Source organism: Microvirga massiliensis (assembly GCF_001006805.1).
Lineage (GTDB): Bacteria > Pseudomonadota > Alphaproteobacteria > Rhizobiales > Beijerinckiaceae > Microvirga > Microvirga massiliensis.
On sequence record NZ_LN811351.1, the window covers coordinates 1 to 57,671 of the forward strand.

Here is a 57,671-nt window from a genome sequence, read left to right on the forward strand (position 1 = left end):
TGATTGGCGCGGGGTGGAGCAGCCCGGTAGCTCGTCAGGCTCATAACCTGAAGGTCAGAGGTTCAAATCCTCTCCCCGCAACCAATCTCATAATTCTCCCATCACCGCAAACTGGCCGCTCCATCCGAGCGGCCAGTTTGCGTTTGGGTGCCGTGCCATTGTCAGCTGGTTCCTGCAAAGCCCTACCCTCTATCTGTCGGCGGCGTACGGTGGTTGGCAGGACGCGACAACAGGTTTACCTTGCGGAATGTATTGATCATCACCAAAGCGTTTTCACGCCATGGAACTTGCGGATCTTCCATTTCGCGCCAAGCAGGCGCTTCGACCCACCTATTTGCGCATCAGAACGGTTGAGCGTTGGATTCAATACCACTTGGGCGTGTTCGAGTCCGAGGCCAAAATCGAACGGGATGCGCAACGCTTCTGGAATGCCGAGGACGAGAGGCTGCGCCAGCATTCCCATTGGCGGGGCGCCGGCATCTTCCAGGACGACGCGCGGTGGATGGCCTTGGGCCAGGAGCACCGTCAGCTCTACGAGAAGTTCGCCAGAATGCTCGGCGTTACAGGCCGGCCGCAACGGATTGTCGATTGGGGCTGCGGCGGCGGAGCCGACGCACTCCATTTCGCGCCGCTGGCACAGGACTACGTCGGCATCGACATCTCGCAGGACAATCTCGAAGAGTGCAGTCGCCTTCTGGCGAATGCCGGGCTCACCAATTTCACGCCGGTGCTGATTCGAACTGATGCTCCTGAGGATGCCCGTACGCTGGTGCCCCTCCCGTGCGACCTATTCCTGTGCATTGGAGTCTTTGAGATCCTTCCCACTCCGGAATACGGTTACAGGGTGCTCGAGATCGCCCGTGACCTGCTCGCAGATGGCGGTATGGCGATTGTTCAAGTCAAATACGTGAAGGATTCCTGGGTCACCCGGCCGAAGCGTTTTGGTTACCGCCGGAACTTTCCGATTCTCACCACCTATCCGATCGATGAGTTCTGGACGGCTGCAGAGGCGCGCGGCTTGAAACCGCAGGCCATCACGCTGCAGCCCTACCAGCCTCTCATCGGAAATGGTGATTACGCGTTCTTCTGCCTCACGAAGGAGAGCTCGTCTGTAAACTGACGTATGAGGCTGGAGGTGGCATCGGAACAGGCAGGGTGAACTGTCGCGCTCTCTCTGTCTCTGCGAGCTACAGGCGGAGCAATCCAGCTTTTCCGGCGCAGCGCCGCTGGGTTGCTTCGCTTTGGTCGCAGTGACGATGAGGACACGAAGGAGCGAAGCGCCCGCTCAGCAAAGGCCCATGGCTGAGACAATCTCTGCACGATTCGGCTTCGCCACGTACACAATTCCGATGTGCCTCTAGAGATCAATGCACGGGGACCGTCGCAATGGGTTATCGAGGCCAGCCGTGGTTGCCCGCTAAGTAGCCTTGAGGTGGTCGGCCAAGCGCGTTGCGAGGGCCACGATGGTCAGGGTAGGGGTACCGCACCCATATGTCGGGAAAACTGAACTTCCGGCCACGTAGAGATTGGCGATCCCGTGCACCCGTCCATCTGAATCGACGACCCCCTGCTTGGGATCGGGATGCATCCGGGTCGCGCCCATGTGGTGATGCCCGTTCTCGTAGTTCTCCATCGGGTCCAGAGCCGAGCCGCGAGGCCGGATACGTAGGCGTCCGAGACCGACGCGCCCCAACTCCTGACCGAGCAACTCATGCGCGCGCATGAAGAAGTGCTCGAAATCGGGGCCGAGCCGCCAATCGAGCTTCACGCGGCGCAGGCCGAGCGCGTCCCGCTCGTTCGTCAACGTGATCCGGCTGTCGGGATTCGGGGGCGGCTCCAAGGACGAGAACGTCGCATAGTGGGTTGGGGATGACCCTGCGATCCTCCCATAGGCTGCGCTCGCCAGCCCATCGAGATCGCTGATGATGTTGCCGAGATGCTTGCCGAGATCCTCGGGAAACGAGCCCTTGCGCAGCCGCCACCAGAGAGCCTTGATGGAGGCCGCTCCTTCCGAGACATCGGTCGCTGTCGCCGGGCGGATCCCGATGTAGAAATTGGGCAGGCCTTCCCGCTTCGTTAATTCCGTAGCGGGCTCGAGAATTCCGCGGACAATCACATTCGGCTGGACCGCGGTGAGACGGTAATAGTCCAACTCCGGGTAGCGCTGTTTGAACAGGATCTGACCCGACTGCTCAAATATCGGATGGTCCATGAAGAAGCGCCCGACGAGGTCATTCTGATTGCCGAGCCCGGCGGTCTCGACTTGGTCGGAACTCAAAAGAAGGCGCACATTCTCGATCCCGCCCGCCGCCAGAACATAGCGCCGGCTCCGCACCTGGAAGGCAGGTCCGCCGAGTGTTGCCACCCGTACTTGGCTGACTGCGTTCGGCACCGGCGGGGTCTCGAGCGTGGTCACATTGGCCCGCAGATACACCCGCACGTTTTGCGCCTTTGCGAGTTCCTCACGGTAGCGCTGCCCGAAGCGGGTCGGCGGGCTAAACTGGAATATGGAGGTGAAGAAGCGGCTCGGATTGAGCTTGAGGGGCTCCTGGTCATTGATCGTCCAGTCCTTGGCCTCGTAGGCGAAGGGACCGACTTCGCACAAAACCTGCGCGCGCCGGTAATAGGGCTCGAGTTCCGCTAGGCCGAAAGGCCAGCCGCTGTAGGGGATGTGGGCCCGCTTCTCGAATTCGATCAGCTGGAATGGTCTGGTCCAGCCACTCCAATGATTGGTCGAGCCACCGAAATAGCGCAGGCGGGTCACATCGAGCGGGAAGAAGTGTGGATTGGTGCTCTCGCCTGCATAGAGATTCTGGGTGGCGGGGGCAAACTCGAGCCCACCGCTCTCAAGCAGGCAAACCTGGAGCGAAGTGCCCGCAAGCTCGCGCGTGAGCGTGATGCCGGCGGCTCCGCCTCCAATGATGCAAATGTCTGAATCGAGAACAGTGTTCTGAGGAACCGTGCGTGCGTCAATGATCATCTAGGCATCCAAGCCGATGCCCATGATGACGAGCGTGGAGGTAGGCAGGCAATTAATCCGCAGGAGGTAGACACATAGGCCATCTGGCCGTTCAGATCCCCAGTGTGGGCAGTATAGTATCTACTTCGTGCGGTACTCGACAACTCCTTTCAGCGTATCGTGGTGCCGTGCGCTAAGGTATTTCTCACCGCTCATGACCGGCGAGACCTTTCTCATTAGGGCAGTTCGCATTGCCGTAGCGAATGTGGAACCAGGCATTGGGACATGGGTTTCCTTATCCCGGCCCAGCTAAGCCGCAGGCCTGGAGCGCATGACTGATGAGCATCGATCGTCACCTGGGTGGCGTGCGCATTTAAGTTCAGTGATCATGATTTGCACGTCCCCATCGGAGGAAAGTGGAAATGAGTTTGTCCCGACTGTGGCTCGACTGGGTCGATCGCATCCTCTCCGGCAATGTTGTCGTCGGCGCCGGGCACGCTGAGATCTTGGCGGCTCCTGCACCTCATGCGCTCGTTCTCGGCTTCGGCGGAAACGATCAACTGACGAGCAGTTTTGACCAGACAATCCTGTCCGGAGGACTTGGAGACGATACTCTGACTACCAGCTACAGCATCGATTCTTCTGGTGAGCCCGTCCACGCGCTTGCGACTCAATTTGGCAATGCTGGCGACGACACGCTCAGAACCGATGTAATGGTCGCTGGCTCTACGGCGCCGTTCGGGACGCTACTCAACATCGATGTTCTGCTCGACGCTGGCAGCGGGAACGATGTCATCAACGCCCGTGTGGCTACAGGCCTGAATTTCGGCGAGACCAGCCTGAGGAATCTGATCTATGCCGGAGCGGGGGACGATACCGTGGAGGCTGTCGCCGATACGACGGGTTCGATCGACAACAGCACTGCGACGAATATCGTACACGCAGGACGAGGCAATGATCTCGTTTCGGCTGTCGCAACGACTGATCTCGCAGGGCTTGTGAGCAGCGCGTTCAACGTTTTGACCGGCGGCTACGGCGACGATGAGCTCGAGGCGAAAGCGGTCGCGCAATCGAACACCCCGGATACTGCTTCCAATTTCCTCTCTGGTGGGAATGGCAACGACATCCTAAGGGCCGAGAACGAAACTGATTCCAACTTCGGTGCGCCGATCGGTATTAACGAGTTGCAAGGTGGGGATGGCGATGACACGCTGTTCGCAAGCCAACTCACTGATGGGGAGAATGCCGTAACCGATGTCACGAATCTCCTGGATGGCGGAGCCGGGAGTGACCACCTGCAGGCAAGCTCTCAGGCTCTTGGACAGACGGTCTATGCACTGAACCAGCTCACAGGTGGAAGAGGTAGTGACTCACTCACTGCTAACCTGACTGCAGAGGCGTATACCGGTGACCTCGCAGTCTCCAATGTGTTGGATGGCGGTGCCGGAAACGACAGGCTCGACGCGTTCCTTTCAGCGGCTGTTCTCTCCGAAGGAGCCTCAGCCCATGCGGAGAATCGCCTGACGGGTGGTGCCGGAAACGATATTCTTATGGCCACAGTCGCGGCCGGGTCGATCGGTTCGAGCTTTCTCGAAGGAGGCACAGGCGATGATGAACTGATCGCACTCGGAGAGTCGAACGACCTGCTCATCGGCGGGAGTGGAGCAGACACTTTCCGTCTCGACGTCGCGCAATTTCAGGGAAGCGACACGATTGCTGATTTCGAATTCGGGTCCGATCTTCTGAGTTTCACAGGATTGACGGATACCGGAGTCGCCGGCCTGGTCGACGATCTCGATGCGATATCGAGCTTCACCCAAACCGGGACGGATCTGACAGTTACCCTGAAATCCGGATCGGAGTTCGTCTTCGCCGGACTTGGGAATTCGGGAATCGAGAGTTGGGTCGGCATCGTATCAGATCCAGCAAGTCAGATCCTGATCGCGTGATCACCCTCGCGGATGCCACGTTAAGGACGCGCACTGGGATGGCTTTTCACGAATCGACCTTCCAGTCATCGAGGCGTCCGTCTGCGCCGGACTCTTGGCAGGCCCCCTGGGCGACTACCTGCTCGGTGATGCCGCCTATGCTGCGTCCCGGCATCCGACCGCAGCAGCCATTCAGGTATTCTCGCCGGTTGGCTTGTTCCGCTGATTGAGGCGTGCGGTTCGCATTTGAACGATCTGCGCCCGGGTCGGTGGCGTGAGTCCGAGGTCGTCAGCCCAGGCCTCGATACTCGTGTGGTCCGTCCCGAACAGCGCCTGCAGCGCGTCGGCGATCGAACGTTGCGCGAAAGCAGCGAGAATCGTCGCGAGGTCCACCGCCCGGTCCTGGCGGGCGATCTGGGATATGACCTCGTCGAGCTGTTTCCGGTGCGCTTCGACATCGGCGATGAGTGCGCGCACTTCGCCGATCCGGTCGCGCGCGGCGCGCACACGCACACTGTTCTTCTGATCTGCGGCCTCCACCGCGATGCGCAATACCCGCTGCGAGAGCCGCTCCCGCGCGCCCGGTGTGAAGCGCGCTCCCGAATGCATCGCGAGCCTGCGCAGCACGGCGTCGCCGCCACGATCGAGTAGCACCTCCGTCGCGATCTCCGAAATCGCCGAACGCTCTGCCATCGCGATAAGATGGTCCTGAGAGCAGGTGAGGGCGATTTCGGCGAGGTCCTCGTCGGTCAGGACGGGAGAGAGGCGCAGGACGATACCGGCAATCTCGACTTCTTCGTCTTCCGCGAGGCGTCGCGCTACCGGACGTGGAAGCGTCGGCAGCGCCGCAACCCGCCTCGCATAGGCAGCGCGCTCCTCAGTCCCCAGCCTCACGAGGGCGTGCTCGGCAATGGCCGAGTAGTCACGGCGCGCAGCTTCGCTCGGTCGCTCCGTGCGCGCATAGACCTCGGTCGCCACCGACAGGAGTTCCTGTCGTCTGGCCGGTACAGCCGCTCTGATGAGGTCGAGGGGTTGTTCAGTCATGGCGATCGGCCCGCATGGGACCAGATTACACCGTTATTCACAATGTCAGATCGGATTTTACCTTAATGAATATTCAACCTCGCGAACGCGCGATAGATGGTGTCGGCGGAACGCAGCCTCCAGAAGGTCCTTGACGGCGGAACGGAGGCAACGCACATGAGAATGAACGTTCATTCTCATGTGCCATGACCGCCAACCTCAAGCCTGAGCGCTCCTATCCAGGTGACAACGAGCCTGACCGCGCGGCTCGCATTCTCGACGCCGCAGAACGGTGTTTCGTTCGGAGCGGCTTTCACCGCGCAACGATGCAGGACGTGGCTGCCGAGGCGGGCATGAGCCCCGGCAATCTCTACCGCTACTTCCGCTCGAAGGATGCCCTCGCCACGGGCCTCGTCGAACGCGATCGGGCACGCGTCATGAGAGACATGTCGGGCCTGGATAGTGCCGAGGACTTCATGGCGGCCCTCTCCGAGCTTGCCCGGAAGCACTTCGTCGAAGAGCCGTGGGAAAGGGCCGTTCTTTGTCTCGAAACTTGGGCCGAGGCGACCCGAAGTCCCGTTTTCGCGGCCTTGACGGAGCGCTTTGACGAGGCCGTCCAGGAACGGATGACATCCCTGTTCAGGGCTGCGCAGGGGCGGGGCGTCATCGCGGCATCCGTCGATCCCGGAGCATTGGCGATTATCGTCTCGACTCTGGCGAACGGCCTCTTCGTGAGGCGGGCTGTGCTGCCGGGCTTCGATGCCGAGCGCGAGGTTGGGACTGTGATGAAGGTCATAGAGGCGGCTTGCGCCGGCCTTATCGACATGCCCACGCCGTCCGGCCGCGAAGAGGCAGACCTCGCGACCGAACGATCGCCCACTGGGCGGGAGCAGCCCCTGTCGGAGACCCGAAGCTGATGCGCCGGAAAGCGCCGCTCGCCGCCTTCTTCGCCGCCACGCTGGGTATCGCTCAGACTCACGTGGTCGTGGCCCAGGAGGCCGGACCGCCCGCATCGCTCGCGCCGGCTGTGACGGTTACGCGTGCGACGGAGCGCGAACTCGTCGAGAGAGTCATCGTCACCGGGACGCTCATGCCGCGCGAAGAGGTCCTGGTCTCGCCGGAAATCGACGGGTTGCAGATCATCGAACTTCTAGCCGAGGAGGGCGACCATGTCGAGAAAGGGCAGGTGCTGGCGCGCCTCGCCCGGGATCTCCTCGATGTGCAAGCCGCCCAGAACGCGGCGACGATCGCTCGTGCCGAGGCCGCCATTGCCCAGGCACGAAGCCAGATCGTTCAGGCGGAGGCTGCACAGGTCGAGGCCGGACAGGCTCTCGAGCGGACCCGGGCGCTCATGCGGAGCGGTAATGCCACCGAGGTTCAGCTCGAGCAGCGCGTTTCGGCAGCCCGTGCCGCAGAGGGACGTCTCGCTGCCGCGCGCGACGGCTTGCGGATGGCGGAAGCCGAACGTCGCTCGGCCGAAGCCCAGCAGCAGGAGAATGCGGTGCGTCTGGAGCGCACCGAGATCAAGGCGCCGGCTGCCGGCATCATCAGCCGGCGGACGGCGCGTCTCGGTGCGACCGCCTCGGTGGCCGGGGAGCCGCTGTTCAGGATTATCGCGAAGAGCGAAATCGAGCTCGAGGGTGAGGTTCCGGAGACGCAACTCCTGAAGATCAAGGAGGGCTTTCCCGCAACCGTCACGATCGGTCCGGGCCGGGTGTTGACCGGCCGGGTCCGGATGGTTTTCCCGGAGGTCGATCGTGCGACGCGCCTCGGCCGTGTCCGGATTTCTCTTCCAGACGATCCGGCGCTCCGGATTGGCACCTTCGCGCGCGGCTCGATCGAGATCGCGCGTCGCAGCGGTGTCGCGGTTCCGCTCTCGGCCGTTGTCTACGGGCGTGAGGGACCGAGCGTGCAGGTCGTGGTCGATGACCGGGTCCGGTCGCGTCCGATCCGGCCCGGGCTCACGGCCGACGGCTACATCGAAGTGCTCGACGGCGTCGCGGCCGGTGACCTCGTGGTTACGCGCGCCGGGAGCTTCCTGCGGGATGGCGACCCGATTCGTCCGGTGCTCGCGGCCTCGGCCAAGGCGGAAGGGCCCCGCTAATGGCTTTGAACGTGTCCGCATGGGCGATCCGGAAGCCGATCCCGCCCGTCGTTCTCTTCATCGTGCTGATGATCCTGGGCGTGTTCAGCTTCCATCAGCTTCCGATCACGCGCTTTCCCAATATCGATATTCCGATCGTCACGATTTCGGTGACGCAGGCCGGCGCAGCGCCTTCCGAACTGCAGAACCAGGTGACGAAGCGCGTCGAGGACGCCGTCGCGGGCGTCAACGGCGTCAAGCACATCATCTCGACGATCGCCGAGGGCATCTCGACGACGACGATCGAGTTCCGCCTCGAAGTGAATTCCGATCGCGCCGTCAACGACGTGAAGGACGCGATCGCCAAGATCAGGGCCGATCTGCCGCGTACCATCGACGAGCCGGTGGTTCAGCGGCTCGAGATCGCGGGTCTGCCCATCGTGACCTATGCGGTTTCCGCGCCGGCCATGACCCCGGAGGAACTCTCGTGGTTCGTCGACGACGTCGTCGCGCGGGCGCTCCAAGGTGTCTCGGGCGTCGGCGGCGTGCAACGGGTCGGCGGCGTGGACCGCGAGATCCGGGTCGGTCTCAAGCTCGATCGCCTCCTCGCGCTCGGCATTACGGCGGCCGACGTGAACCGGCAGTTGCGGGTCACCAGTGTCGATCTGGCCGGTGGGCGCGGCGAGGTAGGCGGGCAGGAGCAGTCCATTCGCACACTGGGAGGTGCGGATACCCTCGAGGAACTCTCGTCGACCAGTATCACACTCCCGGGTGGCCGCCGCGTCCGCCTCTCGGATCTCGCGACCATTTCGGACGGGGCCGCGGAGCCCCGCACTTTCGCACGCTACAATGGAGAGCCAGTCGTCGCCTTTGCAGTCTCGCGCGCGAAGGGGGCGAGCGATGCCACGGTCGGAGAGGCGGTGGCGTCGAAGATAGCCGAGCTCGGAAGGGCTCATCCCGACGTTCATTTCGACGTGATCGACGACACAGTCGCCTACACGGTCGGGAACTTCGAATCCGCGATGCACACCCTGATCGAGGGAGCCGTGCTCGCGGTCATCGTCGTGTTCATCTTCCTGCGGGACTGGCGGGCGACGCTCATTGCATCGATCGCCCTGCCGCTGTCGGTCATCCCGGCATTCTGGGCGATGAATGCGCTTGGCTTCTCGCTCAATCTGGTGAGCCTGCTCGCGATCACCCTCGTGACCGGGATCCTCGTGGACGATGCAATCGTCGAGATCGAGAACATCGTCCGCCACATGAAGATGGGCAAGTCGCCATATCGAGCTGCCCTCGAAGCAGCCGATGAGATTGGGCTCGCGGTCATCGCGATCACCCTCACGATCGTCGCGGTCTTTGCGCCGGTGAGCTTCATGGGGGGGATCGCGGGTCAGTATTTCCGGCAGTTCGGCCTCACCGTCGCCGCTGCCGTCCTGATCTCGCTTCTGGTCGCGCGGCTCATCACGCCGATGCTGGCCGCCTATTTCCTGCGGGCGCACGCGCGCGAGGAAGAGCGCGACGGCTTCGTCATGCGCGCCTACACGCGGGTGGTCGCCTGGTCGGTGCGCCACAAGTTCATCACCTTCGCGCTCGGCTTGGCCTTCTTCGCCGGATCGATCGCCTCGACGCAGCTTCTTCCGTCGGGCTTTCTTCCGGAAGAGGATATTTCACGCTCACTCTTCGTCGTGGAGCTGCCGCCAGGGTCTCGCCTCGAGGATACCAAAGCCGTGACCGACCGACTCGCGCAGCGGCTGCGTGAAAGCTCCGAGGTGCGCAACGTCTTCGTCAATGGCGGAACCCAGCTTCCGGGCAAGAAGGAAGTTCGTCTCGCGACGCTCATCGTGAACTATGTCGACAAATCGCATCGGCAGCTTCGTCAGAGACAGCTCGAAAACAAAATTGTCGATCTGTTCCGCGATGTCCCGGATATCCGCTTCTTCGTGATGAACGATGGCGGGAAGCGCGGCTTGCAGCTCATCGTCAGCGGACCGGATCAGGACGTCGTGATCGAGACTGCCGCGAAGCTCCAGCGTGAGATGAACTCGATTCCGAAGCTCGAGAACGTGATCTCGACGGCCCCCCTCGACAGGCCCGAGATTCGCATCCGGCCGAAGGAAGCTCTCGCTGCGGAACTCGGTGTTTCGACGGATGTGATCGCCGAGACGGTGCGGGTCGGAACGATCGGCGATGTCGGGGCCAATCTTGCTAAGTTCGATGTCGGCGAGCGTCAGGTTCCGATCCGCGTCCAGCTTCCCGAGACCGTGCGCGGCGACCGCGCGCTCCTCGACATCCTGAAAGTGCCGGCAAAGAACGGTGCGGCGGTGCCTCTGTCGGTCGTTGCCGATGTCGAACTCGGTCGTGGGCCGGCGGCGATCGAACGCTATGACCGCACGCTCCGCGTGGCGCTCGAGGCCGACATGCGCGGCACGGATGCGCTCGGCGAGGTGCTGGAGGCCGTCTATGCGTTGCCGACGGCGCGGAATCTCCCGCCCGGCGTTACCATCAGACAGTCCGGCGACGCGGAGGTGATGGCGGAAGTCTTCGCGAGTTTCGGTCAGGCCATGGGCGCAGGCATCATGATGGTGCTCGGCGTGCTGATCCTGCTCTTCGCAAATTTCCTGCAGCCTTTCACGATACTCTTCTCGCTTCCGCTGTCGATCGGCGGCGCGATCCTGGCCCTGGTCCTCACCCAGAAGGCGATCAGCCTTCCCGTGGTGATCGGCTTCCTGATGCTCATGGGCATCGTCACGAAGAACGCGATCATGCTCGTCGATTTCGCGATCGAGGAGGTGGCGCGCGGGGTCAATCGTGCGACGGCGATCATCGATGCCGGGCGCAAGCGGGCACGGCCCATCGTCATGACGACGATCGCAATGGCCGCCGGAATGCTGCCGAGCGCCTTTGCGCTCGGAGCCGGCGGCGAGTTCCGGGCTCCCATGGCGATCGCCGTGATCGGCGGTCTTCTCGTGTCAACCCTGCTGTCGCTGATCTTCGTGCCGGCTTTCTTCATCCTGATGGATGATCTCTCGCACATTCTCACGCGCCTGTTCGGGCGGTTCGTGGGTGAGAGGGACGAGCCTGGCGAGGAGGAGCGCGAGGAGCCTCAGCGGGACGTGCGCCGCTATCGCCCGAGGCTGGTGAAATCGGCCGCGGAGTAGGCATCGGATTCTTCGCGCGTTCGGATGCGCCGGAAGGTCATCCCTTTGGCCGCATTTTTACTGTAGAACGGCATCATGTCCGAAAAGCACGAAGCCCTCCTCTCGTTCGCCCGCCTCGCGCCAGTGATCCCGGTCGTCGCGATCCAGGATGCCCGTCGCAGCATCGATCTGGCCCAGACCCTCGTCGAGGCCGGCCTTCCGGTGATCGAGGTCACTTTGCGCACGCCCGACGCCCTCGATGCCATCGCGGCGATCGCAAAGGCGGTTCCGAACGCAATCGTCGCCGCGGGAACCGTGGTGACCCCGGCCCAGATCAACGAGGTGGCCGACGCCGGCGCGCGCTTCATCGTGACGCCCGGAACCTCGCCCCTGCTCGCCGATGCGCTCGCGAAGGCCTCCTTGCCCGCCATGCCGGGCTGCGCGACGGCGTCCGAGGCCATCGCACTGGCGGAACGGGGCTTCCGGATCCTGAAATTCTTTCCCGCCGGTGCGTCGGGCGGCTCTGCTTGGCTCAAGAGCGTCCACGGCCCGCTTCCGCAATTGTCGTTCTGCCCGACCGGTGGTGTCGATGCCAGCAATGCCGCGGCCTATCTCGCTCTGCCGAATGTCATCTGCGTCGGCGGCTCGTGGGTGGTTCCCCCGAAGGCGCTTGAAGATGGCGACTTCGAGACGATCGGCCGGCTCGCTCGCGAGGCAGCAGCCCTGCGCGGCTCTCTCCCGTAGAGGACGATCGCTGCAGAAGCGCGCTCTCGCGAACAAAAGGCTTCGCTCTCCGTTGTGTCTCCGGTTGCATGCGAGCCGGAGCTGATCCCGCTTTGAAGGCGGTCCTCCGCTCCGCCGCGTTGGAATCTTTCCGGTGAGGCGAACCGGTCTCACGGATGATGCTGTGAGGACCCCATGGCTAATCTCCCCTTCGATCCGAAACGGTTGCTCGATTCCCTGATCGGGGCTGCGGCGAGCATCGGGCAGCCGGCGGAACCAACCAACTCGTCATCGCCGCAAGGCAAAATGGGCCCAACGGTCGATCTCGGCCCACAGGTGACGAACACTGTCGAGAAGGTTACCGGACAGACTCCCGATCAACTGCTCCAGAAAGCGAAGTCCGTCATCGAGCAGCACCCCGGCCTCGCTCAGGCAGCCGCGATCGGACTGGCAGGGCTGCTGTTCGGACCTCGTAAGTCGGGTAGCGGGATATCGAGCGCGCTGGCGCGGCTAGGTGGGCTCGCGGTGATCGGGGGACTTGCCTACAAGGCGTTCCAGAACCGGCAGGCCGGAAAACCGCTGTTGGCCGATGTTCAGACACCAGCGGCCAGTGGCGGTGATTCCTCCCAGACGCCGCAACGCGCCCAGGAAGGAACATCGTCGGGTCGGCCGCTTGCCACCGTATCAGGGACAGGCGCATCGGGCGCGGGCGCCGAGGATTTCGACGTGCCTCAGGAATCCCCGTTCCATCCCGTCTCCCAGACCGAAGACGACGTTCTTCTCTATCTTCGCGCTATGGCCGCCGCTGCGGCAGCGGATGGCCATGTCGATGAAGCCGAGCGCAACCGGATCATCCGCGGCTTGCGGGACTCAGGGATCGGTCCCCAGGCCAGCGACTGGCTGGAGCGGGAATTCGCGAGCCCGGCCGATGTCGACGAACTCGCGGCGCAGGCCCGGAGCCCCGAGAAGGCTGCCCAAGTCTATGCGGCGGCCCGGATCGCGATCGATCCCGACACCCTTCAGGAGAGAGAATTCCTGAACCGGCTTGCCGAAGCGCTCGACCTCGATCAGGCCATCCGCTCCCATCTGGACGACACCACATCGTCCGCGAAGGCTTGAGCCTCGCCTCATTAGAGGCCTCTCGCGGGCTGCTCGCAGTGGCAAGGGGGAGCCTCTTCAGGCTGCCTTTCGCCGCGACAGGAACTCGCCCATCCGCTCCAGGGCGCGGGCGATGTTCTCCTCCGAGTTGGCGTAGGAGAGGCGGATATAGCCCTCGCCGTGAATGCCGAAATCGGGCCCGCCGATGACGGCGACGCCGGCCTCTTCCAGGAGAGCCGATGCCAGCGGCTTCGCCTTCCAGCCCGTGTCGGTCACGTTCGGGAAGGCGTAGAACGCCCCTTTCGGAGTGATGCAGGAGACGCCGAGCAGCCCGTTCAGGCCTTCGACCACGAGCTTCCGGCGCCGGTCGAAGACCTCGACCATCTGCCTCACGCAATCCTGCGACCCCTGCAGGGCTTCGACGCCGGCCCATTGCGTCGCTGCATTGACGCAGGAATGGGAATTGACGGCGAGCTTGCGGGCCGCGTCGTAGAGCGGCTTCGGCCAGACCGACCAGCCGAGCCGCCAGCCGGTCATGGCGTAGGTCTTCGAGGCTCCGTCGAGGTAGATCAGCCGGTCGCGGATCTCGGGATAGGACAGGAGCGACACATGGGTCTCTCCGTCATAGGTCATCGTCCCGTAGATCTCGTCGGAGAGGATTGCGACCTGTGGATGGGCCCCGAGCCCCGCCACCAGTGCATCGATCTCCGCCTTCGGAGTGACACCGCCGGTCGGATTGGCGGGGGAGTTCAGGATGAGGAGACGCGTCCGCGGCGTGATCAGCGAAAGCGTTTCGGCAGCCGAGAACGCAAAGCCGTTCGATTCCCGGATCGGCACTGGAACCGGCGTCGCGCCGGTGAACTCGATCATCGATCGATAGATCGGGAAGCCCGGATCCGGATACAGGATTTCTGCGCCCGGCTCCCCGAACATCAGGATCGCCATGAACATCGTGACCTTGCCGCCGGGCACGATCATCACGGAATCCGGGCTCACCTCGACGGCGAACCGCCTGTGCAGATCCGCGGCAACGGCCTCCCGGAGGGGAAGAATGCCGGTCGCCGGGGTATAGCCGTGATGCCCGTCGCAGAGGGCCTTGATTCCCGCCTCGACGATATGCGCAGGCGTCGGGAAGTCGGGCTGCCCGATTCCAAGATTGATGATGTCGCGACCCTGGCGCTCGAGCTCCGTGGCGCGAGCCAGCACCGCGAAGGCATTCTCCTCGCCGATGCGGCTGAAGGCGGAAACGATGGCCGTCATGCTCATATCCTTGATCGACGCTCCTTTGAGGTACAGAGCGCCGCGCTGTCAAACGGGGCCGGCCACCCGACGAGAGAGACGGGAGCGCTGCGGGAGGCATGCGGCCGGCGCGGAGCCCCTCTGTGGAGAGGAGGTTGATTTCCCGTGCGCGGAAGGCTCACATCCGGATATCACTGACCGCGCCGCGGACGCGCGGAAGGATCGTCACAGGGAGATGGAAGAGATGACAGATCGGCCGAAGCGCCGCACGCCCGAACAGCTCCGCTCGCGCCTGTGGTTCGACAATCCCGATAATCCGGGCATGACCGCACTCTATCTGGAGCGCTATCTCAACTTCGGGCTGACCGGGGCCGAACTGCAAGGCAAGAAACCGATCATCGGCATCGCGCAGACGGGCTCCGATCTCTCCCCGTGCAACCGCCACCATCTCGAGCTCGCAAAGCGGGTTCGCGACGGGATCACGGCTGCGGGTGGGGTGGCCTTCGAGTTTCCCTGCCACCCGATCCAGGAGACCGGGAAGCGTCCAACGGCCTGCCTGGACCGGAATCTAGCCTATCTCTCTCTCGTCGAAGTGCTCTACGGCTACCCCCTCGACGGGGTGGTGCTGCTGACCGGTTGCGACAAGACCACGCCGGCCTGCCTCATGGCTGCTGCGACTGTGAACATCCCGGCGATCTCGCTCAATGTCGGGCCGATGCTGAACGGCTGGCACGAAGGTGAGCGTATGGGATCCGGCACCGTCGTCTGGAAGGCTCGCGAACGCCATGCGGCTGGCGATATCGATTACCAGCAGTTCATCGATATCGTCCGCTCGTCGGCGCCATCGGTCGGGCATTGCAATACGATGGGCACCGCCTCGACGATGAACGCGCTTGCCGAAGCGCTCGGAATGTCGCTGCCGGGCTCCGCTGCGATCCCGGCACCTTACCGTGAGCGCGGGCAGATGGCCTACGAGACCGGAAAACGAATCGTCGAGATGGTCTGGGAGGATCTGAAGCCGTCCGACATCATGACGCGCGAGGCCTTCGAGAACGTCATCGTCGCGAACTCGGCCATCGGTGGATCGACCAACGCGCCGATCCACATTAACGCCATCGCGAAGCATATCGGCGTGGAGCTTGATTGCGACGACTGGGAGCGCGTCGGTTTCGACGTGCCGCTCCTCGTGAACATGCAGCCGGCGGGCTTCTATCTCGGAGAGGAATATTTCCGCGCCGGTGGTCTTCCGGCCGTGATCGCGGAGCTGATCGGAGGCGGCAAGATCCACGAGAACGCCCTGACCTGCACGGGCAGGACGATCGGCGAGAATTGCCGGGGCAAGCACAGCTGGGATCGCGACGTGATCTGCTCGTACGACGATCCTCTGAAGGAAAAGGCCGGCTTCCTCAACCTCAAGGGCAACCTGTTCGACTCGGCGATCATGAAGACGAGCGTGATCAGCCCGGAATTCCAGGAGCGCTATCTCAACAATCCGGATGATCCGAACGCCTTCGAGGGGCGTGCCGTCGTGTTCGACGGTCCCGAGGACTATCACAACCGCATCGACGATCCGTCGCTCGGGATCGACGAGCACACGATCCTGATCATGCGCGGTGCGGGACCGATCGGCTATCCCGGCGCTGCGGAGGTCGTGAACATGCAGCCGCCCGGGTCACTGATCAAGAAGGGCGTGCTTTCTCTGCCCTGCATCGGCGACGGACGGCAATCGGGTACGTCCGGGACGCCGTCGATTCTCAACGCCTCTCCCGAGGCTGCAGCCGGAGGAGGTCTCGCGCTCCTGCAAACCGGTGACCGCATCCGCATCGATCTCAACAAGCGATCGGCGGATATCCTCATCTCGGCCGAGGAACTGCAGCGCCGGCGTGCGGATCTCGAAGCCCGCGGCGGATTCCCCTATCCCGCGAGCCAGACGCCCTGGCAGGAGATCCAGCGCTCGATGGTGGACCAGCTCTCCGAGGGGATGACCCTGAAGCCGGCAGTCAGGTATCAGAAGATCGCGCAGACCTTCGGCGTTCCACGGGACAACCACTGAGATGTCGGCCGTCTCCGCCTTTCGACGGCTTCACGAGTCGGGATGCTTCGTCATCCCGAATCCTTGGGACATCGGAACCGCGCGCTACCTGAAGCATCTCGGATTCGCGGCGCTCGCGACGACGAGTTCCGGCTTCTCCTTCTCACGAGGACTGCCCGATACGGATTGGGCGGTTCCGCGCGACATGGCGCTCGGGCATATCGCCGAGATCGTCTCCGCGACCGACCTGCCCGTGAATGCGGATTTTGAATCCGGCTATGCGCATGATCCAGAGGCGCTTGCCGAAAACGTCCGTCTCTGCGTCGCGACGGGTGTCGCCGGGTTGTCGATCGAGGATGCCACGGGGGACCGGAACCACCCGCTCTATGATCTTCCCTTGGCGGTCGAACGCATTCGTGCCGCACGGGCCGCCATCGATGAGACCGGAACCGGAGTCCTCCTGACGGCGCGCGCCGAGTGTCATCTCGTCGGCCATCCCGAACCATTGCGCGAGTCGATCAAGCGCCTCGTCGCCTATGCGGAAGCCGGCGCCGATGTGCTCTACGCGCCGGGCCCGCGCACGCGGGACGACATCCATGCGATCGTGTCGGCCGTCACGCCGAAGCCCGTGAATGTTCTGGTCTCCTCGGCGATCGGGCTCACCGTTTCCCAACTCGCCGAGCTCGGCGTGCGGAGGATCAGTGTCGGCTCTGCTCTCGCGCGGGCTGCCTGGGGCGCGTTCATGCAAGCGGCCGAGAGCATCGCGCAGGATGGATCTTTCGACGGGTTCGCCGATGCTAGGCCCTTTGTGGATCTCAACGAGTTCTTCAGGCGCGACCTGAAGGAGCGGGCTACGAAATCATAAGCATTTGACCGGGAGCGATGGCAGCATGAGTTACCGCCTGCAGGGAAAAAGGGCCGTCGTGACGGCTGCGGGGCAGGGCATCGGTCGAGCGATCGCGGAGGCCTTCGCCCGGGAAGGGGCGCGGATTTATGCCACCGACCTCGACCTGGCGAAGCTCGAAGGGCTGCAGGGGGTCGAGCGGCGCCCGCTCGATGTCCGCTCGACGGAGGCGATCGAGAACTTCGCCAAGGAAGCCGGTGCGATCGACATTCTCGTGAACGCGGCGGGCTTCGTGCATCACGGCACGATCCTCGATTGCTCCGAAGCGGATTGGGAGTTCTCGTTCGACCTCAACGTGAAGTCGATGCATCGCACGATTCGCGCCTTCCTGCCCGGAATGCTCGAGCGCGGCGGCGGGTCGATCGTCAACATTGCGTCGGGCGCCTCATCGGTTCGCGGCATCCCGAACCGGTACGTCTATGGCGCAACGAAAGCGGCGGTGATCGGTCTGACGAAGGCGGTCGCCGCCGACTTCATCCGCAAGGGTATCCGTGCAAATGCGATCTGCCCTGGCACGATCCAGTCGCCCTCGCTCGATGAACGCATCGCCGAACAGGCAGAGCGCTCCGGCCAGAGCCTCGAGGCTGCGCGCCAAGCCTTCATTGACCGACAGCCGATGGGGCGGCTCGGAACTGCGGAGGAGGTTGCCGCGCTTGCGGTCTATCTCGCCTCGGACGAAGCGAGCTTCACGACCGGCCACATCCATCTCGTCGATGGTGGGTTCGCGTTGTGAGATAGGCTGTCTTTGACGCGTACGCTCACCGTCATAGCGAGTGGAGCGAAGCGATCCAGGAGCACATCCGTTAACGGGTAGATTGCTTCGCCTGCGGCTCGCAAAGACGGGAGAGGATTCAGCGCCTGCTCTTGTTTCCGAGTATGCTCTTCCCTCCCTCACGCCTACTTCGTCATTGCGAACGCAGTGAAGCAATCTACCCGTCGAAGGATGAAGCACGTCGCCTGCGGCTCGCAGAGACAGAGTGGAGCCAGCGGGCCGGCCGCCGTCTCTTGAGACATTGAATCACCCGAAAAAGAGCGCGTCCTGTCGTCGGCGCAGCGTCATCAGATCCGAGTTCTCGTCCAGTTCGAGATCTGCCATCCGGATGGTCTGACCTCTCTCGACTGGGCGCGCCAGCCTGCAATCGGCAGCGAGATAGAAGGGAGCCGGTGCGGAGGGAATCAGGGCCTGAGCCGGCCTGAATTCCGCGGTCACGCCCGCAATGGTGTGGTGATGACCACCCATTGTGAGCACTCGTCCGGCGGGCAGATTCTCGGTCGCGACTGCGGCGAGGTCGAGCCGTGGACGGTAATCCGAGCCGTAACCCGAGGCGCCATGGATCGCCACATCGAGAATGCTCGTCGCGGCCTCGAGTCCCAGAAGATGGCGCGGCAGGAACAGCATCGCCGTGGCGCCGGTCCGGCTCACGATATGGCCCTTCTGCGCGAGCATGTCCCAGCTCTTCGCATCATTGCAGCGAACGACGACGAACACCCCGCCCGCGAAGCTGATGTCGTCCGGTGTCCGCAGACAATGGAACACGTCGAGGCGGCGCTCTCCTTTGAGAACGCCTCCGTCGGCACGCAGCGAGAAGATCGTCGGCACTTCGGCGATCCGGGCAAGGGGAGCGTGGAAGTCCGGGCGATCCGGTTTGAGTCCGGTCGCATTCCCGACCACGGTGAGCTCGCACAGATCCGGGACTGCGCGCTGCGGAAAGGCGGATGCCGTCGCCGCACGCGCCGCAACGATATCCGCGACGTCGCGTCCATCCAGGGACCAATGCCTGGCGAGATCGCTGCATACGGCCGATCTTTCATTGCTGGTGAGGCGACCCGACGACGGATCAAACACGAAATCGTATTCGCTCGACTTGCCGGCAGCGATCACATCGAAGCCCAGGATTTCCGCCCAGGATACCAGCCCGATGAGAAGGCTCGGCTGGTCGCCGTCGACCGTGGTCACGACGCGGCCCTGGTCCGCTGCGAGCCGTGCGAGACCGGGGCCGACGACGCTGTCCAATTCCTTTGTGATGAGAGCCAGATGCTTGCCGGCCTTCAGGGCGATCAGCGCATGGCGCGCAGCGGCGATTGGCTGTCCGGTCGATTCCACGATCACGTCGAAGGGCAACTCGCTCACGATGGCGAGGTCGCCCGTCGCGATGAAGTCGCCGTTCTCCCATGCGGTCCTGGCCTCTCGCGCCGAGGGACAGATCCGGATTCGTTGCGGTTCTACTCCGGCGGCTTTCAATCCGGCCGCCGCATTCTCGGGCGCCACGTCGACGGCGATGCGCGCGTTCATCAGGGGCACGCGCGCGGCTTGGGACAGGAAACTCTGCCCGAAGCCTCCCGTGCCCACCACACAGGTCTCAACGGGTCGATCGGCCTTGGCGTAATAGCTGTGATAGTTCATGGCGCTTTCTATCGCCCGATGCGGCCCGTCCGCACCGGTGCACGTGATTGCTTATATCGGGCATCACTCCTGCCGCGATGGCCGAAGCAAATCCCAGGCTTTCAGGAAGAAATCCGGCGCACCGAAATTGCCGGACTTGAGAGCGAGTGCGAGATCGGTCCCGGTCAGCGTCCGGGTCCATGGCACGCCAGGGTCGATCTCGGGTCCGATTGCAAGAGCATTGATCCCGAGGGCGCCGACGACCGCGCCCGAGGTTTCGCCCCCGGCTACGATGAGACGCGTAAAGCCCCGCTGCGACAAGGCGCGCGCGATCTCCGCCACTAATCTCTCGATCTGCTCTCCCGCATTCATACGACCGAGCCTGTTCTGGATGTCCTGCACCTCGTCAGGGGCAGCACTCGAGTAGACGAGAACCGGTTTGTCCGAGCCTTGCGCGGCAATCCAATCGAGCACGTCCTGTGCCGCCAATGCGCCGGAGGCGAGGGCGATCGGGTCGATGCGGAATGCCGGAACGCCGTTCCGGATCGCGACCTCTACTTGGCGCCGCGTCGCGCTCGAGCAGGACCCTGCAAGGATCGCGGCTCGGCCTTCGGGTGCTTCGATGTGTGACGCTGCGGATGAACTCGCTGTCGCATCGCCGCGATACGCCTCGGGCAGCCCCATGGCCACGCCCGAGCCACCGGTGATGAGCGGCAGTTCCGCTGCCGCCGCGCCGATCGAGCGAAGATGTCGGTCCGTGAGGGCATCCACGATCACGATTCGATGTCCCGAGGCCTTCTCGCGATCGAAGGCTCTGCGGATGTCATTAGGGCCGCCTTCGACATCCTCGAAGGAGACGAGCCCGACGGACAGAGCCGTCTGACGCTGAAGAACGCGCACGAGGTTGGAGTCCCGCATCGGTGTGAGCGGATGATCTTTCATGCTGCTTTCGTGCAGTGGCACTCCGTTGACGAAGAGATGGCCCTGATAGACCGTTCGGCCGTTCGCCGGAAAGGCCGGGCAGGCAATCGTGAAGTCGCTGCGCGTGAACGAGAGAAGCGCTTCCGCGACCGGGCCGATATTGCCGGCATCGGTCGAGTCGAAGGTCGAGCAGTATTTGAAGAAGAAGTTCGCTGCACCAGCACGCTGCAGCGCGCGCGCTGCATCCAATGATTGCTCGATGGCGTCCTTGGCGGGAATTGTTCTCGATTTCAGTGCGACGACCACGGCCTCCGCGCTGGAGAGGTCGAGATCCGGATCGGGAACCCCGACCGTTTGAACGGTTCTCATTCCTTCTCGCGAGAGCATGAGAGCGAGGTCCGTAGCTCCCGTCAGATCGTCCGCTATGCATCCCAGCCGCATGAGTGAGGCTCCGTCTCGTTCGGCGTTAAGGTTGTGTCGGCACGATCGATGAATCGAGGCCGAAATGCGTGACGAGATCCCGAACCTGCTCTCGCGTGAGCAGGCGAGGGTTCAGGCCATGCAGGAGAAGGCGAAGTTTCGCCGTCTCCTCGAGCTCCTCGGTCGCATAGACGGCAGCTTCGAGATCCTTCCCGGCGACGACCGGGCCATGATTGGCGAGGAGGACCGACGTGTATCGGCCTGCCAGTCCACGGATCGCATCGGCCACCGCGGGATCGCCCGGCCGGTAATAGGGCACGAGAGCGGTCTGCCCGACCCGCATGACGTAATAGGCGGTCATCGGAGGAATGGCGTTCGCGGCGTCCACGTCAGGGAGCATCGACACGGCAACGGAGTGCGTCGAATGCAGATGCACGATCGCGCCGGCATCGCTGCGGGTCGCGTAGAGCGCAGTGTGAAGCGGCAATTCCTTCGTCGGCGCGTCGCCCGAGAGAAGATTGCCATCGGGATCGAGACGGCTGAGACGAGCAGGGTCGAGAAATCCGAGCGACGCGTTCGTCGGAGTGGTCAGCCAGCCCCCATCCTTCAGGCGGACGGAGATGTTTCCGGACGATCCCGCCGTCAGCCCGCGCTCGAAGAGCGATCGACCGAAGCGGCAGATGTCCTCTCGAAGTCGCGTCTCTTCACTCACGTGGGATGCCTCACTGTCTTGCGTCCGCGATCAGGAGAGGATCCGCAGCACCGTCTCCGGAACGAGGTGAAGGGCTTACAGCCCGTCTCTGATCCGATCCCAGGATCTCTCCATGTGCGCGGCGAGGGCCGAGGCGAGACGATCCGCATCCCGGGCTTCGAGCGCTGCGATGATGTCCTCATGGTCGGCCACGGCGGCAGCCCATTTCTCGGGGCCCTCGTGGCCGATATAGCGAATCCGTCTGAGCCTGCCCTGCAGGATTCCGTGGAGATACATCAGCGGCTCGTTCTTCGAGAGGTGGAGAATGGCCGCGTGGATGCCCTGGTTCAACTTGAAATAGGGTAGCCGATCCCGCTTGGTGTACATCTCGATCATGCGATCGTGCAGCTGCCGCACCTCCCGGATCTCGGCATCGGTGGCGTGCTGGCAGGCGAGACGGCCGGCCATTCCCTCGAGCCCGCCGAGCACGATCAGGCTGTCGTGAACATCCTTCGGAGTGAATTGCCGGACGACGGCACCGCGTCCCGGAGACAGCTCCAGGATGCCTTCGCTTGCGAGAAACTTCAGAGCCTCGCGGAGCGGCGTGCGTGACACGCCGAGTTCCTTTCCGAGATTCCCCTCGTGGATGCGGGTTCCGGGCGCGAGAATCCCTTCGATGATCATGTCTCGGACCCGGGTCACGATCGCCTCATGAAGGCTCGGCCGCGCGATGGGCCCGCGCGGATCCAGGTCTCCCGCGAGATCTGCTGCCCGTGGTGTGCTGTCGCGATCCATGCGTAGCGTCCGTGTTTTGCCCTCGGGCACGTCTGCGGGAAGCTTACCGGAGCTTCCTCCTCCTATGCAAACAGAATTCTGTATGCAGCATGCTTGCGCACAGCATAACGGGCTGTTAGCGTCCGGGTCCGATCATCGGGGTGAGATCCAGTGAACGCTTTTTCCGTGCCGGCCAGCCGACCAACCATTGCCTTCGCTATGGGGGATCCTGCCGGGATCAGCCCCGAACTGGCCGCCAAGCTCGTCGCGTCCGACGAGTTTCGGGCCGCTGCACAATTGGTCATTTTCGGAGATCTTCGAATTTTCGAAGGAGGCGCCAAGGTGGCCGGCGTTCCGGTCGACGTGGAGGTCGTTACCGACGGGGCATCGATTCCGGAGGATATGGTCCGTCCCGTCTTCGTCGACCTCGCGAATCTGGGCCCGGACCAGGTCGTCCCCGCGACCGCCACGTTGGAAGGCGGAAAATTCGCGACCGAGAACTTCCGGCGCGCGCTCCTCCTGGCCAAGTCCGGTGCCGCCGATGCGGTGTTCTTCACCCCCTTCAACAAGAAGGCGATGCGCCTCGCCTACGACCGATACGACGACGAGATCCGCTTCGTCCGCGACGTACTGAAGACGTCGGGGCCGGCCAGCGAGTTCAACGTGCTGGGTGGCCTCTGGAATGCCCGCGTGACCTCGCACATTCCCCTGTCGCAGGTGGCTTCGGCCATTTCGGAAGAGGCGATCCTCCGCAGCCTCGCGCTGGCGGATCAGGCCTTGCGATCGGCCGGATTCTCTCCGCCGCGGATCGCTGTGGCGGGGCTCAATCCGCATGCGGGCGATGGCGGCAATTTCGGCCGGGAAGAGATCGACATCATCGAGCCGGCGGTCCGGCGAGCCGCGGCTCAGGGGCTGACCGTGCAGGGGCCGTTCCCGTCGGACACCGTCTTCCTGCGGGCCAAGAACGGCGATTTCGATGCAGTTCTGACCATGTATCACGACCAGGGTCAGATCGCGATGAAGCTGATGGGGTTCGACCGGGGCGTCACGCTGATCGGTGGTTTCCCGTTCCCGATCTGCACGCCGGCCCACGGCACGGCTTACGACATCGCTGGTCGCGGAATCGCCAATCTCGGCGCGAGCCGGGAGGCTCTTCTGCTCGCGATCCGGATGGGGGCCGATCTGCGTGCGCGACGCGGCGCCGTGGGCAAGGCGGAGCCTGAACTCGCCTGAGCGTCAGGCTTCCCAGCAATTCGAAGTCCCTGATCCGACGGCTGCCGGCCGCCAGGAAAAATCACCACGGAGAGAGGAACATGCTGAAGAAAACGTCATGGCTCGTCACGGCGGCTTTTGCCGTTGCTGTCGGAGGAGCCGCACAGGCCGCTTGGCAACCGACCAAGCCGGTCGAGTTCGTGGTGACGTCGAGCCCCGGCGGAGGCACAGACAACTTCGCACGCATGGTCCAGTCGATCATCGCCAAGCACAAGCTGATGGATCAATCGGTGATCGTCACCAACAAGGGTGGGGGCAGCGGCGCCGAAGGCTTCGTTTACACCAAGGTCGCTGCCGGCGACCCCCACAAGCTCACCTTCGGGACGAACAACGCCTACCTGCTCCCCTATGTCGCCAAGCTCGCCTACAAGTCCGACGAGCTGACGCCGGTGGCCGCCATGGCGCTCGACGAGTTCCTCCTCTGGGTGAAAGCGGACGCGCCCTACACGGATGCGAAGAGCTATATCGAAGCCGCAAAGGCGAAGCCCGAAGCCCTGAAGATGGGCGGCAGCCAGTCCAAGGATACGGACCAGACCCTCACGAGCCTCATCGAGGAGGCGACGGGCGCCAAGTTCATCTACATCCCCTTCCAGGGCGGAGGAACGGTCGCCGTTCAGCTCGCCGGCGGGCACATCGACTCGAACACGAACAATCCCAACGAGAACGTCGGGCAGTGGAAGGCCGGGGCCGTCAAGCCGTTGTGCGTGTTCAGTCCGACGCGCCTACAGTCGAGCACCAAGGTGACGGCCACGATGGGCTGGTCCGACATCCCGACCTGCAAGGAGGCCGGCATTCCGATCGATCAGTTCCAGATGCCGCGCACGGTTTGGCTGCCGAGCGGAGTTCCTTCCGAGGCTGTGGCCTTCTATGCCGACGTCCTGAAGAAGGTCAGCGAAACACCCGAGTGGAAGGAATATATCGAGCGTACATCGCAGACCAACAAGTTCCTCTCCGGAGACGAGTTCAAGGGCTTCATCGCCGATGATCAGGCCAAGAACCGGAAGGTCTTCGAGAGGGAAGGCTGGATCGTTCAGTAAGCTGTGACCAAGAGCGGCCGGTGCAGCCCGAGCTGCACCGGCCGCCTTCATGCGAGTCTACGAAACCCGACAAGGGAGGCAGAGCCATGGTTTCTCGCTTTTCGGCAGAGATCGCAACCGCGGTCTTTACGGCGGCTCTCGGGTTGACCGTGATGATCGGTGCGTGGGAGTTCGGGATCGGCTGGAGCTCTTCCGGCCCAGGGGCCGGCGCCTTTCCCTTTTATGTCGGCCTCGTGGTCACGCTGGCCAGCATCGGGACCATCACCAAGACAGCGCTCGCGAGAGGCGAATTGCAGACCGTGTTTCTCGACCGGCAGCAGGCGCGGCGCGTGGCGTCCTTCTTCGGCCCGATGGTCCTGTTCGTCGTCGCCGCGCTCGCGCTCGGCCTCTACGTTGCAGCTGCACTCTATTTGACCGTGGTGATGTGGCTGCAGGGCGGCTATCGGCTCGTGATCTCCGCGCCAGCCGGAATCGCTGCGGCAATCTTCTTCTACGTGGTGCTCGAACTGGCGTTTCAGGTGCCCCTGATGAAGGGGCCGCTCGAAGCCTCGCTCGGCATCCATTGAACATCGACCCGTTATCCGGAGACAGGCCGTGGATAATTTCGCCTCGCTCATGCACGGCTTCGGCGTCGCGCTGACGACCTATCACATCGCTCTGATGATGGCCGGTGTTCTGCTCGGCATCCTCGTGGGCGTTCTGCCGGGTCTCGGAGCGCCCAACGGCGTATCGCTGCTGCTGCCCCTGACCTTCACGATGGATCCCGTCGCAGCGATCATCTTGCTGACGAGCATGTATTGGGGCGCATTATTCGGCGGCTCGACGACGTCGATCCTGTTCAATATTCCCGGCGAACCGTCATCCGTCGCGACGACGTTCGACGGCTACCCGATGGCCAAGCAAGGGCGCGCGACGCAGGCTCTGACCCTCGCCTTTCTCTCGGCCGGCTCCGGTGCTTTGGTCGGCGTCATCCTGATCACGATCCTGTCCTCCTGGGTGGCGAACTTCGCTCTGAAGTTCAGTTCTCCGGAATATTTTGCCGTCTACTTCCTTGCCTTCGCGAGCTTCGTCGGACTCGGCGGGAATTCTGCCTTCAAGACGCTCGCATCGATGGGGCTTGGCTTTGCCTTCGCGACCGTCGGCATGGACACGATCTCGGGCAGTCTGCGCCTGACCTTCGGTTTCACCGAGCTCCTGGCCGGCATCAGCTTCCTGATCGCGGTGATCGGATTGTTCGGAATTGGCGAACTCATCGTCACGATGGAGGAGGGGCTTCGGTTCGAAGGGATTCGCGCTCGTGTGAGCCCGCGCGACGTCCTGAAGACCATCGTCCAGATGCCGCGATACTGGGTGGCGCTCGCGAGGAGCAGCGCGATCGGTTGCTGGATGGGCATCACCCCGGGCGGGCCGACCGCGGCGTCCTTCATGAGCTATGGTCTCGCCAAGCGGCTCTCGCGTCGCAAGGCGGCGTTCGGCAAGGGCGAGCCCGAGGGCGTCGTCGCGCCGGAAACCGCTGATCACGCCGCCGGGAGCAGCGCCATTCTCCCGATGCTCGCCCTCGGCGTGCCCGGATCGGCGACTGCTGCCGTGATGATGGGCGGGCTCATGATCTGGGGCCTGAACCCTGGCCCCATGCTGTTCATCGAGCGTCCCGATTTCGTCTGGGGGCTGATCGCCTCGATGTATCTCGGCAACATCGTCGCCGTGATCGTGGTCCTGGGTACTATTCCCCTCTTTGCGTCGATCCTGCGGATCCCGTTCGCCATCATCGGGCCCCTCATCGTGGTGGTGTGCTTCATCGGCGCCTACACGGTAGCGAGCCGTCCCTTCGATCTCTGGCTCGCACTGGCCTTCGGGGTGGGCGGGTATGCCTTCAAGAAGCTCGATTATCCGATCGCGCCGTTGGTTCTCGCCATGGTGCTCGGCGACAAGGCGGAGGACGCGTTCCGTCAGTCGATGATCATGTCGAGGGGATCGCTCTCGGTCTTCTGGTCGAACGGGCTCGTCGCGACGATCATGGCCATCGGTCTCTTGCTCCTGTGCTGGCCACTCATCTCGGGCGCTGTGCGACGGGCGATGCCATCCCGCACCTCTTCAGCGGCGGCATAGGCGCCTGCGCCGTGCCGTCGTCTGAATTACTGCTTGAATGCGTTGGAGGGCCGGAGCAGCATCGCCGTCCGGCCATCTCTCCGGAGACGAACGATCATGTCTGACAAGAAGACTCTCCGCAGCCGGGCGTGGTTCGCGCGCCAGGACAAGATGGGATTCTATTATCGCTCCTGGCTCAAGAACCGCGGCTTTCCGCAGGACCAGTTCGACGGTCGGCCGGTGATCGGCATCTGCAACACCTGGTCCGAGCTGACGCCGTGCAACTCGCATTTTCGGACGATCGCCGAGCATGTGCGCTGGGGCATTCTCGATGCCGGCGGCTTCCCGCTCGAGTTTCCCGTCATGTCGCTCGGCGAGACGATGCTGCGCCCGACGGCGATGCTCTATCGCAATCTTGCGTCGATGGACGTCGAGGAATCGATCCGGGCCAATCCTCTCGACGGCGTCGTTCTCCTGATGGGCTGCGATAAGACCACGCCCGCGCTGCTGATGGGCGCGGCGAGCGTCGACATCCCGACGATCGGCATCTCCGGTGGGCCGATGCTGCGCGGTATTCACTGCGGAAAGGCGATCGGCTCGGGCACCAACACGATCTCGATGAGCGAGCAACTCCGCTCCGGGCAGATCACCCTCGAGGAATTCTATGACGCCGAGGCGTCAATGCACCGCTCGCACGGGCATTGCATGACGATGGGGACCGCTTCCACCATGGCCTGCATGGTCGAAGCGCTGGGTGTCGGCATGCCGGGCAATGCGGCCATTCCCGCCGTCGACGCGCGCCGCAATCTGCTGGCCCGCGAGGCCGGCCGACGCATCGTCGAGATGGTCAAGCAGGATATCGTCCTGTCGCAGATCATGACGCGCAAGGCCTTCGAGAATGCGATCCGGGTCAATGCCGGGATCGGCGGCTCCACGAACGCCGTCGTGCATCTCATCGCGATGGCGCGCCGGATCGGCGTCGAGCTCAACCTCGACGACTGGGATCACCTGGGCCGGGGCGTCCACTGCCTCGTCGACATCATGCCGTCCGGCCGTTTCCTCATGGAGGATTTCTTTGAAGCCGGGGGACTGCCGGTCGTGATCCGCGAGCTCGCCCAGCAGGGGCTCATCCACAAGGATGCGATGACGGTCAACGGGCGCACAATCTGGGAGAACAACGAGGAAGCACTCTGCTGGAAGCCAGAGGTGATCCATTCCTTCGAGGATCCCTTCAAGGCGGATGCGGGCATCTCGGTTCTCCGGGGCAATCTCGCGCCGGACGGTGCGATCATCAAGCCCTCCGCTGCCTCACCGCATCTGCTGAAGCATACGGGCCGCGCCGTCGTGTTCGAATCGATTGAGGATCTGCATGCACGGATCAACGACGATGATCTCGATATCGACGAGACCTGCGTCATGGTCCTGAAATATTGCGGACCGAAGGGTTATCCCGGCATGGCCGAGGTCGGCAACATGCCGCTTCCGCCGAAGATTCTGAAGCGCGGCATCACCGACATGATCCGCATCTCGGATGCGCGCATGTCGGGAACCGCGTACGGCACGGTCGTCCTCCATACGGCTCCCGAAGCCGCAGCGGGCGGGCCGCTCGCGCTCGTGCAGAACGGCGATCTTATCACCCTCGACGTTGAAGCCCGGAGCCTGCATCTCCATGTGGATCAGGTCGAGCTCGACCGCCGCCGTGCGGTCTGGCAGCCCCCAAAGCCGCACGCGGAGCGCGGCTACGTGAAGCTCTATCTCGACCACGTCCTGCAGGCCAACGAGGGCGCCGATCTCGACTTCCTGGTGGGGAAGAGCGGAGCCGCCGTGCCGCGCGACAATCACTGATCGGAACGCCGCAACGCTTTTGGGAGAGAGACGATGCCCGACACGAAACCTGCAACCAGCCGGCCCTATACCGGCGTTTACCCGATTGCCCCGACGCCTTTCACTGAGAACGCGGATCTCGATCTCGACGGGCAGCGGCGCGTTCTCGACTGCATGATCGACCAGGGCGTCGACGGTATCTGCATCCTGGCGAATTACTCCGAGCAGTTCCTGCTGACCGATGATGAGCGGGACACGCTGACGGAACTCTGCCTCTCGCACATCGCGGGACGCGTGCCCATTGTCGTAACGACGAGTCATTTCTCCACGCGCATCGCCGCGGAGCGCTCCCGCCGCGCCGCGCAGGCCGGCGCCAGCATGCTCATGCTGATGCCGCCCTATCACGGCACGGGCCTGCGGGCCGACGAGGTCGGAATGCTGGAGCATTTCGCGAGAGTTGCCGAAGCCTCGGGCCTCCCGATCATTGTCCAGGATGCCCCGCTTAGCGGCGTCGCCTTGTCGGTCCCGTTCCTGGTGCGTCTCGCCCGTGAGGTACCGCTCGCGCGCTACTTCAAGATCGAGGTTCCGCAAGCAGCTTCCAAGCTGCGCGCGCTGATCGCGGCCGGCGGCGATGCGATCGAAGGTCCCTTCGATGGCGAGGAATCGATCACGCTCATGGCGGATCTCGACGCCGGCGCGACCGGCACGATGTGCAGCGCGCTGCTCCCGGATCTCATCAAGCCAGTGCTCGAGCATCATCGCGCAGGTCGGCGCAAGGATGCGGCCGCAGAATACGCGCGTATCCTGCCGCTGATCAATTACGAGAACCGGCAATGCGGCCTGCGTGCGACGAAGACCGTCATGGCGGCCGGCGGTGTGATCAAGAGCGACACGGTGCGTCATCCGCTCGAAGCGCTGCATCCGGCTACGCGGGCGGGATTGCTGGAGCTTGCTGAAGAACTACAGCCGCTGGCGCTGCGCTGGGGGAAGTGAGGCTTCATCCGTGAATGCGCGCGTGCGAGGTGCGCTTCTTGCCGCGCGCCCTCTGAGAGCGCAGTGTTTCCCCCTTACCCGGACGCTTCGCGTCCGACCTCTCCCTCCGGGGGAGAGGCGAAGCGGCGGCGCGCACATCACCTCTCCCTCGACGGGAGAGGTCGACGCCCGAAGGGCGGCGGGTGAGGGGGGCAGCGCCAACCCCGCAAGCACAGCGCACTCACAACCCGTACGATCCCTGCAAGTCGCAGTTACGACTCCTCGCCGCGCCAAGGCGTCTCCGAAACCGGTGTCAACGGGCCACGTCCGCCAAACCACGAAAGCAGATTGTCGACGACGAGCTGGCCCATGGCCTTGCGGGTATAGACCGACCCGGAGGCGATGTGCGGGAGAAGCACCACATTCTCGAGGGCGATGAGTTCCGCCGGAACCTTTGGCTCATTCTCGTAAACGTCGAGGCCAGCCGCGAGGATCGTCTTCGATTTTAAGGCCTCGATCAGGGCGGCCTCATCGACGACACTGCCGCGCGCGACGTTGATCAGGATGCCGTTGGGCCCGAGCGCTTTCAGAACATTCGCATCAATCAGATGACGCGTCCCGGCGCCCCCCGGCGTGATCGCGATGAGCACGTCGCTCTCACGCGCGAGCTCCTCGATCGTGGAGCAGTACGCGTAGGTCACTCCGTCCTGGCGGTTGCGGCCGTGATAGAGAATCGGAACGTCGAAACCTTCGAGCCGCCGCGCAATCGCCTTGCCGATGCGGCCGAGACCGACGATTCCCACCTTGCGGTCACGCAGGGTCGCTGAAAGCGGGAACGGGCGCTCGAGCCAGCGGCCCTCTCGCAGATAGCGTTCGGCCTGCGGGATCTGGCGAATGGTGGCGATGAGGAGACCGATCGTCAGGTCGGCGACTTCGTCGTTGAGCACGTCCGGCGTGTTCGTGACGACGATGCCGCGCCGCCCCGCCTCTGCGGCATCGACATGGTCATATCCGACCCCGAAGCTCGAGACGATCTCGAGATTGGGCAGCCGGTCGAACAGCGCGCTGTCGATTCGGCTCGAATTCGTCGCGATTCCACGGATCAGGGGGCCGACCTCGGCGAGGAAGGAGGCTCTGTCCGGAGCCTCCCACATCCGGTGGAGGGTGAAGGCCTGCTCGAGCTGGTCCATCACGTGCGGCATCATTGCTGCCGGCATCAATACATCGACCTTGATCATGATCTCCCCTCCCTGGCTGCGGGTTTCCCGTTCTAGCCGATGGGGCCTACCAGTCGAGTCCCGTATGGAGCTGAGCTTCTGGTCCGGGCGCTCAGGCCATTACGCCCTGGATCCTGCAAACCTCTCCCGGGAGAGAAGGTAGAGCCCGGAGCAGATCACGATGCCGGCACCGAAAAGCGTGGCTGAGCTGGGCCAATCGCCGAATACGATATAGCCGAAGAGGAGCATCCAGACCATCTGCGTGTAGATGAACGGCGCGAGCACTGGTGCCGGTGCGCGGGCATGGGCCAGAATGAGAAGCCAATGCCCGAATGCTCCGTAGAAGCCGGTCATCAGGAGCAGGAGGGCCGTGAAGGCATCGGGCCAGGTCCAGACCATCGGCAGGATCGGCATCATGACGACGAAACCGGCCAAGCCGGAATAGACGAGCGTCGTCGCAGATGAATCGTGGGCAGCGAGCTTTCGGGTGAGCAACGCATAGCCGGCATAGCACAGGGTGCCCGCCATCGAGAGGAAGACCGCCGGGTGCGTGCCGAAACCTGGCCGGGTCACCACGAGAACGCCGACGAAGCCGATCGCGATGGCGATCAGCCGCTCTGTGCCGGCGCGTTCGCCAAGAAGCGGTCCTGCCAGAAGCGCGACGATGAGCGGGGCCGCGAACGTGATCGAGAGCGTCTCGGCAAGCTGCAAATACTGCAGGGCCACGAAATTGGTGGCGGTCGACAGGAACAGCAGGATCGAGCGCACGATCTGGAGCCCCAGCCGCGAAGTCCGGAGGACACCGGGCTTCGTCCGCGGATTGATGAACAGGCCGACGAGGACGACACTGACAGAGTACCGGGCCCATACGATCAGGAGCGGATCGACCGTCCTGTTGAGCCATTTCGCCGTTGCATCCAGCATGGCGAAGCACAGGAGCGCTGCACAGATCAGTCCGATCCCGACGAGGCGTCCCCGTGCCTCCGTTCGAGCCGAGACTGCGCTCATCGAAGGTCCGCATTGAACATGCCCGGACCCTATCCGAAATGTCTCGGGCGACCAGATGCGGAAATGCATGCGGCGGTTGCAGAAATGGGCGCAACGGGCTCGCTGGTGGTCGCGAGCGCCTTCGATGAGGCGTCAGGCGTTCACCGCGACCGGGAGAACCGGGGAGGGGCCGAGCTCCTCGAGATCCTCGTCGGGCGCGTCGAGATCCCGCGAGTCGGCGCCGCTGGCCTCTGCGAGGTTCCGCGCAACCCGGCGCAGCAGCTTGCGCAGACGCTTGCGCTCCTTCCCGTCGAAATCCTGGAGGAGTTCCGCTTCGACATCGTCCCACAATTGTTCGATCGCAGCGGCGCGGGCTTGGCCTTCCTCCGTGAGCCGGACCCGGACGATGCGGGCGTCTCCGGGCTCCGTGTGCCGCTCGACGAGGTTCAGGGTCGCGAGCCGGGAGATGGTTTTCGAGGCCGTCGGAGGCCGGACGCGCAGGATCGCCGCAAGTTCTCCCATTGTCATGGGTCCGGCCGCCGCGAGCGCCTGAAGGACTTGCTCCTGGCCTGCGAACAGGCCCACCGAGGCGAGCTTGTCTCCCATCCGGCCGCGGTGAAGCCGCGCGGCCTGGACGAGCGCCCATCCGACACTCTTCGATCCCGGATGCTTCATGGTGCGTTCGACCGTCACGGCCAGATCTCCACCTGTCCGGCTTTCCAATGGACCGGAGTCATGACGGTGCAATGACGGCGGGCTTCCGTCAAACGGCACGTGGCCCCGCCGGGAGATCAGAGCGCCGCCATGGCCTTTTCGACCCGCTGCAGGAAGGCGGCGCGCCCTGCTGGTGTCTGGCGGTTCATGTCGTGAAGGGCGAGATACTTGCGGCGGGCAAAGGGCGCTACCAGCACCCGCAGCATCCGCATGACCACCTTGCGGGGCGGATCGCCGATGAGAAAGGCTCGCCAGCGCGGCGAGCCGTAGGTCGCAATGCCGATGAGCATCTTCACATGCATCAGGTTTGGCTGCGCGAGACCGTTGTCGAGGCGAAAGCTCACGCCCGGCAGAAACACCCGGTCGAGATAGCCCTTGAGGATCGCCGGAAAGCCGAAGTTCCAGACCGGAAAGACGAAGACAATTCCTTCAGCCTGCTCCAGCCGTCGCACATAGCTTTCAACGGGTGCCCGGTTCGCCGGCACGTCGAGATAGCGCTCCCGCTCCGCGCGGGTCAGGACCGGATCGAAGCCTTCTGCGTAGAGATCGCAGTCGTCGACCTGGTGGCCGGAGCACCGCAGGGTTTCGACGACCGTCCGATGAATGGCAGCGCCGAAGCTCTCGGGATCCGGATGAGCGTAGAGGACGAGAATGCGCATCCGGGTCTTCGTCAGGCGAGCTGCTGCTCCGCGAGCCCCCGGAACAGGTAGGTCTTCCCGGATCGGTAATCGTAACTCGGATTCTCCCAAGCCACCATCTTCCCGGGGTTGAGCAGCCCTTGCGGATCCGCCTCGCGCTTGAACGCGAGCTGGATTTCGTCGGTCTGCTTCATGCCCCCTTCCTCGAGCGTGTAGCGGTGCGGGTTGAAGATCGGTGCCCCCATCTCCTCATGGATCGCTATGATCTCTTCGAGGCGCTCCTCGGTCGTGAACCGCACGAGCGGCAGCCCCATGCAGGTGACCTTTCCATCGAATCGAACGAATTCGAGGTGCGCCGGCAGCTCATCCCCGAAACGATTATGGATCCTTTCGACGGTCGCGAGCTGGTTCGGGAAGGGGTAGAGCACCTGCAGGTAGGTGATGGTCGGATCCACCCGAAGCGCGCGGAGCGTGGTGTGGTTCCAGGAAAGCTCGTAGACGGGAGGCAATCCCTTGAGGTCCGCGGGAGCGAGCTGGTCCTGCCGGAACAGGATCTCGGCCCCCCGGCGCCGCCGTGTGACCGCAATCAGCGGGTCGAGCGAATGCGGCGCGACCATGATGAGAACGAGATGCTTGTCGCGCGGAAGAAAGCGCTGGTGGCGCAGGAAATAATCGTGCGACACGGGCGCTGCGACGACGGCGATTTCCTTCACGAGCAGGCCGTCGGCCTCGCCGATCTCGTTCGCATAGGCCGCGGCGCTCGCCAGCGCATCGAACCCGACGATGAGGTCGATCCATTCATAGGACGGAGCGAGGGGCATCTCGACTTCCGTGATGATGCCGTTGGTTCCGTACGCGTGGCTCACCTTGTGGAGATCGTCGCCGCTGAGCTCGAGAATGCGCGGCGAGCGTTCCATCGTTGCGACCTTCAGGCGAAGGATGTTCCCGCTGTCCCGCAATCCGCCCCACTTGATCGAGCCGATACCGCCCGATCCGCCGGCCACGAAGCCGCCAATCGACGCCGTGTTGTAGGTCGATGGATGCAGGCGGATTTCCTGTCCGGAATGGGGACGGGTTTCTCGGTCGATCTGCGCGATCACCGCGCCCGGCTCGCAGGTGACGCAACCCGGCGCGATCGACTTCACGCGCGAGAATCCCGAGAGGTCGAGCACGACGCCGCCCGAGAGAGGCATCGCCTGTCCGTAATTGCCCGTGCCGGTGCCGCGCGGCGTGACCGGTATTCCGAACTCGAAAGCGGCTGCGAGAACCTGGATCACCTCGGCTTCGCTCTTCGGGCTCACGACGATGTCAGCGGTCACGGCATCGAGCTGGCGCTTCAGCGTCGGCGAATACCAGTAGAAATCGCGGCTCTTCTGCCGCACGAGCGCGGGATTGTCCTCGTAACGGATTCCATCGATCCGGGTCTTGAAAGAGTCGAGGTCGTAGTCTCGGGTCATCCGTCACTCCGGGCCTGCGAGCCGAATGCATTTCGGCGCGGGACGTTCATCAAGGGGTCGAGTTCGCGATAATCGGGCAATGTCGTGTCGATCGGGCGACCTGCCACCACGACCATCCGGTCCGATTGAGGGCGTGACAGGAATTCGTTGAGGCTGCGGGCTCGCGTGAGCACGAAATCGGCGGCATCGCCGGCCTCGATGCGCCCGTGCCGGTCGAGGCCCATGACATCGGCGGGCGTCGCTGCGATGGTACGGAGCCAATCGTGTCCCGAATGGTCGAAATGCAGGATTCGCGTCGCCTCGCGGAATACCTCGATCATGTCGAGATCGCCATAGGCGTAGAACGGGTCCCGCGTGTTGTCGCTCGCCACCATCACGGGAACACCGGCGGCTTGCAGTTCATGAATGGGAACGACGCCCCGCCATCGCGGCGTGCGTCTTGGCTGCCGGTCCTGCAGATACAGGTTGCACAGCGGCAGGCTCACGACGGCGAGCCGCGCCTCGGCGACGAGGTCGATCACGCGCTCGGCTTCCGCCTCGGGCTGGAGCGCCAGCGAGCAGCAATGGCCGCACAGGACCTTGCCGCGAAACTCGTTCCTAATCACGGCTCGAGCGATCCGCTCGAGCGTCCTGGCATCGGGCGACGCGCTTTCGTCGACATGCAGATCGACATCCAGCCCCTCGGCATCGGCCGCCTGGAAAATCCGGTCGAGGGCATGATCGGTCGCCGCGTCGGGTGCCTGTCCGAGAAAGGTGACACCGCCGAGGAGGCCGCCATGGCGCGCGACGGTTGCCACGACATGACGGAACGTCTCCTCGTCGAGGACGAGGTCGAGCGGAAAGAGCGCCGTCGCCTGCAAGGCGATACGTCCGCGCCATTCCTCACGGAGTTCGGCGAAAACCGGCCAGGAAATATCCGTCTGATCCCCGATCGAATCGAGATGTGTCCGGATCGCTCCCGTCCCGTGGGCAAAGGCGCAGCGCAGGCCGAAATTCATCCGGGTGCGGACATCATCCGCCGTCCAGTGCTGGGACCGATCCTGGTCGACTCCGGCCAGAGCGCTCATAAACGTGCCGTCGCGGTTCGGGCGCCGTGGCCAGAGATAGCCCTTGTCGAGATGGGTATGGATGTCGACGGGGCGAGGAAGAACGATTCCGCCGTCGAGCTCCACGGCATCAAGTCCGGTGTCGAGGCTTGCGGTGCCGGCCGCGACAATGGAGGCGATCCGCCCGCTTTCGACCGTGATGTCGACGAGACTCAATCCGTCCTCATCCGCAGCAAGGCCGCGCGTCGGAACGAGAACCGCGGGGACGCGTGCACGGAGCAGGCGGTAGGTGGCTCCTGCCGGAAGACAGGCAAATCCAAATGCCATGACGTCAGCGTTCCCGCGCCAGTGCGCTCTCGTGCCAGCGTCGAAGCAGCAGATGCGACAGGAGGGATGTCGCCAGGAAAATGATGACGCCCGTCACGGCGAGGAGCCCGAGCGCCGCGAAGAGCCGTGGAATGTTCAGGCGGAACTGGCTTTCGACGATCCGGTACGCGAGCCCGGAGCCGGCTCCGGCCGAGCCGGCTGCGATCTCGGCGACGACCGCGCCGATGAGCGCGAGCCCGCCCGCAATCTTCAGCCCCGCGAGGAAATAGGGAAGGGCAGCCGGGCGGCGGAGATACCAGAGCGCCTTCACCCGTGAGAGGAGGCGTCCGGTCCACGCGGGCGCCCACCGGGGACGGGTCGAGCCATAGAGTTCGAACAACTCGAGGAGGTTCCGGTCGACGGAACGCAGGCCGAGCGTGGTGTTCGACAGGACGGGAAAGAATGCCACGATCCACGCGCAGGCGAGCACCGCCATGTCCTGCGGGAGATAGATGAGGAGGAGCGGCGCGATCGCGATGACGGGCGTGACCTGCAGAACGACCGCATAGGGATAGAGCGAATATTCGATCACGCGCGACAGGCTGAGGAGGACCGCGAGCGTGACGCCGCCCGCGACCGCGAGCGCGAGTCCGAGCAAGGTCGTCTGCAGCGTGACGAGAAGTGACGTGAAGAGGATCGGCCAATCCTTGATGAGCGTCGACCAGATCGCGCTCGGCGCCGGAAGGATGTAGGCCGGCACGTCGTTTGCCTCCACATAGTATTCCCAGGCGAAGAGCGAGAGAATGAACACCGTGAGCGGCAGGCCGATCCTCAGGATCTGGTTGCGGTCGACGAGCGGAAAGCGGCGGAGGCCGGGACGCGGCGTGGAGATGGACATCGTGCCGCTCACAGGTGCTCGTCCGGTGACATGGCGCCGTGCAGGGCCTGCGACGTGCGGCGGCAGAGTTCCGCGTAGAGCGGGTCGGACCGGAAGCTCTCATCGCGCACGTGCGGCGCGTCGACATCGATCTCGGCCACGACCCGTCCCGGACGTGCCGCCATGACGATGATGCGGTTCGAGAGATACACGCTCTCGTAGACGGAGTGGGTCACGAACACCACCGTGCAGCCCAGTTCTCTCTGCAGTCGAAGAAGGTCATCGTTGAGCCGGAAGCGCGTGATCTCGTCAAGCGCCGCGAAGGGCTCGTCCATGAGCAGGAGCTTCGGGCGAACCGACAGGGCGCGCGCGATCGAGACGCGCATCTTCATCCCGCCCGAGAGTTCCCGGGGATAGGCGTGGCCGAAGCCGCTCAAACCCACGCGGGCGAGTCCATCCGCGATCCGCGGCTCGGCCTCGCGCCGCGAGACGCCGCGCAGACGGAGCGGCAGCCACACGTTGTCGGCGGCAGTGGCCCACGGCATGAGCGTCGGTTCCTGGAACACGAAACCGATTTCCGCATGCGGATCTCTGCTTCGCGAAAGCGGCCATTCCACATGTCCGCTCGAAACCTCGGCGAGGCCGGCAATGAGTCGCAGGGCCGTCGATTTTCCGCAACCTGAAGGGCCGAGCAGCGAAACGAACTCGCCGGGCCGGATGTCGAGATCAAGGCCCGCCAGGGCGGTGGTGCCGTTGGCAAAGGTCTTCGTGACGCCGCGCATCGAGACGAGGGGCGGTGACTCGAGGCGGGTTGAAGTCCGGGTTGCGAGCATGCCGATCATGATGTGTGAAATGACAACGGCCGGGCGTGCGGAGCCCGGCCGCAAACGACCGTGATCAGCCGCTACTTCCTGAGTTCATTGCCGATGCCCTTGTTCACGAACTGCAGGGTGTAGCTCTTCTTGTATTCGAGATCCGCCGGGAAGAGCCCCGCCCGTACCATCTTATCGAAGAAATCCTTCATGCGCTCGTCCGTCATGGCGCCGATGCCGAGCTTGATGGTGTCGCCGGAATCGACCAAGCCGTATTCCTTCATCTTCCCGATCGCGAACGCGATCTGATCGTCCGTTATCTCGGGGTTGTCCTTCTTGATGAGTTCGTTGGCAGCCTTGTTGTCGCCGTACAAGTAATTGTACCACCCGATCATCGAGGCCTCGACGAATCGCCGCACGAGATCGGGGTTCTTCTCGACGAGCTCGCGGCGGGTCTCGATCGTGGTCGCATAGGTCGAGAAGCCGTTATCGGCGAGGAGATGCACGACGGGCTTGAAGCCGGCCTGTTGCTCGATCGCATGGGGCTCCGACGTCACATAGCCCTGCTGCACCGCCTTCTTGTTCGTGATGAACGGCGCGGGGTTGAACGTGTAGGGTTTCGTCTGCTCTTCCTTGAAGCCGAACTCGGTCTTCATCCATTGATAGAACGAAGCCAGCCCCTCCTTGCCGACCAGGATGTCGTTCGACTTCTTGAGATCGAGGAACGTGTCGAAGCCTTGTCCGGGATGCGCCAGGAAGACCTGCGGGTCCTTCTGGAAGACGGCGGCGACGACGAGAGTAGGGATGTTCTCCTGGACGGCGGAGAAGGCCTGGATCATGTTGCCGCCCATGTAGAAGTCGATGCGGCCGACGGGCAGCAGCATGCGGTTGTTCGCCTGCGGCCCGCCCGGGAGGATCTTCACCTCCAAGTTGTATTTCTTGTAGGTGCCATCGGCGACCGCCTGATAGAATCCGCCATGTTCCGCCTGGGCGACCCAGTTCGTGCCGAAGGTGGTCTGGTCGATTTTCTGCTGCGCCGATGCTCCGCCGAGCCCCGTGGCTAAAAATACGGCAGCTGCGGCATTCCTGCGCAGATAACTCTTCATCGACCATCCTCCAGGGTTTGCAACTCGTTGAGACCGGCCGGATTTGTGCGCGGTCGGAGAAGGCTTGGCAAGCTCCGTGCCGGGTCTGTAGGAATGATTCTCACGAGTTCGAGGATTTGCCCGGGCCTGCCGTGCGCACCATCACTCCCAACACGATTCGGGCGCCCTTTGCCCGCTACAGCCATGCCGTCGAGGTTCCCGCCGGGGCAAGGCTCGTCTTCGCCTCCGGCCAGCTCGGGATCTCCGTGGATGATGCCATTCCCGAAGATGCCGGGGATCAGGCCGATCTCTGCTTCAGGGCGATCGGCGAGATCCTGTTGGCAGCCGGGATGGCGTTCGGCGATATCGTACGGATCAATGCCTTCGTTTCGGATCGCGCGCACCTCGCCGCCTACATGACCGTGCGGGACCGCTATGTCGCGTTGCCGCCTCCCGCCTCGACCCTGATGATCGTTTCCGGGTTCACGCGGCCCGAATTCAAGGTCGAGGTCGAAGTCGTTGCCGCCAAGGTCGATTGAACAGGAATCCATCATGCCCGCACGTAATTGGCTCGACCTCACGACGGAGGAGTTCCGGGCCCGCGACATGAGCCGCGCGATCGCGGTTCTCCCGGTCGCCGCCGTCGAGCAGCACGGCCCTCATCTGCCGGTCGGCGTCGATACCTTCATCAATGAAGGCTATCTCGCGCGGGCGCTCCCGCTCGTCCCCGATGACCTCGATATCCTGGTCCTGCCCGTGCAGGCGGTGGGCAAGTCGAACGAGCATCTCGGCTTTCCGGGAACGCTTACCCTGAGCGCCGAGACGGCGATCCGTGTCTGGACGGAGATCGGCGAGAGCGTGCATCGCGCCGGCTGCCGCAAGATCGTGTTCCTGAACTCCCACGGCGGGAACGTATCGGTGGTCGATATCGTCGCGCGCGAGCTGCGCGTGCGCTGCGGGATGCTCGCCGTGAATGTGGCCTGGCATCGCCTCGGCTACCCTGAAGGTCTCCTCGACGAGAAGGAGGCGCGTCATGGCATCCATGCCGGCCATGCCGAGACATCGCTGATGCTCGCCTTCAAGCCCGATACGGTGCGGATGGATCGCGCGCAGAACTTCGAGCCCCGCACTGTCGGGATGGAGCAGCGTTTTCGCTACCTGCGCGCGACGCAGCCGATCGGCTTCGGCTGGATGAGCCAGGACCTCAACGCCGCGGGCGCCATGGGCGATGCATCGTGCGCGACCGCAGAGGACGGCGAAGCCGCTGCGGATTACGGAGCGCAGGCATTTGTCGCCTTGCTCCGCGAGATCGACGAATTCTGCTTGTGATCGCGGCCGTTCGGGGAGTGGACGCTCCTCCTTGTGAGGCAGTTACGCTGCCTGTTCCATTGTCCCACCGTCCTTGCGAGCTGGAGGCGAAGCAATCTACCCGTCGACAGAAGCGCTCCTGGATTGCTGTGCTCCATTCGTCGTGAAGGAGGCAGACGTGAGAGGCTGCAAGGATTCCGGGCCCATTCACCTCCGGGTCGCCCTCACTGCCCCGACCGCCACGGAAATGTCCATGTCTCCGTCAGTGCTCGCGATCCGGCGCGCAAGAAGGCACGCAGGTCGGTGCTCTGGCCCTCTGGAAGCCGCACGTCGATCGCGGCGCGGAAGCCCTTCGTGTAGGTGTTGGGCACGAGAAACGTGTGGGTGATCTCGCCGGCTGAGGTCGACGGCACGAGCTGCACCTGAGCGGGATCGGGGAGGTAATACGCGAGCGGGCCGCCCGCGAAGTCGATGATGAAGCGGCGATGCGTCGGATCCCACGGAGCGCTCGAGCCGCTCGCCCGTGGTGTCGTCTGGAACGTGTTGATGGCCATGCCGCCCGGATGCATCTCCGCTTCGGAGAGCATCGCGCGCATCCGGTACGTAAAGGTGGCTTCCTGCCCCTGCTCAAGGGGGTGGTTGGGCCTCCAGTAAGCGACGATGTTATCGTGAGTCTCGTCGTCAGTGGGAATCTCGACGAGCTCGACCCGCCCCTCGCCCCAGTCCCCGACGGGCTCCACCCAATAGCCCGGGCGACGATGATAGTAGGCTTCGAGGTCCTGGTAATCCTCGAACACCCGGTCGCGTTGCATGAGGCCGAATCCGCGCGGATTGTTATCGTGGAAGGAGGACACGCGCGTCTCAGCCGGGTTGCGGAGGGGCCGCCAGAGCCACTCGCCGCCACCCGAATGCATCAGGAGCCCGTCCGAATCATGGACTTCAGGCCTGTAATCGTTCGCCCGGCGGCGGTCGCTCTCGCCGTGGAAGAACATGGAGGTCAGGGGAGCGAGGCCGACATAGGTCAGGGTCCGCCGGGGGAACAGCACGGCCGTGACGTCGATACTGGTTTCGGCGGCTGGATGGACGTCGAAGCGGTAGGCGCCCGTCGTCGAGGCCCCGTCGAGCAGCGCATAGATCGTGGCCTGTTGCGCCTCGGGTGCCGGGGTCTCGATCCAGAACTCCCGAAAGTAAGGGAACTCCTCGGGCTCCGAGCCCACGACATTGATCGCGAGTCCACGGGCCGACAATCCGTATTTCTGATCCCGCCCCAGGAAGCGGAAGTAGCTTGCTCCCAGGAAGGAGATCAGCTCGTCGAACACCTTCGGGGTGTTCAGTGGCGTATGGAGCCGGAAACCCGCAAAGCCCAGATTGACCGGGAAGGGCTTGTCGAACTGGTTGCGGCCGTAGTCGAACAGTTCCCGCTGGTAAGGCACAGGCGTCGGCAACCCCTCCCGGATCACGTTCACCGTGACTGGGCGCTGGTAGAGGAAGCCGAGGTGGAAGAGTTGCAGGCGAAACTGGCCGCCGCCCGAGGTCAGCAGGGCGCGCTCAGGGCGGAAGCGGATGTCGCGCCAACGGTCGAAATCAAGGTTGTTCAGCGGTTCGGGCAGTTGAGGGGGAGTGCCATCGAAGGGGAGGGCGGAAAGCTCGCGCGCACGCCGCACCACGTCATCGAACCGGAAGCCCTGAACGGGCGGTGCCGTCTCGGGCTGCTGCGCTTCCTGGGCCTTTACCGGAAGCGCGGCGAGCGCCGAGAAGGCGAGAAGGCTCTCGAGCAGGCTTCTCCGGGTCAGTGGCGGCATCTCGATGTCCATGGCGGGTTGGTCACAGCTGGGCAATTAGGAGATCGACCCGGCTCCGTCGACCGGGGCTGTGAGCATAGCTTCCATCCGGCGGATCACGGCAGAGTTCGGAAATTCCCTCCCGTTCCGTCAACCAAGGTGGGTGAACACAGGATTAACCGGCTTCTCGCGTGAAAAATTTTGGGTTTGAGCCCCAAAAATCCGAAAAACCGCTTGTGCAAGGGGAGGCGTGATCGTATCTCACTGCTTGCCCAATTTCGCACGTGCCTGTGGTCGCGTGCCGGTTGGTGGGCATCCGGACAAGAGGCCGGACAGCCGCCCGAAGGCGGACCCGCCTTCGATACCCCTAACCGGCAGCCGGAGGCGAAACCGGCGCACCTCGTTCTCAACGGGGGACGCGGCTTAAAGCAACGACGAACGGGCTTTTTTGGTCTCTGCCGTTCTCCAAAGACGGCCCGGGTTACCGAAGAGGCTTGTTTATCATTGCCGGGCGTGCGGTCAGGGGCCTCCCCTTTCCAATCCAAGGCAGCATCGTCGGGCTGAGAGCCCATGCGCGCACGCGTGTCTCCAACGCACGTGGGCGGCAGGCCCTCTCTCCCGCTGACGCCGGACGGTTCGCCGTCTGATCTTCAATCCGGGCTCCGTGAGCCCCGTTGGACCTTTGGTGGGGAGAGCGCCATGACGGAGCGCATCCGCGAATTCCTGCGTACCCGACGTGAGGACGGACCGTGCCTCGTCGTCGACCTGGACGTTATCCGCGAAAACTACGGCAAGTTCGCTCGCGCGCTGCCGGAGACCCGCGTGTTCTATGCCGTGAAGGCAAACCCGGCGCCGGAAGTCCTGAAACTTCTGGCGGAGCTCGGCTCGTGCTTCGATACCGCCTCGGTCGTCGAGATCGAACTCGCTCTCGCGGCCGGCGCCACGCCCGACCGGATCTCCTTCGGCAACACGATCAAGAAGGAGCGCGACATCGCGCGGGCTCTCGAGCTCGGCGTGCGCCTCTTTGCGGTCGATTGCGAGGCCGAGGTCGAGAAGATCGCCCGTGCTTCCGCGCAGGTGAGCATTCCCGCCGCCGAGGTGAAGGTGTTCTGCCGCATCCTCTGTGACTGCGTGGGCGCCGAATGGCCGCTGTCGCGGAAGTTCGGCTGCGTGCCCGATATGGCCGTCGATGTTCTCGAGCATGCCCACCGGAATGGTCTCGAGGCCTACGGCGTGTCGTTCCATGTCGGCTCGCAGCAGCGCAACACGGAATCCTGGGACGTGGCGCTCGCCTCCGCGTCCGCGATCTTCCGGGAGTGTGCCGAGCGCGGCATCCATCTCTCGATGGTCAATCTCGGCGGGGGCTTCCCGACGAAGTACCTGAAGAGCGTTCCCGCCGTGGAAGCCTACGGCGAGGCGATCTTCCAGGCGCTGTCGAAGCATTTCGGCAACCGCCTGCCGGAGACGATCATCGAGCCCGGCCGCGGCATGGTCGGCAATGCGGGTATCATCGAAGCCGAGGTCGTCCTCGTCTCGAAGAAGAGCCGCGCAGAGGATGAGATCCGCTGGGTCTATCTCGACATCGGCAAGTTCGGCGGCCTCGCCGAGACGATGGACGAGTCGATCCGTTATCCGATCCGCACCGAACACGAGGGCACTCCCACAGTGCCCTGCGTGCTCGCGGGCCCGACCTGCGACTCGGCGGACGTGCTCTACGAGAAGGAGCCCTACATGCTCCCGGTCTCGCTGGAGATCGGCGACAAGGTCCTGATCGAGGGCACCGGCGCCTACACGACGACGTATTCGGCGGTGGCATTCAACGGCTTTCCGCCGCTGAAGTCCTACGTGATCTGACCCGCGGCCTCTCCCACGGGAGAGGCCCTTCCCAACCAACTGGTCCGGACGGCCCGCTCAAGCGAGCGGGTGCGAGGGCTGTCGCTTGCCGAACTCTCGGGGGCCACGGCCATGATCACCATCCGCGAAGAATCCTTCTCCGATTTCGATGCCCGCGAGGCGCTGCTCGATACCTGCTTCGGGCCGGCCCGCTTTCTGAAAACCTGCGAGCGCCTGCGCGAGGGACGCCTTCCGGCGCAGGGGCTGTCGCTGGTCGCAGAGGCCGAGGATGGCTCGCTCGTCGGCACGGTGCGCCTGTGGCACGTCAGCGCCGGGCCCGGACGCCCAGCCCTCATGCTCGGTCCCCTTGCGGTCGATCCGGCCTTGCAGGGGCTCGGGCTCGGCGGTCGCCTGATGCGCGAGGCCCTGCGGCGTGCGCGGGAGCTCGGCCATTCTGCCGTGCTGCTCGTCGGCGACGCGCCCTATTACGAGCGCTTCGGGTTCTCCCGCGAAGCGACCGACGCATTGTGGCTCCCGGGTCCCTACGAGCGGGATCGTTTCCTCGCGCTCGAACTCCTGCCCGGCACCCTCCAGGGCGCACGCGGACTCGTCTCTGCAACGGGCGAGTTCCAGGAGCGCCCGAATCTCGCGGTGCTCGTGGCGGCTGCCAACGCCAACACGCCGCCGGCACACCGAGCCGCGTAAGCCCCGCGAAAACAGCGCGGCCGAGCGGAAGCGCTACCCGCGCGCCCTGCTGGAACATTGACGTGCGTCGCGCCTGACCTTAGGTGCGGCGCATCGTCCCGTCGCCCGAGCGAGCGCAGATGTCGTTCTGCGAGCGAATCGGAGCCGTCTTGATCCGAATGCCGCATATCGGCGTTCCTGCCGGATACGACCGGAACTGCTACCTCGAACAGGAGAAACTCGATGACCTTCTGGCCCGTGCACGGTCATATCTCCGGCCCGATCGTGATGATCGGCTTCGGCTCTATCGGCCGAGGCATGCTGCCACTCATCGAACGGCACTTCACCTTCGACAAGGACCGGTTCACGGTGATCGATCCGAAGGATGCCGAGCGCGAACTGCTCGATGAGCGCGGCGCACGTTTCGTGCAGAAGGCTCTTACGCCGGACAATTACCGCGAGATCCTCACGCCTCTGCTCACGGAAGGCGGCGGGCAGGGTTTCTGCGTCAACGTCTCGGTCGATACCTCCTCTCGCGCCATCATGGAGCTCTGCCGCGAGCTCGGCGCGCTCTATATCGATACGGTCGCGGAACCGTGGGCGGGCTTCTATCTCGATGAGAATGCCAGTCCCGCCGCACGCACGAATTACGTGCTGCGCGAGAACATCCTCGAGGCACGCCGGCTAAGACCCGGCGGAACGACGGCGGTGTCGTGCTGTGGCGCCAATCCCGGGATGGTGTCCTGGCTCGTGAAGCAGGCGCTCCTCAATGTCGCGAAGGATGTCGGCATCGAGCACGACGAGCCGCGCTCCCGGGAGGAATGGGCACGCCTCATGCAGCGCGTCGGCGTAAAGGGAATTCATATCGCGGAGCGCGATACACAGCGGGCCAAGGACGAGAAGTTGATGCAGGAATTCGTGAACACGTGGTCCGTCGAGGGCTTCGTGGCCGAAGGCCTGCAGCCGTCGGAACTCGGCTGGGGTACCCACGAGAAATGGATGCCGGAGAACGCGCGAACGCACGAGACCGGCTCTCAGGCGGCGATCTATCTGCTTCAGCCCGGCGCGAACACGCGTGTCCGGACCTGGACCCCGACCGCACAGGCGCAATACGGCTTTCTCGTCACACATAACGAGTCAATCTCGATCGCCGATTACTACACGCTCCGCGAGGGAGACCGCGTGGTGTACCGGCCGACCTGTCACTATGCCTATCATCCCTGCAACGAGGCGATTCTCTCTCTGCACGAGATGTTCGGCCAGGCCGGACGCCCGCAGGAAGTGTTTCACATCCTGGACGAGCATGAGATCCTCGACGGCAAAGATGAACTCGGCGTGCTGCTCTATGGCCACGACCGGAATGCCTATTGGTACGGATCGCAGCTTTCCATCGAGGAGACGCGCCGGCTCGCGCCGTATCAGAATGCGACAGGGCTTCAGGTGACCTCTGCCGTGCTCGCCGGCATGGTCTGGGCGCTCGAGAATCCGAACGCCGGCATCGTCGAGGCGGACGAGATGGATTACCGCCGCTGCCTCGAGGTGCAGATGCCCTATCTCGGACCCGTGATCGGTGTTTACACGGACTGGACGCCGCTCACCGGGCGGCCGGGCTTCTTCCCGGAGGATATCGACACGTCCGATCCGTGGCAGTTCCGGAACGTGCTGGTGCAATACTGAGTCTGCGCTACTCTCTGCCCCATCTCTGCGCGCGCGCGAAACGCCAGCCCGCAGAGATGCAAACCCGGTGATGGGACGCAGAACGATGAGAGCACGGGTCAAGTGGGTCGAGGGCATGATGTTCGCCGGAGAATCCGGCAGCGGTCATGCCGTGATCATGGACGGAGCGCCCGAGGCCGGCGGCCGCAATCTCGGCATCCGCCCGATGGAGATGCTCCTCATCGGCCTTGGAGGCTGCACGGCCTTCGACGTCGTGCTCATTCTGAAACGAGGCCGGGAGTCCGTCACGGATTGCGTCGTCGAGATCGAAGCGGAGCGCGCCGAGAGCGACCCGAAGGTCTTCACGCGCATCCATCTGGCCTACACGATCACGGGCCGCAGCCTGTCGTCCGCGAAGGTCGAGCGCGCGATCAAGCTCTCGAAGGAAAAATACTGCTCGGCCTCGGTCATGCTGGGCGCGGTCGCGGAGATGACCCATAGCTGGACTATCGAGGATGAGGCCGACGCCGGCGCAGCCGCGTGAGCTCCACGAGACGAGATCCCTGACCTGACAGCCGAGGTGCGCATGTCCGATCGTTCGAAACCCCTGGAGGGCGCTGGAACACCGGCACCGCTCGTTTCAACCGAATGGCTCGCTGCACATCTCGGCGATCCGCACGTGATCGTGCTCGACATCCGTTCGGCGGAGAGCGGGGGCCGGGAGGCTTTCGAGGCCGGTCACGTTCCAGAGGCCCTCCACAGCGACTATGCTGCCGACGGCTGGCGCGTCGCGGCGGGAGGAGCCGGCGGGCTCCTGCCGGATCGGGATGCCCTGGCTGCCCTTTTCGGCCGTCTCGGCGTGACGCCAGGCGACCATATCGTTGTCGTGTCGGCAGGCACCTCGACGAGCGACTTCAGCGCAGCCGCGCGCGTATATTGGACCTTCAAGGTCGCGGGCCACGAGCGGGTCTCGATCCTGGATGGCGGCTACGCTGCCTGGACCGGGGCGGGTGGGCCTGTCGTGCAGGGGGCGCCAGCTCGTCGCGAAGCTTCCTCGTATCCGGTCCGTATCCAGGAGGAATTGCGGGCGAAGCTCGCCGATGTCGAGCAGGCTCTCGAACGCAAACAGGACGTACTGGTCGATGGCCGGTCGCGCGCCCAGTTCGAGGGGCTGGACAAGAGCCCTCAGGCTGTCCGGCCGGGGCGTCTGCCCGGCGCTGTCCATATCGATCACAGCTGGGCCTTCGAGCCCGGCACGGCGCGGCTGCGGCCTGCCCGTGAACTCGACGAACTCTTTTCGTCCGTGCCCGAAGGACCGGTCGTGAGCTATTGCAACACGGGGCACCTCGCATCGACGAACTGGTTCATTCTTTCGGAGGTCCTGAAGCGTTCCGGAGTGTCGCTTTACGACGGCTCGATGTCGGAATGGACGCAGGACCCGAAGCGCCCGGTCGAAGTTGGACCGAGCGATGACGCGAAGTCATCGTGAGCCGAAGGCGGTGCGCACCACTCCTTCCACCAACCTGTCATGCGAGTCGCTGGCGAAGTGATCTGTCCGTCGACGGGTAGATTGCTTCACTGCGTTCGCAATGACGAAGAGGGCGTAAGAGCGGGAGGTGCAGGGCCGGAACCGGAGCAGCGCCGGGCCCACTGCCGTTCTTGCGCGCCGCGGGCGTGATGCACTGCCCGTCCCATTGCACTCCCGTCATTGCGAGCCGGAGGCGAAGCAATCTACCCCTCGACGAATTCGCTCCTGGATCGCTTCGCTCCGCTTGTAACGACGAAGTGGACATGAGTGAGGGACGTGCGCTCCGGAAACGACAATAAATTCCGGCTTCACTGCGCCGTTGCGCGTCGCAGACCTGATGGTCACAGTGATTGCATCCGAATCGATAATCCACTGTCTCACGCCCGGAGCAATCTCTTGACGGGCGACTATCGCGACTCTGAAGGGTGCACCACCACGGTCGCGGTCATGCCGGCGCTGAGCCGAACGTGATCGGGCACCCGGTCGAGGGCGATCCGAACGGGAACGCGCTGCGCCAGGCGCACCCAGCTGAACGTCGGATTGATGTTGGCGATGAGACTGTCGGAGACCTGCATCATCTCCCGGTCCGCGATCGCGCGTGAGACGCTGTCCACATGACCGTCGATGTCCTCCGAAAAACCCATCAAGCGGACGGTTGCCTTGTCGCCTTCGCGCAGGTTGCGGATCTTGGTTTCCTCGAAATAGCCCGCCACGTAGAACGAATCGCTGTCCACGAGGGCGAGCAGTGCCCGTCCCGCAGTAGCATAGTCGCCGGCATCGACCTGGAGATTCGTGACGAATCCATTCACCGGCGAGGAGACTTGCGTGCGATCCAGGTTTAGCCGGGCAGTGTTGAGCGCGGCAAGCGCTTGGTCGTAGGCCGCCTCGGCTGTCGCGACCGCGGTCTCGGCCTGTTCGCGGGCTTCCACGGTGATCGCGGTGCTCGTCAGGCGCATACGCCGCTCCAGCTCGCGCCGGCGCTGATCCAGTTCCCGCTCTCGCCCCTGCACGTTGGCCTCGGCTTGCGACAGCGCGAAGCGGTAACGCTCCGGGTCGATGGTGAAGAGGAGGTCACCTTTCTTCACCGCCTGGTTGTCCTTCACTCGGACATCCGCGACGGTCCCCGAAACGTCCGGCGCGATCTCCACGATATTCGCATGGACGCGACCATCCCGGGTCCAGGGATTTCGCGTGTAGGACTGCCATGCAAACCACGCCGCAGCGGCAGCCACGGCGACCACCAGCGTCGTGACGACAACACGCACAATTGGGGAAACGGACACGAGGGAAGATCCTAACCGAACACGATCGTGATGCAGAACGACAGGATGAGAACATAGAGTGCGGTGTTGAACAGCGCCGGGTGCCACACGAAGCGGTAGATGCCTGCCCAGACGAGCCACCGGCGAAGCACCAGCCAGAACAAAGCTGCCGCCGCCGCATAAGCAAGGACGGGAGGCCAATACACACCGAAGAGATCGAATTCCTTGATCATGCCGGGAATCCCTGGCGGAGAACAGCAGGTACTGGAGACTGACGGGCGCTGCCGAAGAGATCGGCATGTCGATAGAGCGTGCCACTGATCGCGATAAGCGACGTGAGCAGATCCGCGGCCTGTTGACTGGGCTGTGCGAGCAGAAGCACGACGGCATCGTCGATTTCGTGCAAAGGACCGCTGTCGCCCGCGCCGGATCTCAATGCACCAAAGTGATATCCCAGACCGTCGAGGACACGGTCGATAGCCACGGCGACATCGCGGGCAACATGATTGCGGGCCGTCTTGAGCAGCATGATGTTGAAGCTGACCCGCAGGGCCGCCAGGGTGCTGCGCATCAGGGCCCGCTGATCGGGCTGTGATGCATCGAGGCGGGAGAAAAGCGCGTTGATGCGATCGAACATCCGGCTTGCGAAGCGGTCGCGGCTGACAGGGGCTTGAGAGACAGCCAAGCGCTCGAGATCTCGCAGGACGCCACGCCGAATGCGCCGGACCATCCATTCGACGCCGAGGGGACGCAACAACCTGAACATCAGAATCCCGATTCCAATGCCCCCAAGAAGGGCAAGACTCGAATTGGCGAAGCCCGCCAGGTCCGGCGGACTCCGCGTGTTGGTGAGGCCGAGGAACGCTATCAGATTGAGGCCAAGCGGCGTGACCTTGAGGCCGATGCGCGGCAAGCCGAGAACGATGCCGAAGGGCAGGTAGAAAGGCACAAGGGCGATGATGAGGGATGTAAAGCCGTCGATGGCCGGAAAGACGGCGAACATGTAGATTGCAGCGAAGATGACCGAGAGCAGCGTCATGCGCAGGAAGTTGGCTGCCGAGGTGGCTGGGTCGTCCAATGCTCCGAGAATGCTGCAGATCACGCCACTGAAGATCACGGCCGTGCTTCCCTGCGACCATCCAGAGGCGATCCAGAACGCAGCCGTCACGAGTACCGCGGTGGCGGAGATGGATCCGGCCACCAACGCGAACGTGACGTCTCGGTAGCGTGCCGTCGAGGGGGCGGCCTCGGACAGGCTCACCGGCCTGTCCGAGAGCAAGGCTTCGCGCAGGTCGATGATCCGCTGCCAGGTCGCCAGCAGATCGCCCATGCGCAGGAGGACGTTGCGCACTGGGATGGTCTCGTGATCGCGCACCATGTCGTCGAAGGTCGGCAACCGGCGCAATGCCTCCTGCCGCAGCTGCTCGGTTGCCGCTTCCAGGTCCGGATCGATCCGGGCTCGATCCGCCTGCTGGAGCCGGGCGGCTGTCCGGCCGAGAATGTCCAGCAGGGCCTCATACTTGGCCGGTGCTCGGTTTCGCAGCAGCTCCAGGCGGTCGTTGATCGAAACCAGGATGGACAGCAAAGACAGCAGGTTCCCCTGCAGATGCCGTACCACGTCGCCGGCAGCCCTGACCGAAGGCGTATCGAAACCCGCGTAGATCCTCAGATTGTCGAGCGCAATCACATCGGCGATCATCTTCCGCTGGTCCGCGAGAACCTTATCCTCCTGGCTCTCGCCACGCAGCACGTCGCCCATCCAGTCGGCCACCGCCGTGGTCGTGGTGTTGACAGAGGTCTTCAGCGCTACGCCGGCCGTCCGGGGAAATACCACCTGACTGACCAGGGTCGCGCAGCCGATCCCCAAGATGATCTCGAGGCAGCGGCCGACTGCGTAGTCAAAGGCGGTCTCTGGCGCGAGGGCGGCTGGAACGCCGATGATCGCAGCGGTATAGCCCGACAGCATGGCGCCATAGGCCGCCGGAGCATCGCGCAACAGCACGGACGTGAAGGTGCCGGCGCCGATCCAGAGCGCGAGACATGTCAGGAACAGCGAAGGGCTTTGTGCGAAGGCCGCCACGAGAGCGAGCGCCACGGTAGCACCGACCACGGTACCGATGACACGGAACAGGGACTTCGCTACCACCATTCCGGCAATGGGCTGGGAGACGACGAACACCGTCAGCATGGCCCAGGTGGGTTGCGTCAGCTCCAGCGCGAAGGCGACGTAGAGAGCCAGCGCGGCCGCACCGAACGTCTTGATCGAGAACATCACATCTCGCCAGGTCGGTTGCGCCATCGAACTCGCTTCCGGCTGTTGCAGGTGTGCGATCGGGAAGCTCCGTCCGGATAGGACCGGGACTGGCTCCCGAGATCATCTGGGGCCGCATTCAGAATGACCCAGCCGATGGACGTGTTCCGTGCCACGGGGACCTGATGCATCGGGAAAGCAGGTCGACCCCGGCCGTGAGGCTGAAGCGCTCTCGCAGCGCGGTCGAATGCGACCGCTCGCGAACGGCTATGCAGACCGGATCCGGCCCATATCGGACCTCGTGCCCTGAACCGCCCTTTCGGAGGTTATGCCCGCGGGCCAGCATCGCCACGGTTATCCGTGAGCTGCCATTGCTCGTCAGGACCAACCTACGCCGGACCTCGCCTGGACCGAAATCCAGACAAGAATGGCCGGAGCGGAGAGGAGCCTCTTGTTCCGTGGAGGGATTTGCCGCCATGGTCCGTATGGACCGCCCGAACGCAACGGATTCTGTATGGGCCTACTCGAAATTGGGGAACAGGCGCTGAACGGGCTTATCATCAGCACGTTCTACGCCCTGATCGCGCTCGGCCTCGCCATCATCTTCGGTGTCCTGCGCATCGTGAACTTCGCCCATGGCGAGTTCTACATGCTCGGCGGATATGCGGCGTATCTCGTCGTGAGCGTCCTGGGGATGCCACCCATCATCGGTGTGATGGCAGCCACCGCCGCTCTCCTCGTCTTCGGCATGCTCATCGAGCAGGCACTGATCCGTCCCGTCTACGAGGGGAAGGTCGACCGGCCGGACGAATACGCCATCATGATCACGTTCGTCCTGTCGGTGCTCCTGGTCAATCTCGCGAACAGCGTGTTCGGGCCTTGGCCGCAGCGCCCGGCGCCGATCTATCGCGGCCGCGTGGAACTCGGCGAACTCATCGTGAGTGGCGATCGCCTGGCTGCGGCCGGCGCTGCAATGGTTCTGATCGTCGGTGTGATCCTGGTGCTGCGCTACACGTGGATGGGGCGCGCCGTCCGGGCAGTCAGCCAGGATCGTGCGGCCGCGGAGATTCTCGGGGTGAATATCGATCGCACCTCGATGCTTGCCTTCGGTGCGGGTGCGGCTCTTGCCGGTGCCGCCGGAGCGCTCATCGGACCGGTGTTCAACGTCACGCCGCCAATGGGCATCATTCCGTCCATCAAAGCCTATATCGTGGTCGTGCTTGGCGGACTCGGGTCCGTTCCCGGCGCCCTCGTCGGGGCGCTGATCCTCGGACAGGTCGAAAGCTTTGCAACGGTGCTCATCCCCGACACCTCGCGGGCGCTGGCGTACAAGGATGCTTATGGCCTGGTCGTTCTGATCGTCGTCCTCCTGTTGCGCCCTCAGGGCCTCTTCGGCCGAAAGGAGCGCCGGGCATGAAGTCCGCTCGCACGGGATCGGTTCTCTTCGGCATAGCCGTCTTTGGCGGGCTGGCGCTGCTGCCGTTCGCCGGGCTCCAGGAGTACTGGATCTACACGCTCACGATCGGCTTCTATTACGCCATCCTCGCGGCAAGCTGGTCTCTCCTCGTGGGGTATGTCGGCCGTATCAGCTTTGCGCAGGCAGCCATGAGCGGACTTGGCGCCTATGCATCGGCCCTGACCGTGTTGCATCTCGGCTGGCCGCTGCTGTTATCGCTCACCGCCGGAATCCTGCTCGCAGGCGTGGTCGGGCTTTTCATCGGCTGGCTGACGCTGCGCCTCCACGGAGCCTATCTCGGGCTCACCACGATCGCCTTCTCGGAAATCCTCCGCATCGCCGTAACGGCGGAGCATGACGTGACGGCGGGGAGCCTGGGCCTCCGGGCATCCCCCCTCATCCCCGGCGGCAGCGTTACGACCTACTACTACGTTTTTCTCGCGGCGACCGTCTTCTGCCTGGTGCTGATGCTGCTCCTGCTGCGCTCACGCATCGGGCTGTTCTTTCAGGCGATCCGGGAGGATGAAGACGGCGCAGCGAGCCTCGGAGTCGAGGTGACGACCTGGAAGATCGTTGCCTTCGCGACCTCGAGCGCCTTTGCAGGCTTCGCGGGCGGCTTGTACGCTCACTTCGTGCAACTGATCACTCCTTCGATGATGTCCCTGCAGGAAATGGGCTACGTGATCTCGATGGCGGTCATCGGGGGCTTCCACAACGTCCTATATGCCGCTCTCGGCGGCCTCATGCTTCAGCTTGCCCTCGAGGCGTTACGCAGCGCGGGTGAATGGCGTCTCGTGGTCTTTGGCCTGGCGGCGATCCTCGTTCTGCGTTTCGCGCCGAACGGCGTGTTCGGCACACTGGCGGCCCTGGTGACGCAAAGGGGGCGGAGGCGGTGAGTGCACAACTGACGGTCAGCGGCCTGAGAAAGCAGTTCGGCGGCCTCGTTGCTCTCGATCATATCGATTTGACCGTCGACAGGGGAGAACTCGTCGGGCTCATCGGCCCCAATGGCTCCGGCAAGACGACTCTGCTGAACATCGTCGGCGGGTATTATGCGCCGAGCGCCGGATCAGTGTATTTCGAGGGGCAGAGGATCGACGGCGTGGCGCCGAGCCGGCTTGCGCGACTCGGGATCGGCCGATCGTTCCAGGTCACGAAGGTGTTCCGGCGGCTGAGCGTCCTCGAGAACATGCAGGTCTCGGCGCTCACGGACTGGAAAGTGTCCCGAAACCAGGCCAGGGATCTGGCGCTGGAGGCTCTGGACTCGCTCAATCTCTCACGCCTCGCGCAGGAGCGGGCAGGGCGGCTCTCCGGCGGGCAGGCGAAGCTCCTGGAGTTCGGGCGCATTATGATGCTCAAGCCGAAGCTCGTTCTCCTCGATGAGCCGTTCGGCGGCGTTCATCCCGAACTCAAGCGCTTCATGTACGACACGATCCGCGCATGGAACGCGCGCGGGGTCACCATCATTCTGATCAGCCACGACATGGGCTCGATCTTCGGACTGTGCCGACGGGTCATTACGCTCAGCTATGGCGAGATCATCGCGGATGGCGATCCTGAGACCGTGCGCAATCATCCCGCCGTTCTCGAAGCCTATCTGGGGGACCACCATGCAGCTTGAGGTGCATGACGTCTCTGCCGGATATCAGCGCGATATCGATATCCTGCGAGGCGTTTCCGTCACCGCGCGGCCCCGGCAGCTTACGACGATCATCGGCGCAAACGGCGTCGGCAAGTCGACGCTGCTGAAGACCATCATCGGGCAGCTGCGTCCTCATAAAGGTCGGATTGCCTATGACGGCCATGACCTGGCGCAAATGCCGACCCGCGACCTCGTGCGGATCGGCATTGCATACGTCGCTCAGGGGCATGCCCTATTCAGGGACATGACGGTTGCCGAGAACATCGAGATGGCGACCTGGAGCTTCCGCCACGATCGGCCGCGGGCGAAAGCAGCCGTCGAGCGCGTATACGAGCGTGCCTCTTACCTCAGGACCTTTGCCGGACGGCGAGCCGGACTGATGTCGGGCGGGCAGCAACGCCTCATGCAGCTCGAGCTCGCCCTGATGAGCGATCCCGGTCTGATCCTCATCGACGAGCCGACCGTCGGACTCGATCCGAAGCGCGCGGGAGTGATGTACGACCATCTTCGCCGTCTCGTCGTCGAAGAGGGACGGACGATCCTCATGGTCGATCAGAACGTCATCGCAGGCGTGGATGTCGCTGACTACATCTACGTTCTCGAACTCGGCACCAACAAGATCGAAGGCACGAAAGCGACCTTCGACGCAGAGTATCGCGACACCATTGCAGAGTGGCTGCTCTGATTCCGCAGTATGCGCGCTGCCTACTTCCGTCCTTGCGGGCCGCAGTCATCAAGCCTGATGCGGACCCACTGTCGTCCTTGCGAGCTGCGGGCGGCGCGCACAGCCCTTTCCCACCGCACTTCCGTCCTTGCGAGCCGCAGGCGAAGCAATCTACCCGTCGACGGATGCGCTCCTGGATGGCTTCACTGCGTTCGCCATGACGGGGTGGTATGAGGACAGGGGACCACTGCCGGAGACGGAAGTAGACGCCGGACCCGCTCCCGTCATTGCTGCATTGTGCGTTTTTCATGAGCGCGAAGAAAAACCCCGCCGTCCGACAGCGGGGTTTCCGGTGCCTCAGAGCAGAAATCGCGTCATGGCTTCAGGATCAGCTTATCGACCGTCGCCTGGGAGCGCGGCCAGAGGATAGCTGCGTCCGCCGGGGTCTGGTTCGGCTTGGTGTACTGGATGACGAAGATCGGCACCTCCGGCCATTGCTGGAACTTCCAGGCGGGTTCTTCCGTCTGCGGGAAGTAGATGGTTCCGCGAGTCCCCTCCCATTTCAGGTCGCGCAGGGCTTTCTGGATCGCGACCCGATCGGCACTGCCGGCCTTCTTGATTGCTTCGGCAACCACCATAATGCCGTCGTAGCCTTCCATCGAGACGGCGTTGGCCGGACGCTTGAATTTGGCTTCGAACGCCTTGGTGAAGGAGCGTGACAGGGGAGTGTCGGGCCTGCCAGGAAGCCCGGCGGGATTCGCGATCACTCCGACCCCTCCCTCTCCGACGACGTTCCAGAATTCCGGTTCGAGGGCATCCGACCCGGCCGCGAAAATGGCCGTCGTCTTGCTCGGAGCGATGCCAAGATCGTAGGCTTGGCGGAGCATCAGGAGAAGGTTGGAACCCGTGAAGCCCGCAACGATGAGATCGGGTTGCGGATTCGCCCGCTTCAGCTGAAGGAACTGCGGGGTGAAGTCGCTGACTGTCCGCTCCGCCGTGAACGACGTTACTTTCGCTCCGGTGTCCTTGAGGTTCTTCGTGAAGACGTCGATGATCCCGAAACCCCAATCCGAATTCTCGGCAATGATCGCGATGTTCTTGAAGCCGACCTCTTTCACCCAGTCTGCGGCGATGGAGTAGACGAGCGAATTTGCAACGGTGATCCGGAAGACCTGCGGGATCTTCGCCCCGGTGACCGCATCCGCCCAGCATTCGTCGGCTATGAAGGCCATGTCGTATTTCTTCGCCAAGGGGCCGACGGCAGTGCAGACGGCGCTGTGCGCCGCACCGGTCATTGCAACGACCTCCTCCTTCGAGGCTAGCCGCTCGAAGGCTGCGATTCCCTTCTCGGGAACCCCGGAGGTGTCCTCGACGACGACTTCGACCTTCTTGCCCAGAAGACCGCCATTGGCGTTGATCTCGTCGACTGCGATCGCCATGCCGTCCCGAAGGGATTCACCATTCTGAACGCCTCCCGGGGGCGAAAGAGGTGCAAGGCCTCCGATCTTGATCGTCTCCTGCGCAGCTGCAGGGCCAAGAGCCGCGAGAGCCGCGATAGCTGCGGCCGTTGCCAGCCTGATGATGGTCATGTCTTGCTCTCCTCCGAGCATTCCCGCCCCGTATGGGTGGGGCGACGAACTTCATGATCAATCAGGAGGCTGTGACGCGCAATGAGATCCCGCGGGACATTCCATGGTGTTCAGGGCGATCCGGCGGGACAGGCCGGGTGCCCATCAAACCCGGTCCAGCGCCTCGATGAGATCGTCGATCAGATCGTCTTCGTGCTCGAGGCCGATGGACAAGCGCACGAGCCCCTCCGAGACGCCCATTTCGAGACGTTCCTTAGGCGTGAAGCGCTGGTGGGTCGTCGTGGCAGGATGTGTGATCAGGCTCTTCGCATCGCCGAGATTGTTCGAGATCCTGATCAGGTGAAGTGCATTCAGGAACCGGAAGGCGCCGGCCTTTTCGCCGGCAATCTCGAGGGCGATGAGCGTTGATCCGCCGCTCATCTGCCTCGCGATGATGTCCGCTTGTGGGTGATCGGGCCGGCCAGGATAGATGAGTCGCTTGACCTTGGGATGACCTGCGATCGCATCGGCGACCCTGCCGGCGGTCGCAGTCTGTCGCTCGATGCGCAGCGACAGGGTTTCGAGGCTCTTCAGCAGCACCCAGGCATTGAAGGGCGACATCGCCGGCCCGGTCTGGCGGAGCAGAGTATGGACATGGTTCTGGATGAACTCGTTCGAGCCCAGAATCACGCCGCCCAGGCAACGCCCTTGTCCGTCGATGTGCTTTGTTGCGGAATACACGACGCAATCCGCCCCCAGGGCGAGGGGCTTCTGCCAGACGGGCGTGGAGAACACGTTGTCGACGACCAGCGTGGCGCCGACCTCGCGCGCGATCCCGGCAACGGCCGCGATATCGATGACCTCCAGCGTCGGATTTGCAGGACTCTCGAGGAAGAGCACCTTCGTTTCGGGGCGCAGGGCTGCCCTCCACTCGGCCAGGTTGGTGCCGTCGACCAGAGTGGATGCGACGCCGAAACGAGGCAGCAACTCGGCGATCACATAGCGGCAGGAACCGAACAGGGCGCGAGCTGCGACCACGTGATCCCCGGCCCTTAGGAGGCCCATCAGGGCTGTCGTCACCGCAGCCATGCCCGATGCCGTTGCCCGGGCGGCTTCGGCGCCCTCGAACGCCGCGATGCGCTTCTCGAACATGGAGACGGTCGGATTCGAGAACCGGGCGTACAGGAAACCAGGACTCTCGCCCTTGAAGCGCGCTTCGCATTCTTCGGCGCTGGCATAGACATGGCCCTGCGTCAGGAACAAGGCCTCGGAGGTCTCGCCAAACTCTGACCGCAGGATGCCCTCATGAACGAGGCGGGTTTCGGGGCGGTAACCTGGAGGGGAATGGTCGGTCATGTGTGCGCTCCTCGTCGAGATGGCTTGCCACTCGC

Annotated in this window: 49 protein-coding genes and 1 tRNA gene; 28 read left to right on the plus strand and 22 right to left on the minus strand. The window is 63.8% G+C overall.

What is annotated here, in order from left to right:
• Positions 1–7: 7 nt before the first annotated feature.
• Together BN1233_RS05185 and BN1233_RS05190 are read left to right on the plus strand one after the other, a co-directional pair.
• Positions 8–84, plus strand: a tRNA-Met gene (locus BN1233_RS05185).
• 196 nt (positions 85–280) lie between these two features.
• Positions 281–1,120 carry a class I SAM-dependent methyltransferase gene (locus BN1233_RS05190; RefSeq protein ID WP_048709392.1) on the plus strand — a complete coding sequence of 280 codons (840 nt, stop codon included), beginning with the start codon at positions 281–283 and terminating at the stop codon, positions 1,118–1,120.
• A gap of 297 nt (positions 1,121–1,417) precedes the next feature.
• Here the strand turns inward: BN1233_RS05190 and BN1233_RS05195 are convergent, their stop codons facing one another.
• The gene (locus tag BN1233_RS05195; protein ID WP_046862523.1) at positions 1,418–2,980 is read right to left on the minus strand and encodes an FAD-dependent oxidoreductase; all 1,563 of its coding nucleotides are present in this window, start codon (positions 2,978–2,980) and stop codon (positions 1,418–1,420) included.
• Positions 2,981–3,381: 401 nt separating this feature from the next.
• Between BN1233_RS05195 and BN1233_RS05200 the strand changes: the two genes are divergently transcribed.
• Positions 3,382–4,908 (plus strand): calcium-binding protein, encoded by a 1,527-nt coding sequence (locus BN1233_RS05200; protein WP_046862524.1) that lies wholly within the window; start codon positions 3,382–3,384, stop codon positions 4,906–4,908.
• A 171-nt stretch (positions 4,909–5,079) separates the two neighbouring features.
• Here BN1233_RS05200 and BN1233_RS05205 read toward each other — a convergent pair whose 3' ends face one another.
• The gene (locus BN1233_RS05205) at positions 5,080–5,931 is read right to left on the minus strand and encodes a DUF2336 domain-containing protein (RefSeq protein WP_082145197.1); all 852 of its coding nucleotides are present in this window, start codon (positions 5,929–5,931) and stop codon (positions 5,080–5,082) included.
• Positions 5,932–6,116: 185 nt separating this feature from the next.
• Between BN1233_RS05205 and BN1233_RS05210 the strand changes: the two genes are divergently transcribed.
• The 5 genes from BN1233_RS05210 (at position 6,117) to BN1233_RS05230 (ending at position 12,972) form a co-directional block, all read left to right on the plus strand.
• Positions 6,117–6,827, plus strand: a complete 711-nt coding sequence (locus tag BN1233_RS05210) for a TetR/AcrR family transcriptional regulator (RefSeq protein ID WP_046862526.1) — start codon at positions 6,117–6,119, stop codon at positions 6,825–6,827.
• Positions 6,827–8,014 (plus strand): efflux RND transporter periplasmic adaptor subunit, encoded by a 1,188-nt coding sequence (locus BN1233_RS05215; protein ID WP_046862527.1) that lies wholly within the window; start codon positions 6,827–6,829, stop codon positions 8,012–8,014. Before BN1233_RS05210 ends, BN1233_RS05215 begins: the two co-directional genes overlap by 1 nt.
• Entirely contained in the window at positions 8,014–11,151 is a 3,138-nt protein-coding gene (locus tag BN1233_RS05220) for an efflux RND transporter permease subunit (RefSeq protein ID WP_046862528.1), read from the plus strand. The genes BN1233_RS05215 and BN1233_RS05220 overlap by 1 nt, the downstream gene beginning before the upstream one ends.
• A 75-nt stretch (positions 11,152–11,226) precedes the next feature.
• Positions 11,227–11,874: a bifunctional 4-hydroxy-2-oxoglutarate aldolase/2-dehydro-3-deoxy-phosphogluconate aldolase gene (gene eda / locus BN1233_RS05225; RefSeq protein WP_046862529.1), complete on the plus strand. Its 648-nt coding sequence runs from the start codon at positions 11,227–11,229 to the stop codon at positions 11,872–11,874.
• Between the two features lie 174 nt (positions 11,875–12,048).
• Positions 12,049–12,972: a tellurite resistance TerB family protein gene (locus tag BN1233_RS05230; protein WP_048709394.1), complete on the plus strand. Its 924-nt coding sequence runs from the start codon at positions 12,049–12,051 to the stop codon at positions 12,970–12,972.
• Between the two features lie 57 nt (positions 12,973–13,029).
• Here the strand turns inward: BN1233_RS05230 and BN1233_RS05235 are convergent, their stop codons facing one another.
• A complete protein-coding gene (locus BN1233_RS05235; RefSeq protein ID WP_046862530.1) occupies positions 13,030–14,211 on the minus strand; it encodes a pyridoxal phosphate-dependent aminotransferase in 1,182 nt (393 codons plus the stop codon).
• 223 nt (positions 14,212–14,434) lie between these two features.
• Between BN1233_RS05235 and BN1233_RS05240 the strand changes: the two genes are divergently transcribed.
• The 3 genes from BN1233_RS05240 to BN1233_RS05250 are packed head-to-tail and all read left to right on the plus strand — an operon-like array spanning position 14,435 to position 17,859.
• Positions 14,435–16,243: an IlvD/Edd family dehydratase gene (locus BN1233_RS05240; RefSeq protein ID WP_046863086.1), complete on the plus strand. Its 1,809-nt coding sequence runs from the start codon at positions 14,435–14,437 to the stop codon at positions 16,241–16,243.
• A 1-nt stretch (position 16,244) separates the two neighbouring features.
• Positions 16,245–17,087 (plus strand): isocitrate lyase/PEP mutase family protein, encoded by an 843-nt coding sequence (locus BN1233_RS05245; protein WP_046862531.1) that lies wholly within the window; start codon positions 16,245–16,247, stop codon positions 17,085–17,087.
• Positions 17,088–17,112: 25 nt separating this feature from the next.
• Complete coding sequence (locus tag BN1233_RS05250) at positions 17,113–17,859, plus strand: SDR family oxidoreductase (protein ID WP_046862532.1); 747 nt, start codon at positions 17,113–17,115, stop codon at positions 17,857–17,859.
• A gap of 285 nt (positions 17,860–18,144) precedes the next feature.
• On the opposite strand, the gene BN1233_RS05255 is transcribed toward BN1233_RS05250, so the two are convergent.
• The 4 genes from BN1233_RS05255 to BN1233_RS05270 all read right to left on the minus strand — a co-directional run bounded on the left by BN1233_RS05255 (position 18,145) and on the right by BN1233_RS05270 (position 22,336).
• On the minus strand, positions 18,145–19,530 hold the full coding sequence (locus tag BN1233_RS05255) for an NAD(P)H-dependent oxidoreductase (protein WP_046862533.1): 1,386 nt from the start codon (positions 19,528–19,530) through the stop codon (positions 18,145–18,147).
• 63 nt (positions 19,531–19,593) lie between these two features.
• Positions 19,594–20,871 (minus strand): 3-oxo-tetronate kinase, encoded by a 1,278-nt coding sequence (gene otnK, locus BN1233_RS05260; protein WP_046862534.1) that lies wholly within the window; start codon positions 20,869–20,871, stop codon positions 19,594–19,596.
• 25 nt (positions 20,872–20,896) lie between these two features.
• The gene (gene otnC / locus BN1233_RS05265; protein ID WP_046862535.1) at positions 20,897–21,562 is read right to left on the minus strand and encodes a 3-oxo-tetronate 4-phosphate decarboxylase; all 666 of its coding nucleotides are present in this window, start codon (positions 21,560–21,562) and stop codon (positions 20,897–20,899) included.
• 75 nt (positions 21,563–21,637) lie between these two features.
• A complete protein-coding gene (locus BN1233_RS05270) occupies positions 21,638–22,336 on the minus strand; it encodes a GntR family transcriptional regulator (RefSeq protein WP_046862536.1) in 699 nt (232 codons plus the stop codon).
• 198 nt (positions 22,337–22,534) lie between these two features.
• Between BN1233_RS05270 and BN1233_RS05275 the strand changes: the two genes are divergently transcribed.
• The 6 genes from BN1233_RS05275 to BN1233_RS05300 all read left to right on the plus strand — a co-directional run bounded on the left by BN1233_RS05275 (position 22,535) and on the right by BN1233_RS05300 (position 29,529).
• Positions 22,535–23,548, plus strand: coding sequence for a 4-hydroxythreonine-4-phosphate dehydrogenase PdxA (locus tag BN1233_RS05275; protein WP_046863087.1), 1,014 nt, complete (start codon positions 22,535–22,537; stop codon positions 23,546–23,548).
• An 80-nt stretch (positions 23,549–23,628) separates the two neighbouring features.
• On the plus strand, positions 23,629–24,624 hold the full coding sequence (locus tag BN1233_RS05280; protein WP_046862537.1) for a tripartite tricarboxylate transporter substrate binding protein: 996 nt from the start codon (positions 23,629–23,631) through the stop codon (positions 24,622–24,624).
• 86 nt (positions 24,625–24,710) lie between these two features.
• On the plus strand, positions 24,711–25,190 hold the full coding sequence (locus BN1233_RS05285; RefSeq protein WP_046862538.1) for a tripartite tricarboxylate transporter TctB family protein: 480 nt from the start codon (positions 24,711–24,713) through the stop codon (positions 25,188–25,190).
• Positions 25,191–25,218: 28 nt separating this feature from the next.
• Positions 25,219–26,733, plus strand: coding sequence for a tripartite tricarboxylate transporter permease (locus BN1233_RS05290; RefSeq protein WP_046862539.1), 1,515 nt, complete (start codon positions 25,219–25,221; stop codon positions 26,731–26,733).
• A gap of 96 nt (positions 26,734–26,829) precedes the next feature.
• On the plus strand, positions 26,830–28,557 hold the full coding sequence (locus BN1233_RS05295) for an IlvD/Edd family dehydratase (RefSeq protein WP_046862540.1): 1,728 nt from the start codon (positions 26,830–26,832) through the stop codon (positions 28,555–28,557).
• Between the two features lie 33 nt (positions 28,558–28,590).
• The gene (locus BN1233_RS05300; protein WP_046862541.1) at positions 28,591–29,529 is read left to right on the plus strand and encodes a dihydrodipicolinate synthase family protein; all 939 of its coding nucleotides are present in this window, start codon (positions 28,591–28,593) and stop codon (positions 29,527–29,529) included.
• 251 nt (positions 29,530–29,780) lie between these two features.
• On the opposite strand, the gene BN1233_RS05305 is transcribed toward BN1233_RS05300, so the two are convergent.
• The 9 genes from BN1233_RS05305 to BN1233_RS05345 form a co-directional block, all read right to left on the minus strand.
• Positions 29,781–30,746, minus strand: coding sequence for a 2-hydroxyacid dehydrogenase (locus BN1233_RS05305; RefSeq protein WP_046862542.1), 966 nt, complete (start codon positions 30,744–30,746; stop codon positions 29,781–29,783).
• 99 nt (positions 30,747–30,845) lie between these two features.
• Entirely contained in the window at positions 30,846–31,733 is an 888-nt protein-coding gene (locus tag BN1233_RS05310; RefSeq protein WP_046862543.1) for a DMT family transporter, read from the minus strand.
• A gap of 132 nt (positions 31,734–31,865) precedes the next feature.
• Positions 31,866–32,387 carry a MarR family winged helix-turn-helix transcriptional regulator gene (locus BN1233_RS05315; protein WP_082145275.1) on the minus strand — a complete coding sequence of 174 codons (522 nt, stop codon included), beginning with the start codon at positions 32,385–32,387 and terminating at the stop codon, positions 31,866–31,868.
• 116 nt (positions 32,388–32,503) lie between these two features.
• Positions 32,504–33,085 carry an NAD(P)H-dependent oxidoreductase gene (locus BN1233_RS05320; RefSeq protein WP_046862545.1) on the minus strand — a complete coding sequence of 194 codons (582 nt, stop codon included), beginning with the start codon at positions 33,083–33,085 and terminating at the stop codon, positions 32,504–32,506.
• 11 nt (positions 33,086–33,096) lie between these two features.
• Positions 33,097–34,521: an FAD-binding oxidoreductase gene (locus BN1233_RS05325; protein ID WP_046862546.1), complete on the minus strand. Its 1,425-nt coding sequence runs from the start codon at positions 34,519–34,521 to the stop codon at positions 33,097–33,099.
• Entirely contained in the window at positions 34,518–35,894 is a 1,377-nt protein-coding gene (locus tag BN1233_RS05330) for a cytosine deaminase (RefSeq protein ID WP_046862547.1), read from the minus strand. The genes BN1233_RS05325 and BN1233_RS05330 overlap by 4 nt, the downstream gene beginning before the upstream one ends.
• Positions 35,895–35,898: 4 nt before the next feature.
• Positions 35,899–36,771 (minus strand): ABC transporter permease, encoded by an 873-nt coding sequence (locus tag BN1233_RS05335; protein WP_082145277.1) that lies wholly within the window; start codon positions 36,769–36,771, stop codon positions 35,899–35,901.
• 8 nt (positions 36,772–36,779) lie between these two features.
• A complete protein-coding gene (locus BN1233_RS05340; RefSeq protein WP_046863089.1) occupies positions 36,780–37,583 on the minus strand; it encodes an ABC transporter ATP-binding protein in 804 nt (267 codons plus the stop codon).
• Positions 37,584–37,654: 71 nt separating this feature from the next.
• Positions 37,655–38,668, minus strand: coding sequence for an ABC transporter substrate-binding protein (locus BN1233_RS05345; protein WP_046862548.1), 1,014 nt, complete (start codon positions 38,666–38,668; stop codon positions 37,655–37,657).
• 131 nt (positions 38,669–38,799) lie between these two features.
• Between BN1233_RS05345 and BN1233_RS05350 the strand changes: the two genes are divergently transcribed.
• Both BN1233_RS05350 and BN1233_RS05355 read left to right on the plus strand, forming a co-directional pair.
• Positions 38,800–39,186: a RidA family protein gene (locus BN1233_RS05350; RefSeq protein ID WP_046862549.1), complete on the plus strand. Its 387-nt coding sequence runs from the start codon at positions 38,800–38,802 to the stop codon at positions 39,184–39,186.
• A gap of 13 nt (positions 39,187–39,199) precedes the next feature.
• Complete coding sequence (locus BN1233_RS05355) at positions 39,200–39,976, plus strand: creatininase family protein (protein WP_046862550.1); 777 nt, start codon at positions 39,200–39,202, stop codon at positions 39,974–39,976.
• Between the two features lie 203 nt (positions 39,977–40,179).
• Here the strand turns inward: BN1233_RS05355 and BN1233_RS05360 are convergent, their stop codons facing one another.
• A complete protein-coding gene (locus BN1233_RS05360) occupies positions 40,180–41,757 on the minus strand; it encodes an OpgD/OpgG family glucan biosynthesis protein (protein WP_046863090.1) in 1,578 nt (525 codons plus the stop codon).
• Between the two features lie 678 nt (positions 41,758–42,435).
• On the opposite strand from BN1233_RS05360, the gene BN1233_RS05365 reads away from it, so the two are divergent.
• The 5 genes from BN1233_RS05365 (at position 42,436) to BN1233_RS05385 (ending at position 47,398) form a co-directional block, all read left to right on the plus strand.
• Positions 42,436–43,590, plus strand: coding sequence for a type III PLP-dependent enzyme (locus BN1233_RS05365; protein WP_046862551.1), 1,155 nt, complete (start codon positions 42,436–42,438; stop codon positions 43,588–43,590).
• A 111-nt stretch (positions 43,591–43,701) separates the two neighbouring features.
• Positions 43,702–44,274 carry a GNAT family N-acetyltransferase gene (locus BN1233_RS05370; RefSeq protein ID WP_046862552.1) on the plus strand — a complete coding sequence of 191 codons (573 nt, stop codon included), beginning with the start codon at positions 43,702–43,704 and terminating at the stop codon, positions 44,272–44,274.
• Positions 44,275–44,496: 222 nt separating this feature from the next.
• A complete protein-coding gene (locus BN1233_RS05375) occupies positions 44,497–45,930 on the plus strand; it encodes a homospermidine synthase (RefSeq protein ID WP_046862553.1) in 1,434 nt (477 codons plus the stop codon).
• Between the two features lie 85 nt (positions 45,931–46,015).
• Positions 46,016–46,453, plus strand: coding sequence for an OsmC family protein (locus BN1233_RS05380; protein ID WP_046863091.1), 438 nt, complete (start codon positions 46,016–46,018; stop codon positions 46,451–46,453).
• 42 nt (positions 46,454–46,495) lie between these two features.
• A complete protein-coding gene (locus BN1233_RS05385; RefSeq protein WP_046862554.1) occupies positions 46,496–47,398 on the plus strand; it encodes a sulfurtransferase in 903 nt (300 codons plus the stop codon).
• A gap of 446 nt (positions 47,399–47,844) precedes the next feature.
• On the opposite strand, the gene BN1233_RS05390 is transcribed toward BN1233_RS05385, so the two are convergent.
• Genes BN1233_RS05390 through BN1233_RS05400 form a run of 3 tightly spaced genes read right to left on the minus strand, consistent with a single transcriptional unit; the run spans position 47,845 to position 50,998 of the window.
• On the minus strand, positions 47,845–48,720 hold the full coding sequence (locus BN1233_RS05390; RefSeq protein ID WP_052763702.1) for an efflux RND transporter periplasmic adaptor subunit: 876 nt from the start codon (positions 48,718–48,720) through the stop codon (positions 47,845–47,847).
• Between the two features lie 11 nt (positions 48,721–48,731).
• On the minus strand, positions 48,732–48,932 hold the full coding sequence (locus BN1233_RS05395) for a DUF1656 domain-containing protein (protein ID WP_046862555.1): 201 nt from the start codon (positions 48,930–48,932) through the stop codon (positions 48,732–48,734).
• A complete protein-coding gene (locus tag BN1233_RS05400; protein ID WP_048709396.1) occupies positions 48,929–50,998 on the minus strand; it encodes an FUSC family protein in 2,070 nt (689 codons plus the stop codon). Before BN1233_RS05400 ends, BN1233_RS05395 begins: the two co-directional genes overlap by 4 nt.
• 466 nt (positions 50,999–51,464) lie before the next feature.
• Between BN1233_RS05400 and BN1233_RS05405 the strand changes: the two genes are divergently transcribed.
• From BN1233_RS05405 to BN1233_RS05420, 4 genes are read left to right on the plus strand one after another with little or no spacing between them, the layout of a single operon-like run.
• The gene (locus BN1233_RS05405; protein ID WP_046862556.1) at positions 51,465–52,367 is read left to right on the plus strand and encodes a branched-chain amino acid ABC transporter permease; all 903 of its coding nucleotides are present in this window, start codon (positions 51,465–51,467) and stop codon (positions 52,365–52,367) included.
• Positions 52,364–53,302: a branched-chain amino acid ABC transporter permease gene (locus BN1233_RS05410; RefSeq protein WP_046862557.1), complete on the plus strand. Its 939-nt coding sequence runs from the start codon at positions 52,364–52,366 to the stop codon at positions 53,300–53,302. Before BN1233_RS05405 ends, BN1233_RS05410 begins: the two co-directional genes overlap by 4 nt.
• Positions 53,299–54,027 carry an ABC transporter ATP-binding protein gene (locus tag BN1233_RS05415; protein WP_046862558.1) on the plus strand — a complete coding sequence of 243 codons (729 nt, stop codon included), beginning with the start codon at positions 53,299–53,301 and terminating at the stop codon, positions 54,025–54,027. Before BN1233_RS05410 ends, BN1233_RS05415 begins: the two co-directional genes overlap by 4 nt.
• A complete protein-coding gene (locus BN1233_RS05420) occupies positions 54,017–54,733 on the plus strand; it encodes an ABC transporter ATP-binding protein (RefSeq protein ID WP_046862559.1) in 717 nt (238 codons plus the stop codon). Before BN1233_RS05415 ends, BN1233_RS05420 begins: the two co-directional genes overlap by 11 nt.
• 353 nt (positions 54,734–55,086) lie before the next feature.
• Here the strand turns inward: BN1233_RS05420 and BN1233_RS05425 are convergent, their stop codons facing one another.
• Together BN1233_RS05425 and BN1233_RS05430 are read right to left on the minus strand one after the other, a co-directional pair.
• Positions 55,087–56,301 (minus strand): ABC transporter substrate-binding protein, encoded by a 1,215-nt coding sequence (locus BN1233_RS05425; RefSeq protein WP_046862560.1) that lies wholly within the window; start codon positions 56,299–56,301, stop codon positions 55,087–55,089.
• Positions 56,302–56,445: 144 nt separating this feature from the next.
• Positions 56,446–57,636: an O-succinylhomoserine sulfhydrylase gene (locus BN1233_RS05430; RefSeq protein ID WP_046862561.1), complete on the minus strand. Its 1,191-nt coding sequence runs from the start codon at positions 57,634–57,636 to the stop codon at positions 56,446–56,448.
• Positions 57,637–57,671 lie beyond the last annotated feature (35 nt).

Coding starts and splice junctions, on each gene's coding strand:
- BN1233_RS05190 (WP_048709392.1), top strand. CDS start 281: ATGGAACTTGCGGATCTTCCATTTCGCGCCAAGCAGGCGCTTCGACCC.
- BN1233_RS05220 (WP_046862528.1), top strand. CDS start 8,014: ATGGCTTTGAACGTGTCCGCATGGGCGATCCGGAAGCCGATCCCGCCC.
- BN1233_RS05270 (WP_046862536.1), bottom strand. CDS start 22,336: ATGGATCGCGACAGCACACCACGGGCAGCAGATCTCGCGGGAGACCTG.
- BN1233_RS05325 (WP_046862546.1), bottom strand. CDS start 34,521: ATGACCCGAGACTACGACCTCGACTCTTTCAAGACCCGGATCGATGGA.
- BN1233_RS05420 (WP_046862559.1), top strand. CDS start 54,017: ATGCAGCTTGAGGTGCATGACGTCTCTGCCGGATATCAGCGCGATATC.
- BN1233_RS05255 (WP_046862533.1), bottom strand. CDS start 19,530: ATGAACTATCACAGCTATTACGCCAAGGCCGATCGACCCGTTGAGACC.
- BN1233_RS05300 (WP_046862541.1), top strand. CDS start 28,591: ATGCCCGACACGAAACCTGCAACCAGCCGGCCCTATACCGGCGTTTAC.
- BN1233_RS05250 (WP_046862532.1), top strand. CDS start 17,113: ATGAGTTACCGCCTGCAGGGAAAAAGGGCCGTCGTGACGGCTGCGGGG.
- BN1233_RS05405 (WP_046862556.1), top strand. CDS start 51,465: ATGGGCCTACTCGAAATTGGGGAACAGGCGCTGAACGGGCTTATCATC.
- BN1233_RS05345 (WP_046862548.1), bottom strand. CDS start 38,668: ATGAAGAGTTATCTGCGCAGGAATGCCGCAGCTGCCGTATTTTTAGCC.
- BN1233_RS05280 (WP_046862537.1), top strand. CDS start 23,629: ATGCTGAAGAAAACGTCATGGCTCGTCACGGCGGCTTTTGCCGTTGCT.
- BN1233_RS05285 (WP_046862538.1), top strand. CDS start 24,711: ATGGTTTCTCGCTTTTCGGCAGAGATCGCAACCGCGGTCTTTACGGCG.
- BN1233_RS05245 (WP_046862531.1), top strand. CDS start 16,245: ATGTCGGCCGTCTCCGCCTTTCGACGGCTTCACGAGTCGGGATGCTTC.
- BN1233_RS05235 (WP_046862530.1), bottom strand. CDS start 14,211: ATGACGGCCATCGTTTCCGCCTTCAGCCGCATCGGCGAGGAGAATGCC.
- BN1233_RS05315 (WP_082145275.1), bottom strand. CDS start 32,387: ATGAAGCATCCGGGATCGAAGAGTGTCGGATGGGCGCTCGTCCAGGCC.
- BN1233_RS05205 (WP_082145197.1), bottom strand. CDS start 5,931: ATGACTGAACAACCCCTCGACCTCATCAGAGCGGCTGTACCGGCCAGA.
- BN1233_RS05375 (WP_046862553.1), top strand. CDS start 44,497: ATGACCTTCTGGCCCGTGCACGGTCATATCTCCGGCCCGATCGTGATG.
- BN1233_RS05335 (WP_082145277.1), bottom strand. CDS start 36,771: ATGTCCATCTCCACGCCGCGTCCCGGCCTCCGCCGCTTTCCGCTCGTC.
- BN1233_RS05320 (WP_046862545.1), bottom strand. CDS start 33,085: ATGCGCATTCTCGTCCTCTACGCTCATCCGGATCCCGAGAGCTTCGGC.
- BN1233_RS05355 (WP_046862550.1), top strand. CDS start 39,200: ATGCCCGCACGTAATTGGCTCGACCTCACGACGGAGGAGTTCCGGGCC.
- BN1233_RS05230 (WP_048709394.1), top strand. CDS start 12,049: ATGGCTAATCTCCCCTTCGATCCGAAACGGTTGCTCGATTCCCTGATC.
- BN1233_RS05305 (WP_046862542.1), bottom strand. CDS start 30,746: ATGATCAAGGTCGATGTATTGATGCCGGCAGCAATGATGCCGCACGTG.
- BN1233_RS05295 (WP_046862540.1), top strand. CDS start 26,830: ATGTCTGACAAGAAGACTCTCCGCAGCCGGGCGTGGTTCGCGCGCCAG.
- BN1233_RS05215 (WP_046862527.1), top strand. CDS start 6,827: ATGCGCCGGAAAGCGCCGCTCGCCGCCTTCTTCGCCGCCACGCTGGGT.
- BN1233_RS05425 (WP_046862560.1), bottom strand. CDS start 56,301: ATGACCATCATCAGGCTGGCAACGGCCGCAGCTATCGCGGCTCTCGCG.
- BN1233_RS05400 (WP_048709396.1), bottom strand. CDS start 50,998: ATGGCGCAACCGACCTGGCGAGATGTGATGTTCTCGATCAAGACGTTC.
- BN1233_RS05310 (WP_046862543.1), bottom strand. CDS start 31,733: ATGAGCGCAGTCTCGGCTCGAACGGAGGCACGGGGACGCCTCGTCGGG.
- otnK (WP_046862534.1), bottom strand. CDS start 20,871: ATGCGGCTGGGATGCATAGCGGACGATCTGACGGGAGCTACGGACCTC.
- BN1233_RS05430 (WP_046862561.1), bottom strand. CDS start 57,636: ATGACCGACCATTCCCCTCCAGGTTACCGCCCCGAAACCCGCCTCGTT.
- BN1233_RS05195 (WP_046862523.1), bottom strand. CDS start 2,980: ATGATCATTGACGCACGCACGGTTCCTCAGAACACTGTTCTCGATTCA.
- BN1233_RS05410 (WP_046862557.1), top strand. CDS start 52,364: ATGAAGTCCGCTCGCACGGGATCGGTTCTCTTCGGCATAGCCGTCTTT.
- BN1233_RS05360 (WP_046863090.1), bottom strand. CDS start 41,757: ATGCCGCCACTGACCCGGAGAAGCCTGCTCGAGAGCCTTCTCGCCTTC.
- BN1233_RS05275 (WP_046863087.1), top strand. CDS start 22,535: ATGGGGGATCCTGCCGGGATCAGCCCCGAACTGGCCGCCAAGCTCGTC.
- BN1233_RS05365 (WP_046862551.1), top strand. CDS start 42,436: ATGACGGAGCGCATCCGCGAATTCCTGCGTACCCGACGTGAGGACGGA.
- eda (WP_046862529.1), top strand. CDS start 11,227: ATGTCCGAAAAGCACGAAGCCCTCCTCTCGTTCGCCCGCCTCGCGCCA.
- BN1233_RS05370 (WP_046862552.1), top strand. CDS start 43,702: ATGATCACCATCCGCGAAGAATCCTTCTCCGATTTCGATGCCCGCGAG.
- BN1233_RS05210 (WP_046862526.1), top strand. CDS start 6,117: ATGACCGCCAACCTCAAGCCTGAGCGCTCCTATCCAGGTGACAACGAG.
- BN1233_RS05240 (WP_046863086.1), top strand. CDS start 14,435: ATGACAGATCGGCCGAAGCGCCGCACGCCCGAACAGCTCCGCTCGCGC.
- BN1233_RS05340 (WP_046863089.1), bottom strand. CDS start 37,583: ATGCTCGCAACCCGGACTTCAACCCGCCTCGAGTCACCGCCCCTCGTC.
- BN1233_RS05385 (WP_046862554.1), top strand. CDS start 46,496: ATGTCCGATCGTTCGAAACCCCTGGAGGGCGCTGGAACACCGGCACCG.
- BN1233_RS05380 (WP_046863091.1), top strand. CDS start 46,016: ATGAGAGCACGGGTCAAGTGGGTCGAGGGCATGATGTTCGCCGGAGAA.
- BN1233_RS05395 (WP_046862555.1), bottom strand. CDS start 48,932: ATGATCAAGGAATTCGATCTCTTCGGTGTGTATTGGCCTCCCGTCCTT.
- BN1233_RS05200 (WP_046862524.1), top strand. CDS start 3,382: ATGAGTTTGTCCCGACTGTGGCTCGACTGGGTCGATCGCATCCTCTCC.
- BN1233_RS05330 (WP_046862547.1), bottom strand. CDS start 35,894: ATGGCATTTGGATTTGCCTGTCTTCCGGCAGGAGCCACCTACCGCCTG.